The sequence below is a fragment of the Halobacterium yunchengense genome (genome assembly GCF_037031165.1).
Taxonomy (GTDB): Archaea; Halobacteriota; Halobacteria; order Halobacteriales; family Halobacteriaceae; genus Halobacterium; species Halobacterium yunchengense.
Window position 1 is genome coordinate 388181 of record NZ_JAYEZL010000001.1, and the last position, 54742, is coordinate 442922.

At 73.3% G+C, this 54742-nt stretch carries 60 protein-coding genes and 1 tRNA gene (2 of these 61 cut by a window edge); 26 read left to right on the forward strand and 35 right to left on the reverse strand.

Features of this window, described 5'->3' with window-relative positions; translation table 11 throughout:
• The 11 genes in view from U5911_RS01925 to U5911_RS01975 are tightly spaced (at most 60 nt apart) and all read right to left on the reverse strand, a layout consistent with a single transcriptional unit that may run on beyond the window.
• Positions 1-474: the beginning of an aldo/keto reductase gene (locus U5911_RS01925; RefSeq protein WP_336034833.1), read on the reverse strand. Its footprint begins 615 nt before the window's first position; 474 of the gene's 1089 nt are visible here — the first part of the coding sequence; its start codon is at positions 472-474; its stop codon lies off the left edge, out of view.
• A gap of 21 nt (positions 475-495) precedes the next feature.
• Positions 496-1392 carry an SDR family oxidoreductase gene (locus U5911_RS01930; RefSeq protein WP_336034834.1) on the reverse strand — a complete coding sequence of 299 codons (897 nt, stop codon included), beginning with the start codon at positions 1390-1392 and terminating at the stop codon, positions 496-498.
• Positions 1392-1823, reverse strand: a complete 432-nt coding sequence (locus tag U5911_RS01935; protein WP_336034836.1) for a DUF5791 family protein — start codon at positions 1821-1823, stop codon at positions 1392-1394. Before U5911_RS01935 ends, U5911_RS01930 begins: the two co-directional genes overlap by 1 nt.
• Before the next feature lie 60 nt (positions 1824-1883).
• Positions 1884-4856, reverse strand: a complete 2973-nt coding sequence (locus U5911_RS01940; protein ID WP_336034838.1) for a DUF7286 family protein — start codon at positions 4854-4856, stop codon at positions 1884-1886.
• Positions 4853-5308 carry a DUF7284 family protein gene (locus tag U5911_RS01945; protein WP_336034840.1) on the reverse strand — a complete coding sequence of 152 codons (456 nt, stop codon included), beginning with the start codon at positions 5306-5308 and terminating at the stop codon, positions 4853-4855. The genes U5911_RS01940 and U5911_RS01945 overlap by 4 nt, the downstream gene beginning before the upstream one ends.
• Positions 5305-5703 carry a DUF7285 family protein gene (locus U5911_RS01950; RefSeq protein ID WP_336034842.1) on the reverse strand — a complete coding sequence of 133 codons (399 nt, stop codon included), beginning with the start codon at positions 5701-5703 and terminating at the stop codon, positions 5305-5307. Before U5911_RS01950 ends, U5911_RS01945 begins: the two co-directional genes overlap by 4 nt.
• Entirely contained in the window at positions 5681-6157 is a 477-nt protein-coding gene (locus U5911_RS01955) for a DUF7283 family protein (RefSeq protein ID WP_336034843.1), read from the reverse strand. The genes U5911_RS01950 and U5911_RS01955 overlap by 23 nt, the downstream gene beginning before the upstream one ends.
• A 32-nt stretch (positions 6158-6189) precedes the next feature.
• Positions 6190-7767: a type II secretion system protein gene (locus tag U5911_RS01960; protein WP_336034845.1), complete on the reverse strand. Its 1578-nt coding sequence runs from the start codon at positions 7765-7767 to the stop codon at positions 6190-6192.
• Positions 7764-9560, reverse strand: a complete 1797-nt coding sequence (locus U5911_RS01965; protein ID WP_336034847.1) for a type II/IV secretion system ATPase subunit — start codon at positions 9558-9560, stop codon at positions 7764-7766. The genes U5911_RS01960 and U5911_RS01965 overlap by 4 nt, the downstream gene beginning before the upstream one ends.
• Positions 9508-9996 (reverse strand): DUF7311 family protein, encoded by a 489-nt coding sequence (locus tag U5911_RS01970; RefSeq protein ID WP_336034848.1) that lies wholly within the window; start codon positions 9994-9996, stop codon positions 9508-9510. The genes U5911_RS01965 and U5911_RS01970 overlap by 53 nt, the downstream gene beginning before the upstream one ends.
• A gap of 3 nt (positions 9997-9999) precedes the next feature.
• Positions 10000-10539, reverse strand: coding sequence for a DUF7310 family coiled-coil domain-containing protein (locus U5911_RS01975; protein ID WP_336034849.1), 540 nt, complete (start codon positions 10537-10539; stop codon positions 10000-10002).
• A 78-nt stretch (positions 10540-10617) separates the two neighbouring features.
• Between U5911_RS01975 and U5911_RS01980 the strand changes: the two genes are divergently transcribed.
• Positions 10618-11691 carry a tubulin/FtsZ family protein gene (locus U5911_RS01980; RefSeq protein ID WP_336034851.1) on the forward strand — a complete coding sequence of 358 codons (1074 nt, stop codon included), beginning with the start codon at positions 10618-10620 and terminating at the stop codon, positions 11689-11691.
• A gap of 30 nt (positions 11692-11721) precedes the next feature.
• Here U5911_RS01980 and U5911_RS01985 read toward each other — a convergent pair whose 3' ends face one another.
• From U5911_RS01985 to U5911_RS02000, 4 genes are all read right to left on the reverse strand, one after another.
• Positions 11722-13068, reverse strand: coding sequence for an alkaline phosphatase family protein (locus U5911_RS01985; RefSeq protein ID WP_336034853.1), 1347 nt, complete (start codon positions 13066-13068; stop codon positions 11722-11724).
• Between the two features lie 163 nt (positions 13069-13231).
• Positions 13232-14341, reverse strand: a complete 1110-nt coding sequence (locus U5911_RS01990) for a DHH family phosphoesterase (protein WP_336034855.1) — start codon at positions 14339-14341, stop codon at positions 13232-13234.
• Positions 14342-14506: 165 nt separating this feature from the next.
• A complete protein-coding gene (locus U5911_RS01995; RefSeq protein WP_336034857.1) occupies positions 14507-14632 on the reverse strand; it encodes a hypothetical protein in 126 nt (41 codons plus the stop codon).
• Between the two features lie 305 nt (positions 14633-14937).
• Positions 14938-15471, reverse strand: a complete 534-nt coding sequence (locus U5911_RS02000) for an inorganic diphosphatase (RefSeq protein ID WP_336034859.1) — start codon at positions 15469-15471, stop codon at positions 14938-14940.
• A gap of 104 nt (positions 15472-15575) precedes the next feature.
• On the opposite strand from U5911_RS02000, the gene U5911_RS02005 reads away from it, so the two are divergent.
• A complete protein-coding gene (locus U5911_RS02005; RefSeq protein WP_336034860.1) occupies positions 15576-15926 on the forward strand; it encodes a PadR family transcriptional regulator in 351 nt (116 codons plus the stop codon).
• A 133-nt stretch (positions 15927-16059) separates the two neighbouring features.
• Here the strand turns inward: U5911_RS02005 and U5911_RS02010 are convergent, their stop codons facing one another.
• On the reverse strand, positions 16060-16602 hold the full coding sequence (locus U5911_RS02010) for a DUF7108 domain-containing protein (protein ID WP_336034862.1): 543 nt from the start codon (positions 16600-16602) through the stop codon (positions 16060-16062).
• Positions 16592-17188, reverse strand: a complete 597-nt coding sequence (gene rnhA, locus U5911_RS02015) for a ribonuclease HI (protein WP_336034864.1) — start codon at positions 17186-17188, stop codon at positions 16592-16594. The genes U5911_RS02010 and rnhA overlap by 11 nt, the downstream gene beginning before the upstream one ends.
• A gap of 179 nt (positions 17189-17367) precedes the next feature.
• Between rnhA and U5911_RS02020 the strand changes: the two genes are divergently transcribed.
• Entirely contained in the window at positions 17368-18330 is a 963-nt protein-coding gene (locus U5911_RS02020) for a transcription initiation factor IIB (RefSeq protein WP_336034866.1), read from the forward strand.
• A gap of 225 nt (positions 18331-18555) precedes the next feature.
• A complete protein-coding gene (locus U5911_RS02025) occupies positions 18556-19287 on the forward strand; it encodes a phosphoglycerol geranylgeranyltransferase (RefSeq protein ID WP_336034868.1) in 732 nt (243 codons plus the stop codon).
• On the opposite strand, the gene U5911_RS02030 is transcribed toward U5911_RS02025, so the two are convergent.
• A complete protein-coding gene (locus tag U5911_RS02030) occupies positions 19284-20276 on the reverse strand; it encodes an ABC transporter permease (RefSeq protein ID WP_336034869.1) in 993 nt (330 codons plus the stop codon). The two genes, U5911_RS02025 and U5911_RS02030, sit on opposite strands and share 4 nt — an antisense overlap.
• A gap of 99 nt (positions 20277-20375) precedes the next feature.
• Between U5911_RS02030 and U5911_RS02035 the strand changes: the two genes are divergently transcribed.
• Positions 20376-21545 (forward strand): ABC transporter permease, encoded by a 1170-nt coding sequence (locus U5911_RS02035; protein ID WP_336034870.1) that lies wholly within the window; start codon positions 20376-20378, stop codon positions 21543-21545.
• A 57-nt stretch (positions 21546-21602) separates the two neighbouring features.
• On the opposite strand, the gene U5911_RS02040 is transcribed toward U5911_RS02035, so the two are convergent.
• The gene (locus U5911_RS02040) at positions 21603-22616 is read right to left on the reverse strand and encodes an ABC transporter permease (protein WP_336034872.1); all 1014 of its coding nucleotides are present in this window, start codon (positions 22614-22616) and stop codon (positions 21603-21605) included.
• A 99-nt stretch (positions 22617-22715) separates the two neighbouring features.
• Positions 22716-23735, reverse strand: a complete 1020-nt coding sequence (locus U5911_RS02045; protein ID WP_336034873.1) for an ABC transporter permease — start codon at positions 23733-23735, stop codon at positions 22716-22718.
• Between the two features lie 146 nt (positions 23736-23881).
• Between U5911_RS02045 and U5911_RS02050 the strand changes: the two genes are divergently transcribed.
• The 4 genes from U5911_RS02050 to aspS all read left to right on the forward strand — a co-directional run bounded on the left by U5911_RS02050 (position 23882) and on the right by aspS (position 28880).
• Positions 23882-25051, forward strand: a complete 1170-nt coding sequence (locus tag U5911_RS02050; protein WP_336034875.1) for an ABC transporter permease — start codon at positions 23882-23884, stop codon at positions 25049-25051.
• Complete coding sequence (locus U5911_RS02055; protein ID WP_336034877.1) at positions 25052-26053, forward strand: ABC transporter ATP-binding protein; 1002 nt, start codon at positions 25052-25054, stop codon at positions 26051-26053.
• A complete protein-coding gene (locus U5911_RS02060) occupies positions 26046-27311 on the forward strand; it encodes an ABC transporter ATP-binding protein (RefSeq protein WP_336034879.1) in 1266 nt (421 codons plus the stop codon). Before U5911_RS02055 ends, U5911_RS02060 begins: the two co-directional genes overlap by 8 nt.
• Before the next feature lie 264 nt (positions 27312-27575).
• A complete protein-coding gene (gene aspS / locus U5911_RS02065; RefSeq protein ID WP_336034880.1) occupies positions 27576-28880 on the forward strand; it encodes an aspartate--tRNA(Asn) ligase in 1305 nt (434 codons plus the stop codon).
• A gap of 175 nt (positions 28881-29055) precedes the next feature.
• On the opposite strand, the gene U5911_RS02070 is transcribed toward aspS, so the two are convergent.
• Positions 29056-29580: a PIN domain-containing protein gene (locus tag U5911_RS02070; protein WP_336034881.1), complete on the reverse strand. Its 525-nt coding sequence runs from the start codon at positions 29578-29580 to the stop codon at positions 29056-29058.
• On the reverse strand, positions 29577-29879 hold the full coding sequence (locus U5911_RS02075) for a UPF0175 family protein (protein ID WP_336034883.1): 303 nt from the start codon (positions 29877-29879) through the stop codon (positions 29577-29579). The genes U5911_RS02070 and U5911_RS02075 overlap by 4 nt, the downstream gene beginning before the upstream one ends.
• A gap of 176 nt (positions 29880-30055) precedes the next feature.
• On the opposite strand from U5911_RS02075, the gene U5911_RS02080 reads away from it, so the two are divergent.
• The 4 genes from U5911_RS02080 to U5911_RS02095 all read left to right on the forward strand — a co-directional run bounded on the left by U5911_RS02080 (position 30056) and on the right by U5911_RS02095 (position 33240).
• The gene (locus tag U5911_RS02080) at positions 30056-30655 is read left to right on the forward strand and encodes a hypothetical protein (protein WP_336034885.1); all 600 of its coding nucleotides are present in this window, start codon (positions 30056-30058) and stop codon (positions 30653-30655) included.
• Positions 30656-30717: 62 nt separating this feature from the next.
• Positions 30718-31554, forward strand: a complete 837-nt coding sequence (locus tag U5911_RS02085; RefSeq protein ID WP_336034886.1) for a pantoate kinase — start codon at positions 30718-30720, stop codon at positions 31552-31554.
• A 75-nt stretch (positions 31555-31629) separates the two neighbouring features.
• A complete protein-coding gene (locus tag U5911_RS02090) occupies positions 31630-32373 on the forward strand; it encodes a 4-phosphopantoate--beta-alanine ligase (protein ID WP_336034887.1) in 744 nt (247 codons plus the stop codon).
• 102 nt (positions 32374-32475) lie between these two features.
• Positions 32476-33240 carry a DUF7552 domain-containing protein gene (locus tag U5911_RS02095; RefSeq protein WP_336034889.1) on the forward strand — a complete coding sequence of 255 codons (765 nt, stop codon included), beginning with the start codon at positions 32476-32478 and terminating at the stop codon, positions 33238-33240.
• Here the strand turns inward: U5911_RS02095 and U5911_RS02100 are convergent, their stop codons facing one another.
• From U5911_RS02100 to U5911_RS02110, 3 genes are read right to left on the reverse strand one after another with little or no spacing between them, the layout of a single operon-like run.
• Positions 33241-34143 carry a thiamine-phosphate synthase family protein gene (locus U5911_RS02100; protein WP_336034891.1) on the reverse strand — a complete coding sequence of 301 codons (903 nt, stop codon included), beginning with the start codon at positions 34141-34143 and terminating at the stop codon, positions 33241-33243. It abuts the gene before it with no gap.
• A complete protein-coding gene (gene dcd / locus U5911_RS02105; protein WP_336034893.1) occupies positions 34140-34727 on the reverse strand; it encodes a dCTP deaminase in 588 nt (195 codons plus the stop codon). The genes U5911_RS02100 and dcd overlap by 4 nt, the downstream gene beginning before the upstream one ends.
• Before the next feature lie 48 nt (positions 34728-34775).
• Entirely contained in the window at positions 34776-35390 is a 615-nt protein-coding gene (locus U5911_RS02110) for a YIP1 family protein (RefSeq protein WP_336034894.1), read from the reverse strand.
• 120 nt (positions 35391-35510) lie between these two features.
• Between U5911_RS02110 and pth2 the strand changes: the two genes are divergently transcribed.
• Complete coding sequence (pth2, locus tag U5911_RS02115) at positions 35511-35849, forward strand: peptidyl-tRNA hydrolase Pth2 (RefSeq protein WP_336034896.1); 339 nt, start codon at positions 35511-35513, stop codon at positions 35847-35849.
• 23 nt (positions 35850-35872) lie between these two features.
• On the opposite strand, the gene U5911_RS02120 is transcribed toward pth2, so the two are convergent.
• Positions 35873-37279: a carotenoid oxygenase family protein gene (locus tag U5911_RS02120; protein WP_336034898.1), complete on the reverse strand. Its 1407-nt coding sequence runs from the start codon at positions 37277-37279 to the stop codon at positions 35873-35875.
• 145 nt (positions 37280-37424) lie between these two features.
• Here U5911_RS02120 and truD point away from each other — a divergent pair, with 145 nt between their 5' ends.
• On the forward strand, positions 37425-38729 hold the full coding sequence (truD, locus tag U5911_RS02125) for a tRNA pseudouridine(13) synthase TruD (RefSeq protein ID WP_336034900.1): 1305 nt from the start codon (positions 37425-37427) through the stop codon (positions 38727-38729).
• A 9-nt stretch (positions 38730-38738) separates the two neighbouring features.
• Here truD and U5911_RS02130 read toward each other — a convergent pair whose 3' ends face one another.
• Entirely contained in the window at positions 38739-39071 is a 333-nt protein-coding gene (locus tag U5911_RS02130; RefSeq protein ID WP_336034902.1) for a hypothetical protein, read from the reverse strand.
• A 108-nt stretch (positions 39072-39179) separates the two neighbouring features.
• Here U5911_RS02130 and U5911_RS02135 point away from each other — a divergent pair, with 108 nt between their 5' ends.
• From U5911_RS02135 to U5911_RS02160, 6 genes are all read left to right on the forward strand, one after another.
• Positions 39180-39902 (forward strand): DUF2103 domain-containing protein, encoded by a 723-nt coding sequence (locus U5911_RS02135; protein WP_336034904.1) that lies wholly within the window; start codon positions 39180-39182, stop codon positions 39900-39902.
• Between the two features lie 57 nt (positions 39903-39959).
• A complete protein-coding gene (locus U5911_RS02140; RefSeq protein ID WP_336034906.1) occupies positions 39960-40277 on the forward strand; it encodes a 50S ribosomal protein L37ae in 318 nt (105 codons plus the stop codon).
• The gene (locus U5911_RS02145) at positions 40277-40411 is read left to right on the forward strand and encodes a DNA-directed RNA polymerase subunit P (RefSeq protein WP_336034908.1); all 135 of its coding nucleotides are present in this window, start codon (positions 40277-40279) and stop codon (positions 40409-40411) included. The genes U5911_RS02140 and U5911_RS02145 overlap by 1 nt, the downstream gene beginning before the upstream one ends.
• Before the next feature lie 6 nt (positions 40412-40417).
• Positions 40418-40675 (forward strand): KEOPS complex subunit Pcc1, encoded by a 258-nt coding sequence (locus U5911_RS02150; protein WP_336034910.1) that lies wholly within the window; start codon positions 40418-40420, stop codon positions 40673-40675.
• Positions 40676-40816: 141 nt separating this feature from the next.
• A complete protein-coding gene (locus U5911_RS02155; protein ID WP_336034911.1) occupies positions 40817-41197 on the forward strand; it encodes a prefoldin subunit beta in 381 nt (126 codons plus the stop codon).
• A gap of 3 nt (positions 41198-41200) precedes the next feature.
• Positions 41201-41467 carry a DUF3194 domain-containing protein gene (locus U5911_RS02160; RefSeq protein ID WP_336034912.1) on the forward strand — a complete coding sequence of 89 codons (267 nt, stop codon included), beginning with the start codon at positions 41201-41203 and terminating at the stop codon, positions 41465-41467.
• A 222-nt stretch (positions 41468-41689) separates the two neighbouring features.
• Here the strand turns inward: U5911_RS02160 and U5911_RS02165 are convergent, their stop codons facing one another.
• The 3 genes from U5911_RS02165 to U5911_RS02175 form a co-directional block, all read right to left on the reverse strand.
• On the reverse strand, positions 41690-43555 hold the full coding sequence (locus U5911_RS02165; protein WP_336034913.1) for a DUF2070 family protein: 1866 nt from the start codon (positions 43553-43555) through the stop codon (positions 41690-41692).
• Positions 43556-43558: 3 nt separating this feature from the next.
• Complete coding sequence (locus U5911_RS02170; protein WP_336034915.1) at positions 43559-44110, reverse strand: GMP synthase subunit A; 552 nt, start codon at positions 44108-44110, stop codon at positions 43559-43561.
• A gap of 97 nt (positions 44111-44207) precedes the next feature.
• Positions 44208-44735: a DUF7097 family protein gene (locus U5911_RS02175; RefSeq protein ID WP_336034917.1), complete on the reverse strand. Its 528-nt coding sequence runs from the start codon at positions 44733-44735 to the stop codon at positions 44208-44210.
• A 60-nt stretch (positions 44736-44795) separates the two neighbouring features.
• On the opposite strand from U5911_RS02175, the gene U5911_RS02180 reads away from it, so the two are divergent.
• Together U5911_RS02180 and U5911_RS02185 are read left to right on the forward strand one after the other, a co-directional pair.
• Positions 44796-45152, forward strand: a complete 357-nt coding sequence (locus tag U5911_RS02180; RefSeq protein ID WP_336034918.1) for a DUF192 domain-containing protein — start codon at positions 44796-44798, stop codon at positions 45150-45152.
• Between the two features lie 278 nt (positions 45153-45430).
• On the forward strand, positions 45431-46975 hold the full coding sequence (locus U5911_RS02185; RefSeq protein WP_336035873.1) for a 2-isopropylmalate synthase: 1545 nt from the start codon (positions 45431-45433) through the stop codon (positions 46973-46975).
• A 529-nt stretch (positions 46976-47504) separates the two neighbouring features.
• Here U5911_RS02185 and U5911_RS02190 read toward each other — a convergent pair.
• Positions 47505-47589, reverse strand: a tRNA-Ser gene (locus U5911_RS02190).
• A gap of 130 nt (positions 47590-47719) precedes the next feature.
• On the opposite strand from U5911_RS02190, the gene U5911_RS02195 reads away from it, so the two are divergent.
• Positions 47720-48688, forward strand: coding sequence for an AAA family ATPase (locus U5911_RS02195; protein WP_336034919.1), 969 nt, complete (start codon positions 47720-47722; stop codon positions 48686-48688).
• On the opposite strand, the gene U5911_RS02200 is transcribed toward U5911_RS02195, so the two are convergent.
• The 4 genes from U5911_RS02200 to U5911_RS02215 are packed head-to-tail and all read right to left on the reverse strand — an operon-like array spanning position 48670 to position 52071.
• Positions 48670-49167 carry a DUF7519 family protein gene (locus tag U5911_RS02200; protein ID WP_336034921.1) on the reverse strand — a complete coding sequence of 166 codons (498 nt, stop codon included), beginning with the start codon at positions 49165-49167 and terminating at the stop codon, positions 48670-48672. The genes U5911_RS02195 and U5911_RS02200 overlap by 19 nt on opposite strands.
• A complete protein-coding gene (locus U5911_RS02205; RefSeq protein WP_336034922.1) occupies positions 49164-50543 on the reverse strand; it encodes a DUF58 domain-containing protein in 1380 nt (459 codons plus the stop codon). The genes U5911_RS02200 and U5911_RS02205 overlap by 4 nt, the downstream gene beginning before the upstream one ends.
• Positions 50544-50545: 2 nt before the next feature.
• Complete coding sequence (locus U5911_RS02210; RefSeq protein ID WP_336034924.1) at positions 50546-51115, reverse strand: DUF7269 family protein; 570 nt, start codon at positions 51113-51115, stop codon at positions 50546-50548.
• Positions 51115-52071, reverse strand: a complete 957-nt coding sequence (locus U5911_RS02215) for a DUF4129 domain-containing protein (protein WP_336034925.1) — start codon at positions 52069-52071, stop codon at positions 51115-51117. Before U5911_RS02215 ends, U5911_RS02210 begins: the two co-directional genes overlap by 1 nt.
• Positions 52072-52191: 120 nt before the next feature.
• On the opposite strand from U5911_RS02215, the gene U5911_RS02220 reads away from it, so the two are divergent.
• Complete coding sequence (locus tag U5911_RS02220) at positions 52192-52797, forward strand: hypothetical protein (protein ID WP_336034926.1); 606 nt, start codon at positions 52192-52194, stop codon at positions 52795-52797.
• Between the two features lie 78 nt (positions 52798-52875).
• Positions 52876-54742, forward strand: the 5' portion of a protein-coding gene (locus tag U5911_RS02225; RefSeq protein WP_336034929.1) for a type II/IV secretion system ATPase subunit. Its footprint extends 287 nt past the window's final position; 1867 of the gene's 2154 nt are visible here — the first part of the coding sequence; its start codon is at positions 52876-52878; its stop codon lies beyond the right edge, outside the window.

Below are 54742 nucleotides of genomic sequence, written 5' to 3' on the forward strand. Positions count from 1 at the left end.
CACGCCGAGGTTCGCCAGCGACCGGTCGAGCTGGTCCTCGACGAACCCGGGCGCGATGGCGTGACTGCCGTGCGCGAGGTCCTCGGCGTCCAGCACGCCGGTGTCGACGTACTCCGCCTGGACGAACCGTCCCGGGCGCTCGGGCTTGGACTCGTCGAACGGCACGAAGCCGCCCTTCGTCGCCAGGAAGACCTCCTCGCGGTCGACGTCCGCGTCCCGGAGCGCGCGCCCGACGGCGCGCTCGCTGCGCTGGTGGCGGTAGTTGATGGCCGTGTCCACGACGTTGCAGCCGCCCTCCAGCGCCGTCCGCACGGTCCGGTAGTAGTCGTCGTCGACGTCGTCGGTGGGGTCGCCGAGGTACGTCCCGAGGCCGACGCTGGACACCGCGCGGTCCCGCACCCGCCGGAAGTACGTGCGCGCCATCCGGTCGCCGTGGCGTTCCTTGTACCGGAACGTCCCGTCAGCAGTCGCCATGCCCACTCGAACGCGGCCGCGTCACTTGTACTCCCCGCGACGGAACGCCTCGACCGCGTCGCGGTACCCCTCGCGGTACGTCGGGTACGCGAACTCGTAGCCGAGCGCGCGCAGGCGGTCGTTCGAGCACCGCTTGCTCGTCCGCAGGCGCCGCTCGGCCGCCTCGGAGAGGTCGCCCTCGGCGAGCCGCTCGGCGACGGTCCGCTTCTCGGGGCGGTCGACGCCGCACTCGTCGGCGAGGTAGTCCGCGAACGCCCACTTCGAGACGGGTTCGTCGTCTACCGCCAGCAGCACCTCGTCGCCGACCGCCGCCTCGAGCGCGAACCGCACGACGCCAGCCGCGTCCTCGCGGCGGATCATGTTCAGGTAGCCCTCGGTGACGGGGCCCTCGAGGTAGCGCGTCAGCCGGTAGCGGTCCGGGCCGTACAGGCCCGCGAACCGCACCACGGTCGGCGCCATCCCGTACTCGGGCGCGCGCTCCCGGCAGACGCGTTCGGCCTCGGCGAGCACCTCGGTCTTCGCCGTGGTCGGGTCCAGCGGCGTCTCCTCGTCCACCCAGTCGCCGCCGTGGTCGCCGTACACGCCCGTGCTCGACGTGTACACGAACCGCGCGGGCGCGTCCTCGCGCCCGCCGAAGTGCTCGACCGCCGTCCGCAGCCCGTCGACGTACACCTCGCGGGCCGCATCCGCGCCGCGGCCGCCCGAACTCGCCGCGAACACCACCGCGTCCACGTCCGGCACCGCGGCGAGGTCGTCGTCGCTCGTGACGTCCGCCGCGACGGCGTCGAAACCCGCCTCCCGAACCGCCGCGAGGCCCGACGCCGACCGCCGCACGCCGACGACGCCGTGGCCGTCCGCCGCCAGCTGCCGGCCGAGCTCCAGGCCGACGTACCCACAGCCGAGGACCGCGACGTCCATCAGTACGGGTTCTCGCTGGCGACGTGCCGGTAGATTGCCGCGTACTCCGCGAGCGTCATCGGCTGTCGCCCCTCGATCTTCTGCTGTACCTCCTTCGGGTCGAGGTCGCCGTCCAGGCCGCTGGCGAGCGCCTCCACGTCCATCACCGCGGAGCTCATCTGGAGCATCAGGTTGTCCCGCACCTCCAGGAGCAGGCTCTCCGCGTCCGGCCAGTCGTCGCTCGCCGCGAGCACTCGCGCCGCCTCCTCGACGGTGAACGCCGGGGACTCGCCGGCGAGCAGTGCCTCCAGGCGCTCGGCCTCGACGCCGGACGCCTCGGCGACCGCGTCGACGCCCTCGGCCTCCACGACCGCCGCCAGCGCCGCCTCGTACTCCGCGCGCACCTCCCCGGGCGTCACCGCCTCGGGGTCCTCGAGTTCGTCGGCTAACACGCTCCCGGCTACGCGCTCGGCGTTCAAGGAGGCTACGCTTGCCGCGGGGCTCGCGCACGCCTACCAGCCCGGCGACCGCTCGTCCGCGTCGCCGTCGACGTCGCCGACGCCGCGCGGCCCGGACGGCACCACGACGCCCACGGTCGCGTTCACGGCGAAGGACAGCCGCTCGTTCCGCCCGACGCGCTCCCCCCTCCCGTCGCCGTCCACGTCGAACGCCACGGCGCCGTCCTCGCGGACGTACGTCGGCCCGTCGCCCCGTCCGACCGGCGACCCGCCCTCGGCCCGGACGGCGAACCGCGCCCACGACCCCTCGACGGAGACCGACCACGCGTTCGTCGTCGCGTACCAGTACCCCGGCACGGGAGCCAGCGGCAGGCCCGCCGGCACCGCGCCGACGTCCGCCGCGCCGAGCCGCCGGGCCGCACGTTCGGCCGCGACGGCGCCGCCCTCCGAGAGCGCTGTCTCCGTGACCGTCCGGGCGACGCGCCGCGTGCCGTCGACAACGTCCCCCACCAGTCCGGCGTCGACGCGAGCCGACTCGCGGCCGACGACGTCCGGCGCAGCGGCACGCAGTCGCACGTCGAGGCGGTCGCGTTCGGTCGGCGTCGCGTCGGCGAGGACGGCCGCCTCCGCGGCGACGCGGTCCGCCGCTGACCCGTTCGCCACCGCCGTCGCTCGCGCGGCCACCGAGTCCCAGCGACCGAGCGCCGCACGCGTGGCCGCGCGCCGCTCGCCGGCGGTCAGCGACAGGTTCGACGCCGCGAGCACGCCCCGGTACTCGACGGTCGCGTCCTCGACCGCGCTCGCGACAGACCGCGTGAGGTTCTCGCGCGCCGCCAGGAGCGCCCCGTCGTCCGCTCGCGCGAGCGTGCCGTTCGCCGCTGCGAGCGCCTGGGCGGCCCTGTCGAGGCGCACCGTCGGCGAGGACGACTGCGCCGGGAGCGCCGCGTCCACCACGGCGCTCGCGGCGTCGCCGTGGGGGACCGTGAACCAGTTGACGTTCCGCGCCGCGAGCGGGTGGTACGGCCGGTCGACCGCCGCGACCGTCTCCGGCGTCACCTCGCCGAGCGTCAGGTACGCCGGCGACCCGTCGACGCTCGCGACCAGGTCGCCGGACGCGGGACTGCCGTGCACGCCCGGGGCGCCGGCGCCCTCGAGGCCGCGCTCGCCGAGCGCCGCGCCGACGTCCGCGAGCGCGCCGTCGACTCGCCGGTCGCGGAGCCGACGGTCGACGCGCGCGAGGTACGTCTCGCGGACCGCCGCCACCGCGCGCCCGGTCGCCGTCCCGTAGGCCCGGTCGGGGTCGTGGAGCGCGTCCACGCGGTCGCGGAGCGCGTCGGTCGGCACGCGGCCGCCGGCCAGGTCGCGCGTCGAGACGTTCGCCGACACGTTCCGGGCGCGGCCGCGGAGTCCGGCGGCGGCGCGATACGCTCGCTCCCGGACGGCCGCGGGGACCGGCGGCGTCACGCGCTCGGTGAGCGCGAGGTGGTCACCGGCGACCGCGCGCTCGGCCAGGTCGTCCACGCCGCCGGCGTCGGCGACGAGCTTCCGCGTCGCGCCGGACGCGACCCGGTCGCGGACGGCGGGCGAGACAGTGTCGGCTGCCGCCGCCAGCACCCGGTCGGCGGCCGCCGGCGTGCCGGGGTGGGCGTCGGACCGGAACTCGTACCCGACGCCGACGGTGACGCGGTACGTGGTCCGCGTCGTCTCCACGACGGCGCGCTCGCGGTCGCCGTTCGCGTACACTCGGCGCTCGCGCTCGGTGACGGTGACGCGGCGCGCGTGCTCGCTCGCGACGCGTTCGTCGGCGGGAACGACGTCCCGGGGCGACGCGCCGGCCGCGACGGCGACGTCCCGGTCGAGGCTCGTGTCCTCGAGCGTCCAGTTCCCGGAAACGGCCCCGCTCGTCGTGGCCGTCCGGTCCAGTTCCGTCACGTCGACGTGGCGGACGGCGACCGCGGTGAACGCCGCGCGCAGCGTCCCGTCGAGGGACCCCTCGCCGTCGCCGTCGACGAACCCGAGGAAGGCGTCGTCGGCCGTCCCGTTCACGCCGACCGGGATCGACTGGTCGGGGCGGTCCGTCGCCGCGACGGCGGCGTCCACGCCGACCTTCGCCGGCGTCTCGGGCGCGCCGGTCCGGCCGAGCACGTCGGTCGCGCGGCGCTTCGCGGTGCGCTCGGTCACCGCGAGCACGTCGTCGAGGCCGACGCGAGCGACCGCGCGGCCGTACGCGCGCTCGCCGGCCGCGTCGCTGCGGCCGAAGGCGGTCCGCTGGACGCCCAGGAGCGCGCGGTTCGCCATCAGCTCGACGTGGCGGTTCGCGAGCACGTTCGCGATGGGCGCCCCGCCGTACTGGAGCGGGCCGCGCAGCCACACCACCCGGTGGAGGTAGTCCGTCAGTCGGCGGTCCAGCCCCGGCCCGTCGAGCGCGCCGCGGTCGAGTAGTCGCTCGAACCGCTGGACGCGCTCGCGGACCGCGAGCGCCGGCGTGTGGACGACCACGGAGACGTTCCGGCTGGACTCGGCGACCACGTGGCCGCCGCGGCGGACGACCACGCGGACGCCCGAGACCGTGACGCGGACGGCTCGCTCGCCGACGCGCTCCAGCGCGACGGCGTCGACCGCGCTCGCCGCGTCCGCCGGGTCCTCGATCCGGGGCAGCGAGACGGCCGCCGACGCGGCGCCCGCCGTGGCGGTCTGCTCGCGGAGCGCGCGCTCCGCGCTGGCGTACACGCGGAGCGCGAGCGCGTCCCGGAACGGCCGCTCGGGGTCGAGGGCCGCGCCGTAGCCGGACTCGCCGGCCGCGACGACCGGCTCCTCGACGGCGTTCGCGGCCGCCGTCCGCGCGGCGGCGGCGACCGCCGCGTCCGCGCCGGTGACCGCGCGGTCGGTCGCGCGGTCAGCCTCGGTCCCGGACGGCGCCGGGTCGTGGGTCGCCAGCGCGGCGGCCGCCGTCGCGCTCCCGACGAGCAACACGACGCCGACGAGCGCGAACGGGACGCGAGCGCGGTCGTCGTCAGCGAAGTTCACGCCGACCACGTCCTGACGGTGACGGTCGCCGTCTCGTCGCCCACGTCGACCTCGTGGCTGACGGCAGCGACGGACGCGCTCGGCGGCGCCCGGTCGCCGGCCCTGACGCGGCCGTCGCCCGCGACGGCGACGACGGCGACGTCGCCGTCGACCTGCTGCACGACGAATCCGACCGCGGACTCGACGGCGTCGACGAACGGCTCGCTGGCGCCGTCGCGGTCGGCGACCGCCGCGTGCGCGAGCAGCGTGCCGACCCGGCCGGTGACCGGTTCGCTGCCCGCGTCGGTCTGGTAGGTCGCCGTCGCGGTGCTCGCGAGCACGGTGCGCGCGGCGGCGTCGGGGTCGGCCGGCCGCGGGTCGTCGCCGGGGATCGCGACGAGCGCGACGACCGCCGCGCTCACGAGCAGGACCGCGAGCGACGCGTCGAGCACCGTGCTGACCGCGCGGCTCACGACCACACCTCCGCGGTGACGCGGCCAGGGCGGACCTCGCCGTCCACGCGGACTGGCGCGCGCTGGCTCGCGGTCGCCGCGTTCGGTGGCGGCGAGCCGGCGCCAGCCCGCCACTCGTGGCTGCCGGCCGTGACCGTCACGCTGGCCTCGAAGCCGGCGGGCGCGACGTCGGCCGCCGTCAGGCGGTCCGGGTCGACCACGACGGACCCCTCGGGCGTCGTCGCGTCGACCGCGTCCGCGAGCACTTGCTCGGCCGGAGCGCGGTCGCCGGACAGCCCCGAGAGCGCGTCCGCTCGCACCGCGCCGTAGGTCGCCACCGCCGCACAGAGGACGGTCACCGCGACGATGGCTGGCAGCGGCTCGACCTGCGCCCTACGCGCCGACGAGCGTGACATCGACACCCCTCCAGGTGACGCGGCGGACGGTCAGACGCCCCGGGTCGTGCCGCCACGCGTGGTCGCGCTGGCGGGCGTCGACGGCGGCACGCGCGAACGCGAGCGGGCCGTCGAAGGCGTCGTCCGGCGGGACACCGCGGAGGACCCGCCACAGCGCCGTGCCGCGGCGGACCGGCACGACCCCGTGCTCGCTGTACGCGAACCGGGACCGGGTAGTCGTCGCCCCTTCGCGGACGGCGACGGCTCGCGTGGAGACCCGGACGGCGTCCGCGTCGACGCGGCGCGTCGCGACGCTGGGGGCGTCGGCTGCGGCGACCCCGTCGACGGTCGCGGCGAGGGCGTCCGCGCGCGGCGGCGGCGAGGGCTGGGCGGCGAACGCGACGCCGAGCAGCGCCGTGCTGACGAGCGAGAGCGCGACCACGGTCGGGGGAACGTCGGCGAGCGTGTCGAACACGGGTCGGGCTGGTCCCGCCCTCCGGTTTAAACCTACAGGGCGTTGCCGGCGGCGACCGCGGTGAGCGGGTACACGGTGGTCGCCGCGAGGAGGGCGACGCCGGCGTGGTAGCCGACGAGCGAGCGGTCGAGGCCGCGGTCGAGGCCGACCGCGAGCGCGGGCAGGACGACGGCGAGCCAGAGCACGTAACCGCCGACAGCGAGCGCGAGCGCGGGCGTCGGGAGCGCGGTCGCGCCGTCGAGGCCCCCGACGCGCTCGGAGAGCGCCACGGTGACGCCGGCCACCAGCGGCGCGTACACGAGGCCCGTGTGCCGGAGCGTGCGCGTCGTCGCGGCGAACTCGCGGCGGACCTCGCGGTCGAGGGCCGCCAGATCGTCGAAGAGGTCGGCGACGTCGACGAGCACGCGGCCGCCAGGGCGGCCGGCGTCGGCGGCGTGGACGACGAGCGAGACGGCAGCGCGTGCGCGCTGGCTGGGCGTCCGCGAGAGTGGGCCGTGGTCGCCGCAGAACGCGTCCGCGACGCCGACGCGGAGCCGCGTCGTGCGGCGGGCCGCCGCGGCGAACGCGTCGCCGGTCGCACCGTCGACGGTGTCGCCGACGTCCGCGACGGCGGCCTCGACGGAGCGGCCGTGACGGATGCGCTGGCCGAGCACGGAGAGCGCGTCCGCGAGCCCGGCTTCGAGGTCGCGGACGTCCGCGCGGACCGCACACGCCGGCTGGCACCACGCGGCGAGCGCGCCGCCGGCCGGCCACCCGACGGCCAGCAGGGGGAGCGCCCATCCCGGGAGGGCCGTCGTCGCGGCGACGGCGGCGAGCACACCGCAGGCGGCAGCGGCGAGCGCGCGGCGGCCGCGGCCCGCGAGGGCGGGGTGGTCGTCGGGGAGCGCCGCGGGCGGGAACGCGACCGGTCGACGCGCGAGGATCCAGCAGACGACCGCCAGCACCGCCAGCGGCAGCGCGACGTCGTAGGCGAGCGCGACCGCGCCGACCGTCAGCGGCAGGCCGGCGCTCGCCGCAGCGGGCGCGACGCCGACGAGCGCGAGCGGCAGCACGACCCCGAACGCGTACACCGCTGTCGTCGGGCCGTGGACGGCGTCGGCGTACTCGCTGGCGCGCTCCCGGGCGCCCTCGACGGCGACGGCGAGCGTCCGGTCGAGGAGGCGTTCGCGGTCGCCGGCGGGCGCGTCGACCGCGGCGTCCAGGAGCGCGGCCGCCCGCCGGAGCGACGGCAGGTCGTCGCCCCAGGTCTCGGCGAACGCGGCGAAGCCGGCTCCGGGGCGGCCTCGCGCCTCGCGAGCGTGCGCGGCGAGACTGTCCGCGAGGCGGCCGTCCGCGTGCTCGGCGGCGAAGGCCGTCGCGGACTCCAGGGCCGGGTCGAGTCGCACAGATAGCGCGAGGAGAGCGACGAGGTCCGGGGCGGCGCCGAGCGCCCGCGACCGCTCGGCGACGTTCTCGAGCCACGGGCCGTAAGCGACGCCGACGGCGGCGGCGACGCCGAGGACGCCGGCGGCCGTCGCGGCGTAGGGTCGCCACCGTCCGACCGCGACCGCGACTGCGGTCGCGCCCGCGAGGACGAGGACTGCGCCACGCGGGTGTTCCGCTTCCGTCATGCGGTCCGGACGCTCGCGGCGCGCGCGTCGATCGCGTCCCGGACGTCGGCGTAGGCTTCGCCGGGGGCGGCCAGCGACGAGACGACGCGGCTGTTCCCGCGCGCGATGCGGCCGGTCGGCGCGACGCCGTCGCCGTCGGCCTCGAAGAGCGCGGCCGCGCCGTCGTCCGTGACCTCCTCGACGCGCGTGACCCGCCGGCCCGCGGCTGTCTCGGCGAGCGTGACGACGAGGTCGGTGGCGGCGAACGAGGACGCGGGGACGCCGAGGTCGGCGACGACGCGTTCGCGGACCCCGGCGGCGCCCTCGCCGTGGATCGTGCCGAGGACCGCGGCGTCGCTGGCGCCGACGCGCATCGCCTCGTAGAGCACGCGCGCTTCCTCGCCGCGCACCTCGCCGACGGCGATGGCGCCGTCGCCGAGCCGGAGGGCGGTCCGGAGCGCGTCGGCCGGGGAGACGTCCGCGCCCGCGGTGTCGGGGTCGGCGTACAGCGCCTGCACGTCGCGGCCGTCGCCGCGGAGCGCCCGGACGGGGAGTTCGGGCGTGTCCTCGATGGTGACGAGGCGGGTCGCCGGCGCGAGCGCCCAGAGGGTGGCGCCGAGCAGCGTCGTCTTGCCGGCGCCGCGCGCGCCGGCGAACAGGACGGCCGCGCCGCGGCGGGCGGCCTCGGCGAGGAAGCCCGCGAGCCCGGCGGTGAGCGTGTCGTTCGCGACGAGGTCAGCGAGCCGGAACGGGTCGGCGTCGTGCGCGCGGAACGCGAACCCGGTGCCGTCACTGAGGGGGTCCGTGACGCCCGCGACGCGCACCGACCCGGCGGCGCCGAGGCCGTCGATGGACGCGTCGAGCGTGGGGTTCGCCCGCGAGAACGGCTGGCCGGCGGCGGCGCGCAGCCGGGACGCGAGGCGGTCGGCGCCCGACTCGGTGAACTGGACGTTCGTGCGCGCGTCGTCGCCGTCGACGGTGACGCGGAGGGGGCCGTCGGCGACCGGCGCGCTCGCGTAGGCGTCCGAGATTCTGGGGTCCGCGAAGAGGTCCTCGAGCACGCCGAACCCGCGCGTGTGCTTCCGCAGGGCGTCCGCGACGCGCTCGCGGTGGTCGCCGGCCGCCTCGCGGACGGCGCGGCCCGGGGCGTCCTCGCCGTCCTGGACGGAGCCGTCCGCGAGCAGGCGGCGGGCTTCGGCGAGGACCTCGCAGTCGGCGGGCCCGAACTCGTACTCGGGCGGGACGACGTGGTAGACCGGGAGCCCGTCCGGGACGTCGTACTCGCGGACGGTCGCGCCCGTCTCGAGCGTCCGGGTGGCGCGGAGCCGTCCCGCGGCCGGTGGGGTCGGGTCGACGCGGGCGTCGGCGAGGGCTGGCCCCACGCGCGGACGGAGGTCGTCGTACGCCGCGAGGTCCGCGGCGACGGCGGCGAGTCCGGTTTCGGCCGCGAGGTCGGCGACCGGCCCTGCGCGACCGCTGGCCTCGGCGGCCGCGGCGAGCGGGTCGGTTCCGGCGCGCGCGGCGAGGCGCTGGTCGCGGTCCGCGACGCGAGCGGCGAACCGGCCGGCGGCGGCGAACAGCGCGACCGCGCGGCCGTCGTAGGCGCGGCGGAACCCGGCGGCGTCGACGACGATCCGGTCTGCCTCGAACCGGCGGCACGCGGCCGCGACCGTCGCCCGGCACGCGGGCTCGTCGGCGAGCGCGCCGTCGCCGGGGCAGTCGGCGGCGTCGACGCGGAGGGCGCCGGCGTCGTGGGTCGTCTCACAGCCGCAGTCGGGCTCGTCGGTCGCGAGGCGGTCCAGGAGTGCACGCATGGGCCGCGGTGGTCGCGTCCCCCCGGATAAACCCTCGCAGCGCCACGACGACGGGGCCGTCCGCGCGGTCGACGTAGGCGAGCGTGACGCGACCGTCCAGGTCGCTGCGGTCGCCGCAGACGGCGACCCGCACCGGCAGGGTGGTCGCGTGCGGCGTGCCGTTCGGCGGGCGCGCGACCACGCGGGGCGGTCGGTCCGCGAGCGCGATGGCCGCGCCGTCCGGGACGTCGAGGCGGAGCGTCCGCCGGGGCGCCGACGCGAGCGACCGCCCGGGTTCGCTGCGACGGTCGAGGGCCGCGACGGCGTCCGCGACGCGGTCGGCGCTGGCGTCGAGGCTGGCGGCGTCCCGCGTCCGCGTCGCGTGGTCGACCGCTGGCTGGGCGGCCGCGACCAGTGCGAGCGCGAACGCCAGGGTCAAGACGAGCCGGACGGCCACGGCCTACAGGGACTCCCTGAGGCGGTCGAGCAGCGACTCGTCGCCCGTCCGGTCGCTTCGGTCGCCGGCCCGGCGGTCGGTGGACTGGCCGGTTGGCGGGGAGTCCGTCGACGGCGCGTCGCCGGCGGCTCCGGCCAGAACGTCGTCCGCGGCTCCGGCCGCAACGTCGGCGGCGGGCGGGCCCCGCCGTTGCGGTTCGCTCGACCCGGTCGCTCCGGGCTCGTCAGTCGGGGCGGCGAACTGGCTGCGCGCCTCCAGGCGGTCGACGGCGGCGCGGGCGGCGTCCGCCCGGCGCTCGACGCGGTCGTTGACAGCGTCGAGTTCGCCGACGTAGCCGTGCAGCGACTGCACGGTCGCCTCGACGGCGTCCAGGCGCTCGCCGAGCTCGTCGACGTCGCTCCGGAGGTCCTCGAGGCGGCCGTGGACGGCGGCCGCGTCCGCGAGTTCCGCGACGGCCGTGTCGCCGTCGGTCACCGCGCGCTCGACGGCGCGGAGTCGTTCGGAGAGGTCGTCCAGTCGGGGGTCGGCTCCGTCCTCGGGCACGGGGGGTCTGGCCGCGGCTCCCGGGATAAAGTTCCGGGCAGCGCAACGTTCTTGGACGGCCACTTCGATGCGGTGGGTATGAAAGCCGCCCTCGTCGGCGTCGGTCAGGCCGGAGGGAAGGTCACCGAGGCCCTCCTCGAGGAAGACCGCCGCGCCGGCTACGACGCCATCCGCGGGACGCTCGCCGTCAACACCGCGAAGACCGACCTCGAACCGCTCGAGATCGAGACGATGCTCGTCGGCCAGGAGCGCGTGAAGGGCCACGGCGTCGGCGCGGACAACGAACTCGGCGCGGAGGTGATGCAAAGCGACGTCCGCGAAGTGATGGGCGCCCTCGACGACGTCGTCGACGCGCAGACGGAGGCCATCTTCGTCGTCGCGGGGCTCGGCGGCGGCACCGGGTCCGGCGGCGCGCCCGTGCTCGTGAAGGAGCTGAAACGCGTCCACGAGATCCCGGTCTACGCGCTCGGCATCCTCCCCGGGCGCGAGGAGGGCGGCATCTACCAGGCGAACGCCGGCCGCTCGCTGAAGACGCTCGTCCGGGAGGCGGATTCGACGCTGCTCGTCGACAACGACGCGTGGCGGAAGGCCGGCGAGAGCGTCACGGACGCCTACGACGCCATCAACGAGCGCATCGCGCGCCGCGTCGGCGTCCTGCTCGCCGCCGGCGAGAACGTCGAGGGCGTCGGGGAGAGCGTCGTCGACTCCAGCGAGGTCATCAACACCCTGAAGTCCGGGAACATGTCCGCCGTCGGGTTCGCGAACGCGGACGCAGCGCCCGACCCCGGGGAGAACGTCAACGTCATCACGTCGACCGCGCGGAAGTCACTGCTGACGGGCATGAGCGTCCCGGAGACGACGGAGGCCGGCGCGGCGCTCGTCGTCGTCGCGGGCGACAGCGACCGCATCCCGCGGAAGGGCGTCGAGAAGGCGCGTTCGTGGGTGGAGACCGAGACCCGGAGCATGCAGGTCCGGGGCGGGGACTTCCCCGTCGACTCCGAGACGGTCGCGGTCCTCGTCCTGCTGTCGGGCATCGCGCGCTCCGAGCGCATCGAGGCGTTCATGGAGCGCGCGAGGGAGGCCAGCGAGGCCGTCCAGCAGGAGGAGGTCACGGAGACGTTCCAGAACGACCAGCTCGACGACCTCCTGTAGCGGGGCGGTCGCGGCGAGCGCGAGGACCGGTTACGCGAGGCTCTCGCCGTCGAACTCCCGGGCGTCGTAGTCGACGTCGAGGAGGTCGAGCAGCGTCGGCGCGACGTCGAAGAGGTCGGTGTCCGGGGCGACGGAGACGTCGGGGTCGTCGGTGAGCAGCGTCGCGTTCTCGAAGGAGTGCATGCCGTTCCGCGGGCCGACCGTGAACACGTCCTCGCTGCCGGAGAAGCCGGCCTTCAGGTCGAAGCCGTGGTTCGGGATCGCGACGAGGTCGGGCGCGATCTCGTCGTGGGCGCCCCAGAACGCGTCCTCCTTGCGTTCGACGCGGTCGACGACCGCGCGGCCCTCCGGCCCCTCGAGCGCGAGCAGCGCCTCCGCGAGTTCGTCGACGACGGCCTCGTAGTCGCTCTCGGGGACGCTGCCGCGCGGCTCGCGGTCCTCGAGGTTGACGTAGAACCGCCCGGGGATGAACGAGTACGCCGTCGTGTCGTCGTCGATGTCCGCGAGGCTGTCGTGGTCGTCCGTGCGGTAGGACAGCCAGCCCTCGTCGGCGAGCCACTGGTTCAGGTGGACCTCGTAGTCCTCGCTCGTGAAGCCGTGGTCGGAGGCGACGACGAGGGTCACGTCGTCGGCGAGCTCCTCGCGGAGGTCGCCGATGTACGAGTCGACTTTCGCGTAGAAGTCGAGGAACGCCTCGCGGTACTCGCCGTCCTGCTCGTAGTCCTTGAACAGGAAGTGGTTGACGCGGTCGGTCGTCATGAACACGCCGAAGAAGAGGTCCCAGTCGTCCTCCCGGACGTAGTGCAGGAACGCCTCCTGGCGCGCGTCGACGGTCTCGTGGGCGTTCTCGACGAACTCGGTCTTGTCGTCGCTGTGCCCGAGCTTCGCGTTCACGTCGATCTTGTAGTCGATGCCGTCGAGGTAGTCCGCGAGGGCGTCCGGGTGGGCAGCCTTCTCGACGCCCGGCGAGAGGAACCCCGAGACCATGCGCTGGATGCCGCGCTCCGGCGGGAACGTCACGGGGACGTTCAGCACGGTCGCGTCGCGGCCGGCGTCCGCGACGCGGTCCCAGACGCGGGTCGCCTGGACGTCCCGCCCCATCGGGACGTACGTCTCGTAGCTCCCGACCTCGCGGTCCTGGAACCCGTAGACGCCGGTCTCCCCGGGGTTGACGCCCGTCGTCAGGGACGGCCAGCACGCGCTGGACTCCGGCGGGACGATGCTGTCGATGGCGCCGCCCGAGCCGTCCTCGAGGACCGCGTGGAGGTTCGGGAACGTCTCGGGTTCGTCCCGGATCAGGCTGTGGGGGACGCCGTCGATGCCGATGAACGCGACCCGGGGCGCGTCACCGCCGCGGAGTCGGTCGAACAGGCCCATACACGCGGAGTCGCCGCTGACGTACAAAAGGGTTGGTCTTCGGGCGACGACTGGGCGGCCTCCGCGCTACCGGTCACGCTTGCCGCGCGAACGGGTCGACCCGGGCGTCAGCGGTGCGACGACCGACTGCGGCGTCGCGGCGAGGCGACGACGCCGCCGACCGTCAGGCCTGCTCGAACGCGGAGAACAGCGCTTTCCGCGTGCTGGCGTCGATGAGCTCGTCGAGCGTTCCCTGCTGTTCGGAGCTGACGCGGCTGAACAGGCCGAGCGGGACGCGCGCGGTGGCGGTGTCGGCGTCGCCGCCGAGCGCCTCCGTCTGGTCGAACGCCGAGGTGAGGACGTCCATCGCGGACGTGCGGACGTCGTCGGCGCGGCACGCGGTGACCACGGTGTCCTCGTGGACGCCGAACGCGGCCGCCGAGGAGACGCCGTCGAGCCGCAAGAGGGTGTCGGCGGCCTCCTCGAGGGCGCTGACGGCGGGGACGGTGCCGACGTTCGTGACGGCGAAGCTCGCGCGGCGCTCGCGGTTCCCGATGGCCTGCCCGATGACGTCGAAGGTCTCGCCGCTCATGCCGGGCGCGCGGAGCGCGTCGATGGTGCCCTGGTCGGCGAACTCCTGGAGGAAGCTCGCGGCCTGGAAGTCCTCTCGGGAGCGCACGCGCCGGAACTCGCGGGTGCCGGCGCGGATGCCGTACAGGAGCGCGGTGGCGACGTCCTGTTCGGGCGTGCGGTCGGCGCGCTCGATGAACCGGGCGACGATGGTGGAGGTGGCGCCGGCCTCGTTGCCGGCGACGACCAGCGGGTGGTCGACGGCGGCGGGGCGGTGGCGGACGACGGCGACGACGGGCGGCCGGTTCGCGAACGACGGGACGGTGCCGCCGCCGCCGACGGCGACGGCGCCGTCGTAGTCGTCGAGCGGGTCGTCTGCGACGTTCAGCGAGAGGTTGAAGAGGTTACAGAAGGCCTTCGCGTCGTCGCTGGTGACGTCGCCCTCGGCGAACACGCGCGCGGAGACGCCCCACGCCTTGCAGAGTTCGCGGAGGCCGATGGACGCGGCGAGGGCGTCGACGCTGGGGTTCTCCGGGACGACGAGCGCGACGGACTCGAGGCCCGCGATGGTGTCACGGAGTTGTACGAAGTCCTCGTCGTCGGCCTCAGCGCGCCGGTGCCGGAGTGCGGCGGCCACGGCGTACGCGCTCGCGCCGGCTGCGGCGACGACGCCGACGGCCGCCGTGAGTGTCGTCGGGGAGACCGAGCCGACCTCGGGGAGCATGTAGCCGAGAGTCCACGCGGACGGTTAAGTATGTTATCCTCTCACGCGGCGCTCCGTAGCGCCGGGTTACCGCGCAGAAAGCTCGGGATACTCGGTGCGGGGCGGCGGTGCGGGAACGGTAGCTGGACTGCGTGTCCGTGGGCGGCCGCCGACTCGTCGGTGCGCTCAGTGGGCGTCCGCCGGCTCGTCCGCGTCGTCGGTTCGGCGGCCGTCGTCGTCCTCGGCGGTCCGGAGGGCGGTCGGGACGACGGTGACGTGGCGCATGCCGAACTCGGGCTGTTTCGCGGCCATCTCACTCGGAGAGAGGGCCGACAGACGGATATAATTACCCATGTGCATAACTCATCGGCGGCGGGCCGGGTCATTCCCCGCGGTAATCCGTTCGCCGTCGGGAGCGAAGCAGGCGGAGCAACGCCGAGCTACACGCTGTACAGGGCCGGGTCGCACCCTGCATAGGGCCGGACGGCACCCCGCACAGGGCCGGACGGCACCCTGCATAGGGTCGAGCGGCAAACTGCAGAACGGAGCGTCGAGGGTCGTGCGCCGCCCAGCGGCGGCGCGAACGCGTTACGCGACGTGCTCGTCGCCGGACCGCGTCACGCGAAGTGCTCGTCGTAGAGGTCCTGGGCGTGCTCGATTGCGTCCTTCGCGGCCTGGGCGTCCTCGAAGCCGAGGGTCTCGACTTCCTTGCCCGGTTCGAGGTTCTTGTACGTCTCGAAGAACTCCTCGATCTCGTCGAGTTGCTGCTGGGGGACGTCCTCGAGGTCCTCGATGTGGTCGTAGCGCGGGTCCTCGTCCGGCACCGCGATGACCTTGTCGTCTTGCTCGCCGTCGTCGTCCATCTTCATGAGCGCCACCGGGCGCGCTTCGATGACACAGCCCGGGAACGTCCGGTCCTCGACCAGCACGAGCACGTCGAAGGGGTCCTCGTCGTCGTAGTACGACTGCGGGATGAACCCGTAGTCCGAGGGGTAGTGGACGTTGCTGTGGAGGACGCGGTCGAGCACCACGCCCGGGATGTCCTTGTCGTACTCGTACTTGTTGCGCTCGCCCTTGAGACACTCGACGACCGCGTAGACGACGTCCGGCGCGTCCGGGCCCGTCTCGAGGTCTTCCCAGAGGTTCACCATGGTGAGCGGTCCACTCCACGCGGAAAAAGAGCTTTCGCATCCGAACGCGGCAAACGGCAGTCAATTGAGAAGTGTTTAAATATCCGGGTGACTTTTGTTCGGCTATGTCAGAGGCACAACCCGCTGCACGGACGGACGTGCGGGACCTGACTGCGTTCCAGAAGAACATCCTCACAGTACTCGCCGAGGAGGCGCGATACGGCCTCGCCATCAAGCGAGAACTCGAAGACTACTACGGCCAGGAGGTCAACCACGGCCGCCTGTACCCGAACCTCGACGACCTCGTCAACAAGGGCCTCGTCGAGAAGTCCGAACTCGACAAGCGCACGAACCAGTACGAGCTCACGGACGACGGCTTCGACGCCGTCCTCGACGACCTCGAGTGGACGCTCTCGAAGTTCCTCACCGACGAGGACCGCAAAGAGCAGGTCCGCGACATCGTCGCCGAGCACTGACGGCCCGCACAGCCGGCTTCCACCCACCACGTTTTCGCGACGCAGACCGCCCACAGCGGCCGCGCCGGGTCGCACCGGGGTGCACCGGCCGACCGGCCCCGGCACTATCGACCACGCCACCACCGCCGACTCGTCACTCGTCGTCGGCGACGGCGAACACGAGGTCCAGCGACTCCTCGACGACGGCGCGCTGGTCGTCGCTCGGCCACGCGTTCCGCGGGAAGAACTCCGCGAGGAACTCCTCGCGCTCGCGGTCGCCGGCGGCGTCCATCGGTCGCGCGTAGTGGTTGTTCATGAAGTCCGCGAACGCGGCGGCGTTGTCGCCGTGCACGTCGCCGTGCTCGTCGCGCACGCGCTCGACCAGGTCGGCGTTGCGCGCGGCGGCGTCCTCGTAGTCGCCCTGTTCGCCGGGGCCGGACAGCGACACCTCGACGGCGCGGTCGGTGTCCTCGACCTCGGCGAGGCGGACGGTGCCGTCGTCGTCCACCCACTCGGCGGGATAGCAGACGAGCGTGTCGTCGCCCTCGCGGACGCGCGCGACGAACCCGTGGTCGGCGAGCAGGCGGTCGCGGCGGTCGCGGTACGCGGCGGCCTCGGCGTCGTCGACGGCGTCCCGGGCGAGTCGCGTGAGTCGCTCGGCGGTGTCGACGGCGTCCTCGGGCAGGTCAGTCGTCATCGAGGGCCTCGTTGGCCAGGTCGTCGGCGCGGTCGTTTACCTCCCTCGGTACGTGGGTGAGCGACCAGTCGTCGAACCGCTCGAGGAGTTCGCGGACCCGCACGCGCTTCTCGCGGAGCTCGGGGTCGTTGGTGTCCCACGCGCCCTTCACCTGCTTGACGACGAGCTGGCTGTCGCCGCGGAGCTCGATCTCGTCGAAGCCGAACTCGGCGGCGGCCTCCAGCACCGCGACGAGCGCCTCGTACTCGGCCTGGTTGTTGGTGGCGCGGCCGATGCGTTCGCCGTGCTCGGCGACGATGCCGTCGCCGGAGACGAGCACCCAGCCGACGGCGGCGGGCCCCGGGTTGCCGCGGCTCGCGCCGTCGAAGTACGCGTGGACGCGGCCGCCGCGGTCGGGTTCGACGACGGCGGTGATGTCCGTCGGGTCGGCGCCCTGCACGACGAGCTTGTCGTCGTAGGCGACCGCGTGTGCGTCCCCGAGGTCGGCGTGCCACCGCTCGTACTCGGAGTTCCCCGGCGAGAACGACGCGCCCGCGGCGTCGAGGCGTTCGCGGGCGTCGTCGACGTCGCACTCCAGGACTGGCATTGAGGCGAAGTCACCCCGCCTCCCGTATATGGGTTACTAAACGTGAACGCGGCGTTCCGGGCGTGCAGGTGGCGTCAGCGACCGGTTCGCGCCGGGACGCGCGGAATTGTGTTGCCTGAGTTACGCGCTAACACCGGCAATGGGTTTAAATGTTTGCGTAACGCTAATATAAAAGTGCGATGACACGGTCCACTCGCCAGCGGGAGCGAGAAACGGCGACAGAGCAGGAGGAGTCCGAGGAGGGGGTGCGGGAGTGCCCGGAGTGCGGCTCAGACAACCTCGTGAAGAGTTCGGACCGCGCGGAACTGGTCTGTGAGGACTGCGGCCTCGTCGTCGAGGAAGAACAGATCGACCCCGGTCCGGAGTGGCGCGCGTTCAACCACCAGGAGCGACAGGAGAAGTCCCGCGTCGGCGCGCCGACGACGCAGACGATGCACGACAAGGGACTGACGACGACCATCGACTGGAAGGACAAGGACGCCTACGGTCGCTCTATCTCCTCGAAGAAGCGCTCGCAGATGCACCGGCTCCGGAAGTGGCAGGAGCGCATCCGCACGAAGGACGCCGGCGAGCGCAACCTCCAGTTCGCGCTCTCCGAGATCGACCGCATGGCGTCGGCGCTCGGCGTGCCGCGCTCGGTGCGGGAGGTCGCTTCGGTCATCTACCGGCGCGCGCTCAAGGAGGACCTCATCCGCGGCCGCTCGATCGAGGGCGTCGCGACGAGCGCCCTCTACGCGGCCTGCCGGAAGGAGGGCATCCCCCGGAGCCTCGAGGAGATCTCGGAGGTCTCCCGGGTGGAGCGCAAGGAGATCGGACGCACCTACCGCTACATCTCCCAGGAGCTCGGCCTCGAGATGAAGCCGGTCGACCCGAAGAAGTACGTGCCGCGGTTCTGTTCGGAACTCGAACTCTCCGAGGAGGTCCAGGCGAAAGCCAACGACATCATCGAGACGACCGCCGAGAAGGGGCTGCTCTCCGGCAAGTCCCCGACCGGCTACGCGGCGGCGGCCATCTACGCCGCGTCCCTGCTCTGCAACGAGAAGAAGACCCAGCGCGAGGTCGCGGACGTCGCGCAGGTGACGGAGGTCACCATCCGGAACCGCTACCAGGAGCAGATCGAAGCGATGGGCATCCACGGGTAGGACGCCCGCCGCGGCTCCGTTCCAAAACCTCTCAGCGACTGCGTTCCACGACACCCCTCAGCGACTGCGTGTCACAACCCCTCCAGCGACCGCCCTCCACGACACCTGCGCGGCGGCGTCGTCCAGCGTTCGTAGTGGCGTTCGTAGTGGCGCTCGAAGCGGCGATTTCCGCCGCTGCACCCGCACCGAAGGGGTTTTTGCGCGCCCACGGGAAACAGGGTCCACATGAGCACGCCGTGGGCCGACTGGGACCACGTCCTGAAGGTCGACCCGGACAAGTCCCTCGTCGAGGGCGAGACGTTCGAGGACGTCTGCCGGACGGGCACCGACGCCATCGAGGTCGGCGGCACGATGGACGTGACGACGGAGAAGATGCAACGCGTCATCGACGCGTGCCGCAAGCACGACGTGCCGCTGTACCAGGAGCCGTCGAACCCGGCGGTCGTCGTCGAGGACGACGCGCTCGACGGCTACCTCGTCCCCGTGGTGTTGAACGCGGGCGACCCGTTCTGGATCACGGGCGCGCACAAGGAGTGGGTGCGCATCGCCGACCTGGACTGGGCGCGCACCGCGACGGAGGCGTACGTCGTCCTGAACCCGGAGGCGAGCGTCGCGGAGTACACGGACGCGGACTGCGACCTGGACGCCGACGACGTCGCGGCGTACGCGACCGTCGCCGAACGCATGCTCGGCCAGGACATCGTGTACGTCGAGTACTCGGGGACGCTGGGCGACCCGGACGTGGTCGCCGCCGCCCGCGACGCGCTCGCGGACGCGACGCTGTTCTACGGCGGCGGCGTCCGCGACTACGACGCCGCCTACGAGCTCGGCGAGGTCGCCGACGTCGTCGTCGTCGGCGACCTCCTGCACGACGAGGGCGTCGACGCCGTCGAGGAGACGGTCCGGGGCGCGAACGACGCCCACGCCGGGCGGAGCCGGACCGCGAACCGCACCTAGTCCTCGCGGATGGTCGGGTCGAGGTAGCCGTACAGGAGGTCCTGCAGGAGGTTCCCGCCGATGCCGATGAACACGAGCACGAGCGTCGACCCGACGATGAGCGGGAGGTCCTGGGTCTTGATGGCGAAGAGGCTGATGCTGCCGAGGCCGGGGATGTCGAAGACGGCCTCGACGATGTAGACGTTCAGCATCAGGACGCCCAGCACCTCGACGAACGACAGCGTGAGGATGGGGATGGCGGCGTTCCGGAGGACGTGGCGCGCCACCCGGAGGCGGCCGGCGCCCTTCGCGCGCACCAGCTTCACGAACGCCCGGCGCTCGTACTCGAGTGATTCGGCCCGGGAGTGCTGGAGCAGTCCGGCGGCGAGGCCGAGCGCGAGCACGACCGACGGGAGCGCGTACCGCGCGGGGTGGTCGAACGCCCACACCTGGGAGACGCGCGGCGACCCGCCGAACGCGTACAGCGTCGGTTCCAGCCACGGCATCGTCCACGGGTGGAGGGTGTTCAGGTAGTGGACGACCCAGAACGTGGGGACGCCCATGAGCAGGTAGGCGGTGAGCCGCGACGTCCGGTCGAAGGCGCCGTTCCGGCGAAACGCGCTCGCGACGCCGAACAGCGACCCCGCGATAAACGACAGCGCGACGCCGGGGACGACGTACGCCAGCGTGTACGGGAGCCGGTCGGCGATGACGGCCGTGACGGGGCGCTGGAGTTCGTACGACGTCCCCCAGTCGAGCGTGACGATGCCGGTCATGCGGTCGACGTACCGGTCTAGGGCGCCGGCCTCGCCGCCGCGTCGCTCCCAGAACTCCTCGCGGATCTGTTCGATCTCGGCGTCGCTGGCGCCGGCGCGTTCGGCGCTCGCCAGCTCCGCGCCGAGCTGGACGTTCGGCATCGAGACGACGACGGCGAACGTGATCGAGACGACGACGAACGCCGCGAGAACGGCGAACGCCGCGCGGCGCGCGACGAACGACGCGTAGCTCACGGGCGACCACCGTCGGGGGCGGACAGTTGGAGGGCCACGGACGGCCGGAACAAGCCACATCAAAAATTATAAACGTTTCGTGTGGGCTGGTCGGTCACGATGCCCTCCACCATTGACGGTCAGCCAGCCTTCACCAGCGTCGACTGGGCCGACCGCGGCGGCCGGCGGCGCGTGCGCTGGCGGACGCTCGGCCTCGCGCTGTCGCTCGCGGTCCTCGCCGCCACGTTCGCGTACGACTACTGGCTCACCACCGGCGCGCTGTACGGCACGTACAGTCCGCGGCGCGTCGACTGGCTGTTCTACTTCGCGCTGCTCGTGTTCGCGCGGTACGTCGTCGTGCCGCTCGTCGTCGACCGCGACCGGACGCGTCGCTACTGGCGGCGCGTCCGCGGCGACCCGCTCGCAGTGCTCGGACTGGCGTTCCTCGCGGCGTTCTTCGTCGTCGCGCTGGTCGCGCCCGAACTCCGGAACGTCGGTCGCGTGTCCTTCGCCAGGCAGACCCAGCCGCCCGTGTTCGCGAGCGTCCCGGTGGACGCCGTCGACCGCTGTCTGGGCCCCGTGTCGGACGGCCGGTGTCACGGCACGTGGGCGCACCCGCTCGGCACGAACGCGTACGGCATCGACGTCCTGAACATGCTCGTCTACGGGATGCGGGAGATCCTCCAGGTGGCGCTGTCCGCGGCGGTCCTGATGGGCATCGTCGCGACCGCCGTCGGCGCGACCGCCGGCTACTACGGCGGGTGGGTCGACGACGTCCTGATGCGGTACGTCGACGTCCAGCAGACCGTGCCGACGGTCGTCGTCTACGTGCTCGTCGCGTCGCTGCTGTTGAAGGACAAGGGCCTGTTCATGCTCGCGGTGTTCTTCGGGCTGCTGGACTGGGGCGGCATCGCGCGGCTCGTCCGCAGCGAGGTCGTCAAGCGCCGGGACGCCGGCTACGTGCGGGCGGCGCGGGCCGCCGGCGCCAGCGACTACCGCCTCCTCCGGGCCCACCTGGTCCCGAACGCGTCGCCCGCCATCGCGACCAGCCTCTCGCGGCGTATCCCGACGCTCGTGCTGACCCAGGTCGGCCTGAGCTTCCTGATGCTCAGCGAGTCGAACATGCGCTCGATCGGCGAGCTGCTGCGGCGCGGCCTGAGCAGCCAGTACCTGGCGTGGGAGCAGAAGTGGTGGGTGTCCGGCTTCGCGGTGCTGCTGGTGGCGCTCACGGTCGCGGCGTCGAACCTCGCCGGCGACGCCGCCCGGGACGCCCTCGACCCCCGGGACTGACCGGCGGTCCGGACCGCCGGCCGCCGGTCACCCCGTGCCGATGCGCGGGGTCGACTGTCACCCCGTGCCGATGCGCGGGTCGAGGTAGCCGTACGCGAGGTCCTGGACGTAGCTCGCGAGGATGCCGGCCACCGCCAGCGCGATGGACGTGCCGATGATCAGCGGCATGTCGCGTTGCCGCACCGCGATCATGTTGTAGGCGGCGACGCCCTGGATGCCGAACACCGACTCGACCACGTAGAGGTTCACGAACACCACCGCCAGCAGCTCCGACAGCGACGCCGACACGATCGGCACCGCCGCGTTCCGCAGGACGTGGCGCGCGACCGTCAGCGGTCCCGCGCCCTTCGCGCGGTGGAGTTTCACCGACTCCGCGCCCGCCCGGTCCAGGTACGCCGTCCGCACGTACCGCAACTGCCAGCCGGCGAGGACGACGGCGAACGCGGCGGCGGGCGCGAGGAACCGCAGCGGCTCCGACGGCGGCCACAGGCCGTCGTTGGGGAGGTACGGCCGGCCCATGTTGTCGAACGGCGTCTGGTCCCACGTGAGCAGCCGCAACCACTCGAGTTCGCCCGCGAGGGGTTCCGCGAGCGCGAACGCGACGACGAACGCGGGGACGCCGACGCCGGCGTACGCGAGCGCGCGCCCGAGCCAGTCCGGCGGCGACCGCGGGAGCGCGCCGGAGACGACGCCGAGGAGGCTCCCCAGGAGGACGGCGAGCGCGAGCGCGGGCAGCGCGTACAGGGCCGTGCGCTGGATCGCGGGCCACAGCACGGCCGAGACGGGCTGGTCGAAGGAGTGCGAGGGCCCGAAGTCGAGCCTGGTGACGTCGACGAGCCAGTCGGCGTACCGGACGTGCAGGGGGTCGTCGAGGCCGCGCGCCTCCCGGTACTCCTGGACGTACGCCTCGACTTCGGCGTCGGAGGCGCCGCCGCGCTCCATCGCGCCGATGGTGCCGCCGAGTTCCGTGTCCGGCGTGAACGCGACGACCGCGAACGTGACGGTCACCACGAGGTAGACCGCCAGCAGCGCGAACAGCGTCCGCCGGCCGACGTACGCGAGGTAGCTCACGGGGCACCACCGTTGTTCGAGGGGGCGGGTGTGGAGGGCATTGACACGCGGAGGCTCGCCGGCCGAGCGAATAAACGTTTCCGTGACCCCCAGGGGGCGTCAGTCGCGGTGGAGGCGCGGGTCGAGGTAGCCGTACGCGAGGTCCTGCGCGTAGCTCGCGAGGATGCCGGCCACCGCGAGCACGACGGACGTCACCACGACGAGCGGGACGTCCCGCGTGCGGACGGCGATCATGTTGTAGGCGGCGACGCCCTGGATGCCGAACACCGACTCGACCACGTAGAGGTTCACGAACACCACCGCCAGCAGCTCCGACAGCGACGCCGACACGATCGGCACCGCCGCGTTCCGCAGGACGCGCCTCGCGACGGTGACGGGGCCGGCGCCCTTCGCGCGGTGGAGTTTCACCGACTCCGCTCCCGCCCGGTCCAGGTACGCCGTCCGCACGTACCGCAACTGCCAGCCCGCCAGGGCCACCGCGAACACGGCCGCTGGCGCGAGGAACCGCAGCGGCTCCGACGGCGGCCACAGGCCGTCGTTGGGGTTCAGGGGGCTCCCCTGGACCATGAACGGGGTGCCGGTGGCCTCCCACGTGAGGAGTCGGAGCCACTCGAGGTCGGCCAGCACCGGCTCCAGGAAGACGAACGCGCCGAGGAACGCCGGGACGCCGGCCGCGGCGTACCCGAGCGCGCGGACGCCGCCGTCGGCGAGCCCGCGGAGCGCGCCGGCGAGCGCGCCGAGTCCGCTACCTATCAGCACCGCGAGCGCGAGCGCGGGCAGCGCGTACAGGGCGGTGCGCTGTATCGCCGGGACCACCACGTCCGCGACGGGGCGGTCGTACTCGAAGGAGTACCCCCACTGGAGCGTCGAGAGGTCGACGAGGTAGTCGACGTAGCGCTCGGCCAGCGACCGGTCGAGGTTCCGCGACTCGAGGTACTGTTCGGTCATCGCCTCGCGCTCCTCGGCGGAGATGCGTTCCTTGTAGACAGCCCACCCTACCTCGCCGCCGAGGTCGGTGTTCGGGACGAGCGCGACGACGAGGAACGTCACGCTGACGACGAGGTAGACCGCCAGCAGCGCGAACAGCGTGCGGCGGCCGACGTACGCGAGGTAGCTCACGGCGACCGCCCCCTCGAGTGACGGGCGTTCGACCGCGGAGCTACCACTGCGGGAGGGCGGGCTGTCGGTTCGGGCGGCATGTGACGTGGGAGTTGTCCACAAGGATTTATAAACTTTGACGGGGGATAGGCTGACGAACCCCACCCATGCCCTCCACGGAGCACGACGCACCGCTATTCACACGTATCGACTGGGACAGCCAGTCGACGGGCGCCCGCGACGTCCGCCCCCGGACCGTCGCGTTCGCCGTCGCCGTCCTCGCACTCCTCGCCCTCTACGCGTACGACTCGCTGTACGTCGACGGCGCCATCGTCGACACGTGGGACCTCTCGCGGATGGACTGGCTGTTCTTCGTCGCCGTCCTGCTGTTCGCGCGGTACGTCCTCGTGCCGGCGGCGACCAGCCTCGACCGCTCGACCGACCACGTCCGCGCGTTCCTCCGGCGGCCGGCGGCCGTCGCGAGCTTCGCGTGGATCGCCGGCTTCGGCGTGCTCGGCGTCCTCGGCCCGGAGCTCATCGGGATGCCCCGCGTGGACTTCTACGCGGACTACCAGCCGCCCGTCTTCACGAGCACGGACGCCGCCAGCGTCGGGGGCTTCGAGTGCGTCGGCCCCGGACGCGACGGCGTCTGCCACGGCACCTGGCAGTACCCCCTCGGAACCACCCAGCAGGGCGAGAACGTGGTGAACGTCGTCATGTTCGGCGCGCACGTCGCACTGAAGCTCTCGCTGACCGCCGCGATGATCATGGTCGTCGTCGCCACCGCCGTCGGCACCGCCGCGGGCTACTACGGCGGGCTGGTCGACGACGTCCTGATGCGGTACGTCGACGTCCAGCAGACCATCCCCGCCGTCGTCGTCTACATCATCCTCGCGACGATGTACCTCGGGAAGGGGCTGTTCACGCTCGCGCTCGTGTTCGGCCTGCTGAACTGGGGCGGCATCGCGCGGCTCGTCCGCAGCGAGACCCTGGAGCGCAAGCAAGCCGGCTACGTGCGGGCGGCGCGGAGCGCGGGCGCCAGCGACGTCCACGTCGTCCGGCGGCACCTCGTCCCGAACTCGACGGGGACGGTCGCCGCCGCCCTCACGCGGCAGATCCCCCTGCTCGTCCTCGTGCAGGTCGGGCTCGCGTACCTCTCGCTGAGCGTCGTCGACATGCGGTCGCTCGGCGGCATCCTCCGGCAGTCGCTCCCGCCGTTCGGGGTCGGGTGGTGGGTCTCCGCCAGCATCACCGCGTTCCTCGTCGTGACGGTCGTCGCGTTCAACGTCTTCGGCGACGCGATCCGGGACGTCGTCGACCCACAGGAGGTGGCGTGAATGGCGGACCCACTGCTCTCGGTCAGGGACCTCCGGACGTACTTCGACACGGACGACGGCACGGTGCGGGCCGTCGACGGCGTGAGCTTCGACGTCGAGCCCGGCGAGACGGTGTGTCTCGTCGGCGAGTCCGGCTCCGGGAAGACCGTCGCCTGCGAGTCCATCACCCAACTCGTCCCGACGCCGCCCGGACGCATCGCGGGCGGCGAGGTGATCTTCGACGGCGAGGACCTCACGGAGCTGTCCGGCAGCGAGCTGCGGGCGTACCGCGGCGGCCGCGTCGGCCACGTGTTCCAGAACCCGCAGGGCGCGCTCGACCCCGTGTACACGGTCGGCGAGCAGCTCGTGGAGGCCATCCGGCTGCACCGCGACGTCCCGAAGGCGGCCGCCCGCGAGCGCGCCGCCGACCTCCTCGACCGCGTCGGCATCGGGGACGTCGAGGAGCGCATCGACGACTACCCCCACCAGTTCTCCGGCGGGATGAAACAGCGCGTCGTCGTCGCGATGGCGCTGGCCTGCGACCCCGACCTCCTCGTCGCGGACGAGCCGACGACCGCCCTCGACGTCACCATCCAGGCGCAGGTGCTGCGGCTGCTCGACGACCTCCAGGACGAGCGCGGGATGGCGCTGCTGTTCGTCACGCACGACCTCGGCGTCGTCGCCGAGATCGCGGACCGCGTCGTCGTGATGTACGCGGGGAAGGTGATGGAGACCGGCGACGTCTACCAGGTGTTCGAGAACCCCTCGCACCCGTACACGAGGGCGCTGCTGGAGTGCCTGCCGGGCAGGGGGGACGTGGAGACCATCGGCGGCACGCTCCCGGACCCGACGGACCCGCCGGACGGCTGCCGGTTCCACCCGCGTTGTCCCCACGCCGTCCCGGAGTGCGAGACCGGCGACCAGCCGGGCTTCCGCGACGTCGGCGACGGCCACGACGCGGCCTGCGTGCTCTACGACGCCGACCACGAGACGCCCGCGGCGACGGAGGCCGACGATGACTGACGGCGGCGACGCGCTGCTGTCGGTGCGGGGCCTCGAGAAGCACTACCCCGTGCGGTCGGGACTGCTGCGCCGCGTCACCGGCCACGTGAAGGCCGTCGACGGCGTGAGCTTCGACGTCCGCGAGGGCGAGACGCTCGGCCTCGTCGGCGAGTCCGGCTGCGGGAAGTCGACGACGGCGACCAGCCTGCTCCGCCTGGAGGAGCCGACGGGCGGCGAGGTGTACTTCGACGGCGAGGACGTCACCGAGTACGGCGACGCCGACGAGCGCGAGTTCCGGCGGCGCGCCCAGATGGTGTTCCAGGACCCGAACTCGGCGTTCGACCCCCGGATGACCGTCGGCGAGTCCGTCGCCGAACCCCTCGAGATCCACGGCCTCACGGACGCGGACCGCCAGCGGGAGGTCGTCGCGGACATCCTCGAGCGCGTCGGCCTCTCGGCGGACGACGCCGACCGCTACCCCCACGAGTTCTCCGGCGGCCAGAAGCAACGCGTGGCGCTCGCGCGAGCGCTCGTCCTCAACCCCGACCTCCTCGTCGCGGACGAACCCGTCTCGGCGCTCGACGTCTCCGTGCAGGCGGAGATCCTCGCGCTCCTGGACGACCTCCAGGACGACCTCGGGCTGTCGATGCTGCTCATCAGCCACGACCTCGGCGTCGTCCGACAGGTCTGCGACCGCGTCGGCGTGATGTACCTCGGCGAGCTCGTGGAGGTCGCCGAGACCGAGGCGCTGTTCGAGGCGCCCCAGCACCCGTACACGGAGGCGCTGCTCGACTCGATTCCCGAGCCCGACCCGCGCAGCCGCGGCGACGCGGTCGAGCTCACGGGCGACGTCCCCGACCCGCAGAACCCGCCCGCCGGCTGCTCGTTCCACCCGCGGTGTCCGCGCGTGATTCCGCCCGAGGGCTTCTCGTTCCCCGACGGGTCGTTCCGCGAGGTCCTGGACTTCCGGCTCGCCGCCGAGCGCGGCGACGTCGACGCCGAGTCGCTGCCGGACGCCGCGGCCGTCCGCGAGGCGTTCGGGCTCCCCGACGCGCTGGCCGACGACGACGCCGAGCGCGTGGTCTCGGCGGCCGTCGACGACGTCGTCGCCGGCGACGTCGACGCGGCCGCGGACCGCCTCGCGGACGCGTTCGCGACCGTCTGCGAGCGCGACGCCCCCGAACTCGCGGAAACGGACGCCGGCCACCCTGCCGCCTGTCACCTCCACACGGAGACGACCGACCGCGAGCCCGCGGAACTCTCGAACCCGCTGGACTGACGGCGGTCCCAACTCCGTCGTCTCCCACGCGCCGGCGACGCGGCTCCCTGCGGTCCCCGCTCGCACACACCGTTGCCTCCCACCCGTCGGCAACGCGGCTCACGGCTCCCTGCGGTCCCCGCTCGCACACACCGTTGCCTCCCACCCGTCGGCAACGCGGCTCACGGCTCCCTGCGGTCCCCGCTCGCACACACCGTTGCCTCCCACCCGTCGGCAACGCGGGAAATGAAGTCGTTTAAGACGAGTCCTCGTGAACCGGGAGGCATGCAGGACCGCACCTTCACAGCGGACGCCGAGCCGGGCGACCACGCGACGGTCGCCGGCTGGGTGCACGAAGTACGGGACCTCGGGGGTATCGCGTTCCTCATCCTCCGGGACAAGACCGGGAAGATCCAGGTCAAATTCGAGAAGGACGAGATGGACGACGACCTCGTCGAGACCGGCGTCGAGGCCAACCGCGAGAGCGTCGTGCAGGTCACCGGCGACGTCGAGGAGGAGACGCGCGCGCCGACCGGCGTGGAGGTCGTCCCGGAGTCCGTCGAGGTGCTCGCCGAGGCCGACCCCCAGCTCCCGCTGGACCCCTCGGGGAAGGTCGACGCCGACCTCTCGACGCGGCTGGACAACCGCACGCTCGACGTCCGGAAGCCCGAGACGAAGGCCGTCTTCGAGATCCGCGCGGCGGTGCTGCGCGCGGTACGCGAGTACTTCCGGAGCGTCGGCTCCACGGAGATCAACACGCCGAAGATCGTCGCCACCGGCACCGAGGGCGGCACGGAGCTGTTCCCCGTGACGTACTTCGGCCGGGAGGCGTTCATGAACCAGAGCCCCCAGCTGTTCAAGCAGCTGATGGTTGGCAGCGGCCTGGAGCGCGTCTTCGAGGTCGGCCCCATCTTCCGCGCGGAAGAGCACAACACGCCCCGCCACCTCAACGAGGCGACGATGATCGACTTCGAGTCCGCGTTCATCGACCACGAGGAGGCGATGGACGTCTGCGAGGGCACGCTGAAAGCCGCCTACGCCGCCGTCGAGGACAACTGCCAGGACGAACTGGAGACCCTCGGCCTCGCCGAGGAGTTCGAGGCGCCCTCCGGGGACTTCCCGCGCCTGACCTACGAGGAGGCCATCGAGCGCATCAACGCCACCGGCGAGCTCGACGAGCAGCTCGTCTGGGGCGACGACCTCCCCACGGAGGGCGAGAAGGCGCTCGGCGACGACGTCGGCGGCCACTACTTCGTCACGGACTGGCCGAGCGAGATCAAGCCGTTCTACATCCAGGACTACGACGACGACCCCGAGCTCTCGAAGGGCTTCGACCTCATGCACCCCCGGATGGAACTGGTCTCGGGCGGCCAGCGCGAACACCGCTACGAGGAGCTCGTCGAGGGCTTCCGCCAGCAGGGCCTCGACCCCGACCAGTTCGAGTACTACACGAAGATGTTCAAGTACGGGATGCCGCCCCACGCCGGCTGGGCGTACGGCGTCGAGCGCCTCGTGATGACGATGCTCGACCTCGACAACATCCGGGAAGCCGTCCTCTTCCCGCGAGACAGACAGCGCCTGTCGCCGTAGGCGACAACGCGTCTGGCGAGCGGGAGCTCGGAAGTCGCAGCCCGCGAACGGACGTGAGCAGGAACGTCTTCCGGCGTTCCCGCGGGATCGCCAGCGGTTGAGCCCGTAGGGCGAACCCCTGGGAGCCAGCGAGACGAGCGCAGCGAGTCTCGCAGGGCCGGCAGCGGCTGAGTCCCTAGTCTTCGGCAGCCTCGTCGATTAGCTCGAACGCTTTTTCGCGGAGTTCTCCCGTCATGTGCAAGCCGTGGCTGTCGACGTCGCGAACCAGGTCCTTCGCGTCCTCGGCAGCCATGCCTTCGTGGACCGCGCGGACGACGACGCCGACGGTTCCCGTGACAGTCGCGCCGAGGCCGCGTGCGACGGTGCGGACCCGGCGGTCGTCGGAGACGACGGCTGGCATTTCGTCCCGTTTGTTTGCGAGAATGACGCCAGCCAGGATGTCGACGTCCCCGTTGATTCGTTCTTCTCCGAGCAATTCCACTGCTCGTGCTTGCGTCTCGTCCGGGAGTCCGAAATCTGGTAGTCGAGATTCCTCGTCGAGGAACGAGGAGACGTTCGCAGCTGCGGGGTCTGTCGTCACTTCCGCTTCGACTCGTTCCGAGATCGCGAGGCGTCCGTCGAAGTTCCCGAGCAGGTCGACGCGCCCCACGCTCCCGAGCGCGATGAGCGTGGTGGCGTCGACGAGGACGACGTCGCTCATACGTCGAGTGCGCTGTCGGCGTCGCTGTCGAGGTCCTCGGGCGAGAGCTGGGTGGTGAGGTTGTGTTCGCGCGCGATCTCCAGCCACTCGGCGAGGGAGACGTCAGCGATGCGGGCGGCCTCGTTGACGGAGACGTCGCCGGACTGGTAGCGCTCGACGGCGACGCGGACGCGGATGTCGTGGAGTCCCTCGGCGAGGGCCTTCCGGATGGCCGTGCTCTTGTCATCGCCGAGGAGCTCGGCGACCTCCTCGAGGTCTTCGTCCTCGTCGTCGGGGATTCTGGCGCTGATCGACGGCACGTATACGTATTGATACAGCGTAAACGTACTTGAACCTTCGCGTCCAGACACGCCAGAAACGCCCCAGCCCACAGCCCTGACCCGCGCAGGCCGGGTAGCCACCGCTGGACGGGTTCGGGGTCGTTCTCGAGTAGCTAGCCAGCCGACTTTTCCGGACGAACGTCCTTGTGTCCGACGTGCCCGAACTCGCAGACGCGGTCATCGAGGAGGCGGCAGAGCGCGGTCAGCGACTGCTCGTCGACGAGTTCGTGGCGCTCGTGGAGCGCCACCACGAGCCCGACGGGGCCGGCGTCCCCCGCGAGCTCGTCGAGGCGTACTTCGCGGCGCTCGAGGACGAGCGCGCGGTCGACGTCGAGGTGCTCCGGGGCGCGTTCGAGGACGAGCTCACCGACGCGGACGCCTACGACGGGCGAAACGCCGTCTACGAGGTCGGCGACGGCCGCGTGAGCACGTACCCGGCCGAGTGGCACGACCGCCTCGGCGCGGACGCCTCGCTCGCGGCGTTCGTGGGCGTGATGACCGAGTCGATGGGCGACCCGCCGCGCAGCGGCGCGTCGCCCGGGGTCGCCGAGGACGACCTGCTGGACGCCGCGGTCACGCTCGGCGGTCGCAGCCGGCGGGCGGCCCGCGAGGAACTCGAGGAGCTGCGCGCGGACGGCGTGCTCGTCGAGGACGCCGACCAGCACCCGAGAGCGGGCGTCGCGCTCGCGGCCGACGTGGACTTCGAGGAGGGCGGACTGGGCAAACCGGACCGGGGAGACGCCCCGGGCGGCTGACGCCCTGCCGGCGCGGACCGATACTGCAACACTTAATCCGCGGCGTCTCCGAGTGCGACGCGATGAGCGACGGCGACGCGGCGACGGCGTTCGCGCCCGGACACGTCACGGGTTTCTTCGGCGTGTCGCGCGACGACGACCCCGCGCAGACGGGGTCGCGCGGGGCGGGCGTGACGCTGTCGGCGGGCGTACGGACGCGCGTCGAACCGAGCGAGGAGAGCCGGGTGCTGTTGAACGGCCGCGAGGTCGGCGTCGAGAGCGTCGCCCGCGTGCTGGGCGCGCTGGACGCGACGGCGACGGTGCACGCGGAGACGGCCCTGCCGCTGGGCGCGGGGTTCGGGGTGTCCGGCGCGATGGCGCTCGGGACCGCACTGGCGGCGAACGAGGCGTTCGGCGCGGGCCGCTCGGAGAACGAGCTGGTGACCGCCGCGCACGTCGCGGAGGTCGAGGCCGGCACCGGGCTGGGGGACGTGGTGGCCCAGGCCCGCGGCGGCGTGCCGATCCGCCTCGAGCCCGGGGCGCCCGGCCACGGCGTGCTGGACGGCGTCCCGGACGCCGGCCGGGTCGAGTACGTGTCCTTCGGCGGGCTCTCGACGAGCGACGTCATCGGCGGCGACACCGACCGGCTGACGGCGGCGGGCGAGCGCGCGCTCGCCGACGTCGTGGCGGAGCCGACGCTGGAGCGGTTCATGGCGCTCTCGCGGCGGTTCTCGCGGGACGCCGGCCTCCTGGACGGCGAGGTGGCGGCGGTGGTGGATGCGGTGACCGACGCTGGCGGCGAGGCGGCGATGGCGATGCTCGGCCGGACCGTGTTCGCGCTCGACACGGGGCTGTCGGACGCCGGCTACGACCCCGAGGTGTGCCGCGTCCACCCCGCTGGCGCGACCCTGGACCCCTGAGCGGCGAGGGACGCGTCGGCGGGGACGGCGACCCGCAAGCGGGCGATTTTTGCGCGCCGGGCGGCGACACCGTGTATGGCCGAGATTCCCGAGGGGCACCCGCGCCGCGACTCGCTGGTGACCCGGCACCGCATCGAGGCGGGCGTCGAGCAGGGCATCACGTCGAAGCAGGGCCTCGTCGCGCAGGGCCGCGGCGAGGCGTTCGACTACCTGCTCGGCGAGGAGACGATCCCGTCGGCGGACGAGGCGGCGCGCGTCGCGGCCGCCCACCTCCTTCTCGCGGAGCACGCCGTGCTCTCCGTGAACGGGAACGTCGCGGCGCTGGTGCCGGACGAGGTCGTCGCGCTCGCGGCGGCCACCGGCGCCGACGTCGAGGTCAACCTGTTCAACCGCACGGAGGAGCGCGTGCGGGCGATCGCCGAGCACCTCCGCGAGCACGGCGCGACGGACGTGAAGGGGCTGCAGGCGGACGCGCGGATCCCGGGGCTGGACCACGAGCGCGCGAAGGTCGACGCGGACGGCATCTACAGCGCGGACGTGGTGCTGGTGCCACTGGAGGACGGCGACCGCGCGGAGGCGCTCGCGGCGATGGGGAAGACCGAGCTGGTCGTCGACCTGAACCCGCTGTCGCGGTCCGCGCAGACCGCCGCGGTCCCCATCGTGGACAACATCGTCCGCGCGGTGCCGAACGTCACGGCGCACGCGGAGGCGCTCCGCGACGCCCCCCGCGAGGAACTGGAGGGCGTCGTCGAGGCGTTCGACCGCGAGGCGGCGCTGGCGGCGGCCGAGCGGCGCATCCGCGGCGGCGACCTGGACTGACCGCTCGCTCCGGACCAAAACACGTTTCTTCCTTTAGGTAGACCTAAACCACATGTCCGGTCAGCGACGCCGCGCGCCGCCAGCGGGGAGGTGTCCGCGGTGATGGGCGACGACCTCCGGTCGATGCGGGACCGCATCGACGCGTTCGCCGAGGCGAGCGGACGGTTCTACGTCGCGTGCGCCCGCACCGGCGAGCGGCCGTTCCCGGTCGGCGGACTCCGGTTCGCCGACCGGGAGACCGCCGCGGCGGCCGCCGACCTCGCGCAGTCGTACCGCGACACGCTCGAGCGGTACGACCCCCGGGCACCGCGGTACGACCTCGTCGTCCACGAGGAGACCGACCCCCGGCCGCCGGAGCGCGCGCCGGCGCTCCCGGACGCCTGCCACGACGTCACCGGCGCCGTCTTCGAGTCGCTGAGCGCGCTCGGCCACCGGGACGCCGAACGCGCCGTCCTCGACGCGTACTTCGCCGCCGCCGAGTCGACCACGGACCTCGACGACCTCGCCGTCGTCCTCCTCCGGTGCACGGCGCGGACCCTCGCCGACGACCTCGCGCCCGGCGACCAGGCCGACGTCCTCCGGGACGCCGCCCGCCGCACGGACGTCGCCGCGGACGCCACCACCGTCGACGACGCGCTCGCCGCGGTCGCCGGCGCGGACCTCGCCGCCGACGTCGCGGGCACCGCCGACGGCTGGCGGTTCCGGCCGACGGTCCACGCCCGCGACGCCGCCGTCACGCTCCCCGCCGCGGTCGCCGTGCTCGCCGTCCGCCCGGACGCCGACCCGGTCTTCGACCGCACCAGCGACACCGTCCGCGCGCGCCTCGCCGGCGGCCCAGCCGGCCTCGCCACCGCCCACCGGCGCTGACTACAGGAGCTCGCGGGCCATCGACGCCGCCGCGGGCGCGCTGTCCGCGAGCAGGTAGACGATGGGCTCGACGCCGTAGCCGCCGGTCTGGTAGAGCACGTCCACGCTCGGGCTGTCGGCGACGGCGGCCGCGACGGCGGCCGCGGAGTCCTCGCCCGCCGCGTCGAACTCGACGGCCTCGTAGCCGGCGTCGGCGAGCGCCGCCACGACGTCCTCGCCGTAGCGGACGTTCAGGCACGCGCGCGCGTCGCTGCCCGCGTCGCGCGCGGCCAGCAGTATCGACGCGACGTGGACGCTCACCCCGAACTCGGGGTCGGCCGGGACCTCCGTCCGCCCCATCACGTCGAGGATGCGGCCGGGGACGCCGGCCACGTCCTCGACGCCGTCCGCGTCCGGCGTGCACTCCACGAGGTTCGACCCGACGGCTGGGATGAGGGTCGCGAAGCCGCTGGCGTGCTCGAGGACGCGGACGCCGCGGCGCACCGACGACAGCACGCGCTCCCGGACGCGCACCTCGCTCTCGGGGTCGTGGACGCGGAAGTCGCCGTCGTAGTCCGCGAGCGCCGGCATCGCGTCCTCGTGGAGCGCCGCGACGACGTCCCCGCGCGCGGACAGCCGCCGGATCAGGACCTCCGCCTCCACGAGCGCCTGCACCTGGGACATGTCGCCGCTCGCGAGCCCCTCGCCGACTCGCTCGACCGTCTCCCGGACGCGGTCGTCCTCGGCCACCGCGTCGGTGACCTCGACGTCGCCGTGGGCGTACTTCGAGACCGCGGACTGGCTGACGCCGAGCAGCTGGGCGACCTCCTGCTGGGTGAGCCCGCGCTCCCGGAGGTCCGCCGCCAGCAGCGACCGGAACGTCGGCAGGAACGCCTCGACGACGACCTCCTCGAGGAACTTCATTGGTCGCCCCCGAACTCGCGGTCGCCGCGGATGCGGCTCGCCTGCGGGCCGTCCTGGTCCTGGTACTTCGACCCGCGGTCGGCGCCGTACGGCCGCTCGGCGGTGCTCGTCAGCTCCGTGAACACGAGCTGGCTGATGCGCATGTCCGGCGTGAGCGCGACCGGGACCTTCCCCAGGTTCGAGAGCTCCAGGGTCACCTTCCCCTTGAACCCGGGGTCGATGAAGCCCGCCGTCGCGTGCACCACGACGGCCAGACGCCCCAGCGACGACCGGCCCTCGACCTGCGCGACGAGGTCCGGCGGCACCTCGACGCGCTCTTTCGTCGTGCCGAGTACGAAGTCGCCGGGGTGGAGGACGAACTCCTCGCCGTCCTCGACGACCGTCTCGTGGACGTAGTCCTCGACCTCCTCCTCGCGGTTCGGGTGGATGCAGGGGACGTTCGCGCGCTCGAACTCCAGGAACCGGCGGCCGAGCCGGACGTCGACGCTCGCGGGCTGGACCTGGAGGTCGACGTCGTCGAGCGGGTCGACGACGAGGTCGCCCGCGGCCAGCCGGTCGAGGATGTCCCGGTCGGAGAGTATCATACGGGGTTCTGGAACCGGGGCGGCCTAAAGGTTTCAGAACGACCGCGGTCAGAACAGCGACAGCAGCCAGCCGCCGTACGCGACGACGCCGCCGACGGCGGCACAGCGGTAGTAGTCGGCGTCGAACGCGACCGACAGGCCGACGCCGTAGAAGTACGTCTGCCAGGCGGCGACGACGAACGAGACGGCGGCCTGGACGAACTGGCTGGTCGCGAGGTTGCGCTCGAACTGCTCGGTGAACGTCCGCGGGGAGGCCATCGACGCGTCGCCGAGCGCGGACGCGAGGAACGCGAACGCGATCAGCGACGTGAGGACGGTGGGCGCGGTCCCCCAGCCGACGACGGCGAGCGTGTCCGTGAACTCGCCGTCGTGGCCGACGAACGCCCGCGCGAGGAGGTGCGTGACCGCGGCGGCGAGGACCCAGCCGACGAAGAGGGCGACCACGATGCCGAACAGGTAGCCGACGAAGACGTCCCAGACGGCGGCCGCGGCGTCGCCGTGGCCGGCCGACCGCAGCCTGTCCTCGAGCAGGACGGCGAAGCCGATGAACGCGCCGCCGACGGCCAGCACGGCGACCGTGACGGCGAGGAGGGCGGGGCGGACGAGGAAGCCGCGCGCCTCGAAGTACGCGCGCGGCCGTCGGAGCGGAGTGTAGGGGGCCATGCGTGGGCGTGTCGACGGCACCGGCATTTGTCTTGTGGTGGTTCACAGCGCGTGAACCGCCGTCGGCCGCCGCGCCCGCGAGTAGCCAACGCTTTGGCCCGGCCGCCCGTCCGGCCAGCCATGAAGCAGGTCATCGCCGCGCGCACGGACGTCGGCATGGGCCAGGGGAAGCTCGCCGCGCAGGTCGCACACGCCTCCCTGAAGGCCTACGAGTACGCCGACGAGGACGTCAAGCGCCGCTGGAAGGCCGAGGGCCAGCAGAAGGTCGTCGTGAAGGTCGGCAGCGAGCGCGAGCTCTACCGGGTCGCCGAGGAGGCGAAAGCGCGTGGGCTGCCGTCGGCGGTCGTCGAGGACGCCGGCCGCACCCAGCTCGAGCCGGGGACGGCGACGGCCGTCGCGGTCGGTCCCGCGCCGGACGCCGACGTCGACGAGGTGACCGGCGACCTCTCGCTGTTCTGAGTCGGCGCGGTCCGGCGACCGCCTCACAGGTCGGCGTAGAACTGGCCGTGGAAGTCGAACGGGAGGACGCCGGGCGCCCAGGCTCGCGCTCGCTCCTCGAAGGACTCGGCGTCCAGCACCAGCAGGAACGACTGCTCTCGGTCGGCGTCCAGCACGACGGACAGCACGGCACCGTCGCCCGCACCGCCCCCGGGCTCGGGCACGAACACGGGTTCGCCGCAGAACGTCCCGGCCGCCTCCCAGAGGGCCGTCTCCCTCGATCCGGTGTCGACGCGCACGAGGTGGTTCGGGGCGCCGTCCTCGCCGCCCGAGCGCGTGGCGTACACGTACCGGTACGGGCGGCCGCGGCGCCGCTCGTCGAACCGCGGCAGCGACAGGCCGCCCGCCGCGAGCGTCTCGCGGCTCGCGCGCCCGCCGTCGAGGGGGACGGCGTACCGCCGCAGGTCGCCGTCGAGGGTGCGCACCGACCCGGACCGGAGGTCGGGCAGCGAGAGGTCGTCGACGACGCTCGCGTCGTCGAACGCCACGAGGTCGACGAGGAGCCGGTCGCCGTCCCGGAAGGCGTTCGCGTGGTGGAACGCGAAGAACGGGGGCGCCGTCGCCGCCGCGACCACGTCGCCGCTCGACCGCGACAGGACGTGGAACCGCGCCGGCCGCTCGGGCCGCCAGTCGAGCGCGTCGAGGAAGGTGTCGGGGCCGCCCGGCCGCAGCAGCCCCCAGACGTCGACGACGAGCGGGCACTCCGCGATCACGACGTGGTCGGGCGTCAGCGCGAAACTGTGGACGTACACCGGGTCCTCGAGGTCGAGCGTCCCGACCACCTCGCGGCTGGACTCGCCCGCCGGCAGGCGCGTGACGGCGTAGTCGGCGGTCCGGCCGAAGCGAACGGAGAGGTTCCACGTCGCGCCCGATTCGGGGTCCGTCACCGGGTGCGCGCACGCCATGTGGGCGTCGACGTCGTCGTCGAAGTGCCACTCGCCGGCGGTCTCGAGGGTCGCCGGGTCGAACGCCACCTGCCGCGGGACCTCCGTGAGCGCGAGGAACGTCCCGTCGACCCTGAGGACGTTCACGTTCGCGTTGTCCGTCGTCTCCGGCAGCACGGCCCGCTTCACGCGGTCGAGGAGGCCGCCGCCGGCGCCCGTGCCGAACTGGCCGGCGCCCAGGCGGTCCGACTCGACGACCTCGCGGTACTCCTCGGTGCGCAGGAACCGCGTCGTCAGCGAGACGCCGCCGTCCCGGACCGCGAACTTCCGGAGGAGCGCGAGCCCGTCGAACCAGTGGGCGAACGGCTCGCCGCCGGACTCGAACTTCCCCGGGCCGTTCCGCAGCAGCGCGCCGTCCAGCCAGCCCGGGAGGTCGCCCTCGACGCGGCAGTCCGCGGCGTCGAACTCGGTGTCGGCGGACGCGAAGCCGACGCGGTAGTCGGCCATCGGTCGGTGTTGGGCCGCGCCGGGCAAAGCCGTGGCGGTGGTCTGCGGTGGCGGGGCCGCGCTGGGTCGACGACGCGGCCGCGGCGGCGACCCGGCGGCGGCGAACCGGCCGCGTTAAGCCCGCGGCGCTCCCACGTCCGGGCGAATGCGAGTCGCCCACGAACTCGAGCGCGCCGTCGGCATGGAGTACTACGCCAGCGACAGCGACGGCACGGGCGGCCGCCTCCGCGAGTCGCCCGCGGACTTCCGCGTCACGGAGATCGAGGACTTCGACACCCAGCCCGTGGACGCCGACGCCGGCGACTACCCGTGGCTCGTGGTGCGCGCGACGCTCACGCGCTGGGACACCAACGACTTCGCGCGCGAGCTCTCGAACCGCGCCGGTATCAGCCGCGAGCGCGTCACCTGGGCCGGGACGAAGGACCGCCACGCCGTCACCACCCAGCTGTTCGCCGTCCGCGACCTCGCGCCCGGCGCCCTCCCCGAGGTGCCGGACGCCGACGTCGAGGTCGTGGGCCGGGCCGGCCGCGGCCTCCAGTTCGGCGACCTCGCGGGCAACGAGTTCCGCATCGTCGTGCGAGACCCCGGGCGGCCCGAGCAGGCCGACGCCGTCACCGCGGACCTCGAGGCGTTCGCGGGCGGCGCGGCCGGTGTGCCCAACTTCTTCGGCCAGCAGCGCTTCGGCAGCAAGCGCCCGGTCACCCACGAGGTCGGCCTCGCGATCCTGCGCGGCGACTGGGAGGGCGCGGCGATGGCGTACCTCGGCGACCCGACCGAGCACGAGCCCGCGGACAGCCAGGCGGCGCGCGCGCTCGTCGAGGACACCCGGGACTGGCGGGCGGCCCTCGACGAGTTCCCGGAGCGACTGCGCTACGAGCGCACGATGCTGCACGAGCTCGCCGGCGGCGGGAGCTTCCGGGACGCCGTCGAGACGTTCCCGTCGAACCTCCGGCGGCTGTTCGTGAACGCCGCGCAGTCGTACGCGTTCAACCGCATCCTGAGCGAGCGCGTGGACCGCGGGCTGCCGTTCCACGAGCCCGTCGAGGGCGACGTCGTCTGGTTCGCCGAGCGGGACGCGCCCGGGGGCGTCGCGCGCCCCGACCCGGGCCGCGAGCAGCGCGTCACCGTCGACCGCGTGGACGTGGTGGCGCGGCACTGCGCGCGGGGACGGGCGTTCGTCACCGCGCCGCTGGTCGGCACCGAGACCGAGTTCGCGGACGGCGAACCGGGCGAGATCGAGCGGGCGGTGCTCGCGGAGCTCGACCTCGAACCCGGGGACTTCGACCTCCCGGGCGACTGGGCGAGCGAGGGGACGCGGCGCGCGGTGCTGCTGCGGCCGGGCGTCGACGTGAGCCACGACCCCCTGACCTTCGAGTTCGCGCTCCCCTCCGGCAGCTACGCCACGGTCGTCCTCCGCGAGTACCTGAAGACGAGCCCGCTGGCCCTGTGACCGGCGGGGTCAGCCCACGAGCGGCTCGCTCGCGTCGCCGCCGACCGCGAGCGCCACGGCGGCGACGAGGAAAAGCGCCGCGACGGGGAGAACGTACACCCAGAGGACGGCCTGCCAGAAGCCGAGGAGGAGCAGGGCGCAGGCGGCCCCCGCGGCCACGAACGACCGTCCGGCGACCACACCGCCGGCGCCGGCGACGGCGCTCGCGCCGAGCGCCGCGAACAGCGTCAGCCGTGCCGGCGTGTACCCGGGCCGACCGAGATACCGGCCCAGCACGCCGAGGAGTGCGGCGACCGCGACGACAGTCAGCCCGCGTGCGACGGCGGTTCTGGAGGGCGTCATCGCGGCGAGTCGTACTCCCGGCGCGGTGAAAGGACTGCCGGCGACGCGACCGCGGCGCCCCGCCGACGGAAACACCGGCCTTTTGCGCGCTCGCCGACTGCCCCCTGTATGGAGTGTCGGCGGTGCGGCAGTCCCCTGGAGAAGCCGGCCGACTACTGTCTGGTCTGTGACACCGCCAACTGCGACGGCGTGGTCGCCGCCTGCGACCGCGACCACGCCACGCTCACGTTCCTCGACGGCGAGGACGTCGTCGGCCGCACTGACGTCGCCACCGTGCCCGAGGAGGGCGGCGAGGCGGGCGTGGTCGAACTCCGGAACTTCGCCGGCCGCGTCGCCGACGAGATCCGGCGGAAGCGCCCCGAGGACGTCTTCGTCGCCGGCGACCACGACGTCATCGCGGCGGTCCGCGGCGACCTCCGCTACGAGGTGTACCGCGTCCCCCGCGAGAACCCCGTCGAGGCGGTCGTCGACCGGCGCGGCGAGCGGTCCCTCGACGTCGTCGACGCGCCCGCCCGCGAGAAGATCGGCGGCCGGCACTCGACGCTCATCGGCGACCGGGACGGCCAGCGCGCCGTCCGCGCGGTCGCGAACCACCCGAACGTGAAGAAGGTCATCCCGGGCCCCATCGACGCCGGCGGCTCGGGGTCGCGGACGGGCGTCCGCGCGAAGGTCACGCGCGCCGACGACAACGGCAACCTGCGGCTGCTGGTGCGGGACGGCTCCAGCGTCCAGGAGAACCGCGTCGTCACGACAGCGATGAGCCGCGACACCGGCGAGCGCGTGCGCGCGGACCTCAACGACGCGCTCGCCGACGCCGACCTCAGGGAGTAGGACCGTCGGCCGCAAAGAGTAGCGTTTATGTGCGGCCCGACGGTAGGAGCGTCCACTATGGCTAACAAGGGCTCCACGGGGAGCGCCGGCCGGTTCGGCGCGCGCTACGGCCGCGTCTCTCGGCGACGCGTCTCCGAGATCGAGGACGAGATGCACGACGACCACGTCTGCCCGGACTGCGGCTCCGCGGCCGTCTCCCGGAAGGGGACCGGCATCTGGCAGTGCGAGAAGTGCGACTACAAGTACGCGGGCGGCGCGTACAGGCCCCAGACGCCGGCCGGGCGCAGCGTCAGCCGCTCGATTCGCGCGGCGCTCAGCGAGGGCGAGGACGCGGATGTCGACCTCGAGACCGACGCCGAAGCCGTCGAGGAATAATGGCGTACAAGTGCTCCCGCTGTAAGCGCGACGTCGAGCTCGACGAGTACGGCGGGGTGCGTTGTCCGTACTGCGGCCACCGCGTCCTCCTGAAGGAGCGCAGCCGCGACATCAAGGAAGTCGACGTCCAGTAGCGCACCGTGGCCCACTCCACGGAGCTCGTTTTCGCGTACGAGTCCGCGGCGGTCGCGCGCGTCGTCGAGCGCAGCGTCGCGGTCGAGGCCGGCGACGTCGGGGGCGACCGCTCCGGGGCCGCCGTCGACCGCGACGGCGACGTCGTCACCGTCACCGTTGACGCCGGCGACCTGACGGCGCTGCGCGCCGGCCAGAACACGTGGCTGACGCTCGTCGAGGTCGCCGAGTCCGTCGCCGCGAGTGCGCGCGCCGCCGCCGAGTAGTCGGCCGGCGGCCGGGCCGGTGCGGCGCCGGCGCACGGCGAGTCGATCGCCGGCGCGCGGCCGGTTCCGAGCGCCTGCGGCGGCGGACGCCGGCGAGCCGCAATACGGGGGTTTTTCTGTGGGGCGCGTGTCCGTCCGGGTATGCAGGGTAATCTGCCGCCGGAAGCACAGGAGAAACTCGAGCAGCTCCAGGACCTCCAGGAGAAGGCCCAGACGGTCGCCGCCCAGAAGCAGCAGGCCGAGACCCAGCTGACGGAGGCCGAGACCGCGCTGGACGCCCTCGACGACATCGAGGAGGGGACGACGATGTACCGCGAGGTCGGCGAGCTGCTCGTGGAGACCGGCTACGACGACGCCCACGACGACCTCTCCGAGAAGGTCGACAACCTCGAGATCCGCGTCGAGACCCTCGAGAAGCAGGAGGAGCGCGTCCAGGAGCAGTTCGAGGAGCTCCAGGAGGAACTCCAGAACATGCTCGGCGGCGCCGGCGGCGGCGGTCCGATGGGCGGCCCGAGCGCGTAACCGATGGGAACCGACGCCGGGCCGACAGGGGAACCGTCAGACGAGGCGGTGGTCGAGGCCGCCGCCGAGGCCGCCGAGGGCCTGGTGTTCTCGCGGCTCGCGACCGGCGACGTCGAGGACCTCGACGTCACCGTCTCGTTCGAGGACGGCGTGCTGGACGTGGACGTCTACGTGCACGCGCCGGACGCCGACGCGGACGTCGAACAGGTCGCCGAGGACGCCGCGCTCGCCGCGCGGTCGGCCGTCGACGACCTGTTCGAAGCGGAGTGACGGCAGCCGACGGCCGCGGACTGACGGCCGCCGACGACCGCTTCGCCGCGGACTGACGGCCGCTTCTCGCCGTTCGCGACGACTCCCAGCGACTGCGCCGTCGGAGCGGCGGCTGTCGTCGGCGGGTGAGCGGCGTTCGACCGACGCCAGAACCGAACGACGCGAGACCGACGCCAGAACCGAACGACGCGAGACCGACGCCAGAACCGAACGACGCGAGACCTACGCCAGGAAGAAGATGAGGACGCTGATGGTGACCGTCGCCAGCACCGCGAGCACGGCGACCGCGCCGCCCATCGCGATGACGGCGTTGGCGTGGCTGGCGAGCGTCTCCGTGCGGTCGTTCCCGAAGACGGTGACCTCGGCGCGCTCGCTTGCCATCCCCGCCTCGACGGGCTCGAGGTCGTCGACGGCCGCCGCCGCGAGGTCGGCGACGAGGTCGCAGAGCTCCGCCCAGTCGACGGCGTCCCCGACCTGGTTCGTCGACTCGACGGTGTTCACGATGTGGGTGTCCGTCGTCATCACCTCCGCGTGGTCGACGTCACCGACGGCGTCCAGGACCTCCTCGCGGAGCCCGGGCTCCATGTTGTTGCCGTCGACGAGGACGTACGCGGTGCGCTCGCCGTCCGCCTCGAGGACCGCGACGCGGACGCCGAGCGGCCCGATGCCGTCGACGGGCCGCCACGGCGTGCGGTCCCACGCGACGCCGAGTTCCAGGGGGCCGCGGTCCGCGTCCGCGAGCCGGCGCGCCGCCTCGCCGGCGCCCTGGATCATGTCGAACGAGCGCCTGCTCCCCGGGTAGACGTGCCCGAGGTCGTCGCCCTCGAGGCCGTTGTTGCAGTTGTGGGCGTCCACGAGGAGGACGTCGTCGACGCCCTCGACGCGGGCCTCCGCGGTCGCGGCGAGCCCGACCGCGTACTCGACGTCGTCGGCGTACTCGGGCGCGAACGTGGAGACGAGGAGGGCGTCGTCGCCGAACGCCTGCCCGAGCAGTTTCGCCTCGCCGGCCTGCACGCGGACCGCCGGCGTCGCGTCCGCGGTGTAGTCGATGCGCTCGTAGGCGGTCGCGGCCGCGTCGACGAGCGTCTCGACCTCGCGCTCGGTGACGAGGTTGAAGTCGTGGCCGGCGGTGGCGTGCGGCGGGAACGCCAGCCCGGACGCGGACTCGGCGACGCGCTGCGGGAGGTTGCCGCCGCCGATCTCGCCCATCGGCCCCGGGTGGATCATCGGCAGGACGAACCGCGCCTTCTCGGACTCGTCGGCCGTCCGGCGGAACGCGAGCACGGTGACCGGGACGACGGCGTCCTCGCCGATCTGCTCGAAGAAGTCCTCGAGCTCCCGGCTGCCCTCGGCGATGTGGCCGATGAACCCGCGGACGAAGTCGAGGACGCTCACGCCGAGGCTGCGCTGCCAAGGCCGGTCGATGACCGCGACGAAGCCGTACGTGGCGACGCCGTACAGCGCCACGAGCACCGCCAGCAGCAGGAAGTCGCCCGGCGCGAACGCGTACTGGATCTCGGGCGGCGCCTCCGCCGGCCGGGAGAGGTAGGCGGAGGCGAGCGTGCCGCCGGTCTCGAGGTAGTTCATCGTGCCGCTGTACACGAACAGGAGGACGCCCGCGGTCGCGGTCTGGACGCTCGCCGGGACCGCGGCGACGAACGGCGAGCCCCGGGAGACGGCGAGCACGACGAGGAACCGGATGGCGAACACGAGCCCGAGCGCGGCGATGAGCGCGTCGAAGACGAAGTTCTGGCCGAGGCGCAGACTGAGCGTGGCGACGACGCCGGCGACGAGCAACACGACGACGACGACCACCTCGCAGGCGAACGCCAGCAGCGACGAGCGGTTGTACGTGAGCTGGCCGCCGAAAAAGCGGTCGACGGGCGTGGTCGCGAGCCCGGCGACGACGGTCGGAATCCCGATGAAGAACACGCCCTGCCAGGCGTCCTCGAGGACGTACTGGCTGTCGAAGGCGGCGACGCCGGCGAGAGCGGCGATGACCAGCGAGAGGGAGACGCTGGTGTACCACCGCGGCGCGCGGAAGATGTACTTCGAGAGGCTCGCCAGCTCGCCCTGCGTCTCCGTCATGGCCTACTCGCAGATCCGGACGAAGTTCTCGAAGACCGCCTCCCCCTCCTCGGTGTGTGCGACCTCGGGGTGCCACTGGACGCCGTAGAGGTCGCGGTCGGCGTCCGACATCGCCTCCACGCCGCAGATGTCGCTCTCGGCGGTCCGCGTGAAGCCGTCCGGGAGTTCGACGACCTCGTCGGCGTGGCTCGCCCACACGCGGGTCTCGGGCGCCAGCGACCCGACGAGGGGGTCGTCGTCGTCGAGGATGCGGACGTCGACGTCCGCGTAGCCGCCGTAGTCGCCGGCGGCGACGCGGCCGCCGAGTTCGTCGGCGATGAGCTGCATGCCGAGACAGATGCCGAACACGGGGACGCCGAGGTCGAGGTAGTCCGGGGAGTGCCCGACGTCGTCCATGTCGGGGCCGCCGGAGAGGACCAGGCCGTCGGCGTCGACGTCCTCCGGCGGCGTGGTGTTGTCGACGAGTTCGGTCTCCACCCCGTCGAGGTCCCGGAGCAGGCGGTGCTCCAGGTGGGTGAACTGACCGTGGTTGTCGACGACGAGGATGCGCGTCATTGCAGCGGTGTAAGCGACTTGCGACTAAAAACCCACTCGTTCGGGCTCGCGAGGTCAGACGCCGCCGCCTGCGTCGGCGCCCGCTTGGGCGCCGCGCTCACTCGTCGCTGCCGTCGGCGTCGAAGCGCTCGGCGGCCGACTCGAAAGCGAGTTCGGACTGCTCGCTGCTGCGGCGGTCCTCGGCGGTCGCCAGCGCCTCCGGGTCGGGGTTGACGTCGTCGTCGACGCGCGCCCACGAGTCGTGGACCTTCGCGTGACACCACCGGCAGAGGTAGACGGTGATCTCGTGGCCGACGTCCTCGTCGCTGTCGTACGCGAGGTGGTGCTCCTCGAGGAGGGGGCGGGCGTCCTCGTGGGCCCGCCGGCGCTCCTCGAGGCCGCAGCGCGCGCACTCCCGGTCGCGCTGCCGGCACCGGTAGTGCGGGCAGTCGGCCCACGCCCAGTCGCCGTCGGCGACCGGACACCGGAACTCCTCGGCGCGGCGCTCGGCCGCGAACTCGGGGTCCTGCTCCGGGAACTCGAAGGCGTACCGGCACTTGCCGTCGCCGGTCGCGTGGTCGCAGACGCCCGCGTGCTCGTAGGGGTCCTCGACCCCGACCGCGGTCCCGGACGGCGTCTTCTTCATCGCCGGCGAGTAGCGGCCCGAGGGGGTAACGCTTTTCGCCGTCGCTCCGAGAGTGCGACCGTGCACCTCCGTCACGACGCCGCCGACGCCGACGGCGGCGCGCGGACGCTGGCGTCGACCGTCGACGTCGCCGATTCGTTGCTCTCGCAGGCGCGCGGCCTGATGTTCCGGCGGTCGATCCCGGACGACTACGCGCTCGTGTTCGACTTCGAGTCGGTGGACCGCCGCGACGTCCACATGGTGTTCGTGCCGTTCGCTATCGACGCGGTCTGGGTCGAGGACGAGGAGGTCCAGCGCGTCGAGCGGCTGTCGGCGTGGACCGGCCGGGGCGAGGCGCGCTGCGACGCGCTCGTCGAACTCCCGGCGGGCGCCGCCGACGACGTCGCGGTCGGCGACCGCGTCTGGCTCGCGGACTGACGACGACGCACAGGGACGGCGACGACGCACACGAACCACGACGACGCACACGAACCACGACGACGCACACGAACCACGACGCTGCGCAGAACCACGACGCTGCGCAGAACCACGACCCCGTACAGGAACGACCACGCCGCGCGGGGAGCGTGTCACTGCTCGGGAGCCGGGCAATACCTGTCACACCCCGCGGCTTGAAGGTGCTGGGGCGCGCCCGATACGGTACACCATGTCGGAGCACACCGGCACGGAGGATAGAGGAAGTCGCCTCACGGCGGCTGGCCGAGAAATCCTCCGGCGCTACTGATTCTGCTGGCCTCGCCAGCGACACCGACGTACAGTTCCTCGACACCACGCTGCGCGACGGCGAGCAGGCGCCAGGGGTCTCGCTGACCGCCGACCAGAAGGCGACCGTCGCGCGCAAACTCGACGCCGCCGGCGTCGCGGTCGTCGAAGCCGGCAGCGCGTGCACGAGCGCGGGCGAGCGCGAGACCATCCGCCGCGTCACGGGCCTCGACCTCGACGCCACGGTCACGAGCTTCTGCCGCGGCGTCCGCCGGGACGTCGACCTCGCGCTCGACTGCGGCGTCGACGGCGTGAACCTCGTCGTCCCCGCCAGCGACCGCCACGTCGAAGGGAAGGTCGGCACGACGCGGGAGGGCGTCCTCGACACCACCGCCGAGCTCGTCGAGTACGCGACCGACCACGGGCTCTGGGTGGAGGTCATCGGCGAGGACGGCTCCCGGGCGGACTACGACTTCCTCGACGACCTCGCGGCGACGGCCGCGGACGCCGGCGCGGACCGCTTCTGCCTCGCGGACACGGTCGGCCACGCCAGCCCCGAGCGCGTCGCCGCTGGCGTCGCGCGCGTCGCCGAACACGGCCCCGTGAGCGTGCACACGCACGACGACCTCGGGCTCGCGGTCACGAACGCGCTCGCGGGCGTCCGCGCGGGCGCCGACCTCGTGCACGCCACGGTCAACGGCGTCGGCGAGCGCGCCGGCAACGTCGCCCTCGAGGAGGTCGCGGTCGCGCTCTGGCACTGCTACGACGTCGACGCCCTCGAGACCGAGCGCCTCTACGACCTCGCGTCCACCGTCAGCGAGGCGACCGGCGTCCCGCTCCCGCCGAACAAGGCGGTCTCCGGCGAGAACGCGTTCGCCCACGAGTCCGGCATCCACACCGACGGCACCCTCAAGGACGACCGCATGTACGAGCCCTACTCGCCGGAAGCGGTCGGTCGCGAGCGCCGCCTCGTCCTCGGGAAGCACGCCGGCCGCGCGGGCGTGAAGGCCGCGCTCGCCGAACACGACGTCGAGGTCGACGACGAGGACCTCGCGACGGTCGTCGAGCGCGTGAACGAGCTCGGCGAGCGCGGGAAGCGCGTCACGGACGCCGACCTGCTCGCCGTCGCCGAGGACGTCACCGGCCGCGCCGGCGACCGCCAGCGCCGCGTCGAGGTCTGCGACCTCACCGCGGCGAGCGGCGGCGGCACCCCGACCGCGTCGGTCCGCCTGCGCGTCGACGGCGACGAGCGCACCGCGGCGGGCACCGGCAGCGGCCCCGTCGACGCCGCCATGAGCGCCGTCCGGGACGCGCTCGGCGACGTCACGTTCCACCTCGAAGACTACCACGTCGACGCCATCACGGGCGGCACGGACGCCGTCGTCACCGTCCACGTCACCGTCGCGCGCGGCGACCGCTCGGTCTCCGTCGACGCCAGCGACAGCGACATCACCGCCGCCAGCGTCGCCGCCGTCGTCGACGCCCTCGACCGCCTGCTCCCGGCGCACGGCGAGGAGGCGGAAGCGGTCGCGGACTGACGGCCGCCGAACTCACGGTCTGTTCCGGCAGCCTCACCATCCACAGGGCGGGACTGAGAGCAGCGGCGCTGTCGACGATGACGGACGACCCAAGCACTGCGGCGAACGGAGTGAGCGAAGCGCGCACCGAGTCGCAGACCGCGAGCGCGCCGGGGCGTCCGAAATCTGTCACCCCCTCCAGTCGTCCTCGACGGGGGGGCGAGCGCGTCGCTCGACGGCGACGGACTCTGGGAGCGCCGAGGGAGAGATTTGAACCGGAGCGAGACGGTCGCTCACTCCGTTCGCGCTGCGGCTCGCAGGGTTCAAATCTCTCTCCGGCGCGTACAGCCATCGCACGGCCAGCGACACGGCCGTCGCTGGCCGGTGCGCTTGTCGAAAGACGCCGAGGGAGAGATTTGAACCACGCGCAGACGCTTCGGCTCGCTGCGCTCGCCGACTGCGTCTGCTCTCGTTCAAACTCCCGCTCGTCGATACACGCCCGACACGCGGAGCGACCGGTGTGTCGCTCCGCGGTGTCATCACAGTGAAGCGCCGAGGGAGAGATTTGAACTCTCGAGTCCGTGAGGACAGTTGCTCTCGAAGCAACCGCCTTGGCCAGGCTAGGCTACCTCGGCTCGTTCGAACGAACGCCGTTTGTGGGTTTATGAATTTCGGTTGGCGGCGTCCGCCCGGCCGCGGCGCGGTACGTCAAACGAGCGTCGTGTCAACCGGTAACGCTAAATCCGGCAAGCCGCAGCCTACGGTATGGACGTCACCGCTGCGAGTGACGAGTGCGACGCCGTCCTGAGCGAAGTCGAGGGCGCGGTCATCACGGACCGCGAGTTCCTCGAGACGGTCCTCGTCGGCTTCCTGGCCGACGGCCACGTCCTCCTCGAAGACGTACCGGGCACCGGGAAGACGCTGACCGCGCGGTCGGTCGCGACCGCGCTCGGCCTGGCGTTCAGCCGCATCCAGTTCACGCCCGACCTCCTCCCCGCGGACGTGCTCGGGACGCACGTGTTCAACGAGAAGTCCCGCGAGTTCGAGTTCCAGCCCGGCCCCGTGTTCGCGAACGTGGTGCTCGCCGACGAGATCAACCGCGCGCCGCCGAAGACCCAGGCCGCGCTCCTCGAGGCGATGGAGGAGGGCCAGGCCACCGTCGACGGCGAGACGATGGCACTGCCGGAGCCGTTCTTCGTCATCGCGACCCAGAACCCCGTCGAGCAGGAGGGGACGTTCCCGCTGCCGGAGGCCCAGATGGACCGGTTCGCGGTGAAAGCCAGCATCGGCTACCCCGACGAGCACGGCGAACTCGACCTGCTCCGGCGGCGCGCCGGCCGCGAGACGCGGAGTCCGAGCGTCGAGAGCGTGCTCGACGAGGCGCGCGTCGAGACGGTGAAGGCGGTCGCCGAGGACGTGCGCGTGGAGGGCGACCTCCTCCAGTACGTGGTGTCGATCTGCCGGGCGACGCGCGAGGACCGCCGCGTCGAGGTGGGCGTGAGTCCGCGCGGCACCCAGCGGCTGTTCGAGGCGGCGCGGGCCAAGGCGGTCGTGAAGGGCCGCGAGTACGTGGTCCCCGACGACGTCAAGCGCATCGCGCCGAACGTGCTCGCCCACCGCCTGGTGTTGACGCCGGACGCGGCCGTCGAGAACACGGACAAGCGCGAGGTGCTCGCGGACGTCCTGGACGCGGTCGAGGTGCCGACCGTGGAGGGTCAGTCCCCGAGCGCGTAGGCGAGCAGCACCGCCGCGAGCAGGAGCGCGAGCAGTCCCGTCACTGGGAGGTTCGACGGTCCGACGGCGTACGCGACGTACCCGAGGCCGGCCGCGAGCGTCGCGACGACGACGCTGCCGGTGGCGTGGACGAGCACGGACTGTCCGACGGGCGCGTGGGTGCCGACGTCGACGCCGAGCGTCACGGCGTGTTCTCCCGTGTCGTACGCGACCAGGGCGGCGACGCCAGCGACGAGCGCGGTGGCCACCGGCAGTCCCTGCACCGCGGCGAGCACGGCGGCGGCGAACCCGGCGGCGGCACCGACCGTGACGAACCGCCGCGTGCCGGTGTGCGCGCCGTAGACGACGCCGACGGCGCCCGGCGCGGCGACCGCGACGGCCGTCGTCGACCCGGTGGCGAGCACGAGCACGGTAGCGGCCGCCGCGGCGGCAGCGGGCAGCACGGCCGCCGTCGGCGGCCGCGGGTCGAAGTCGGTCACCGCGACCACCCCCGTCGCGCGGTGGCGACGGCTACCGGGAACGACTCCCCGGGGTCCCAGTCGACGACGCGGACGCCGGCGCGGCGCAGCGACCGGACGCGGGTGGCGCGCTCGAGGCGCGCGACCTGCTGGCCGAGCGTCTCCGACCCCGTGAGGTCCGGCGACACGACCGTGACCGGGTTGCCGCGGGCCTCCAGGCGGCGGACGTACTCGACGGCGTCCTCGTCGGTCAGGGGCGAACAGAACACCACCTGGGCGTCCGCCGGCAGGTGCTTCTGGAGGCGGCGGAACACGAGCGCGCCGAGGAACCGGCGGTCCGGCGGCAGCGTCGAGAACCCCCTGGCGCGCCCGAGCGCGTCCCGGAGGCGCGCGCGGTGGTCGCGGCCGAGCCCCGGAGCCACCCACTCCCAGTGCGGGCCGAACGACGCGACGCCGACGCTGTCGCCGGCGTCCAGCAGCGCCGCGGCGACGCTGCCCGCCGCCTCGACGCCGTACTCGACGGCGCTCTCGCCGTCCGCGTCGCCGACGTGCGCGGGTTCGCGGGCGTCGACGACGGCGACCACGGTGGCGGCGTGCTCCTCGCTGTACTGGACGGTGGAGAGGTCGCCCGTGCGCGCGAGCCGGTTCCAGTCGACCCGCGAGAGCGGGTCGCCCGGCCGGTACTCGCGGGTGGCGTGGAACTCCACGCCGGTGCCGCCCTGCGCGGTCGGCACGCGGCCGACGCGCTGGACGGTCTGACTGCGCAGCGGGAACGATTCCAGGCGCGGGAGCTCCGGGACGGCGGCGACCGTGGACCGCGAGCGGACCGTCACGGCGGTCTCGCGGGCGCCGCTGGCGTCCCTGGCGCGCGCCTCGACGCCGTCGAAGTCGTGTTCGCCGCGGCGCATCTCCACGGTGTAGCGGACGGTCGCGGTCTTCCCCGGCCGGAGCGCGGTGGCGAGCCGCGGCGACCCCTCGACGACCGGCAGCCCCTCGGGGACGCCGTCGACGACGCGCAGGTCGGGGAGGAACGCGCCCTCGTTGGTCACGGAGAGCGTCACCTCGACCTCGTCGCCGGGGTCGGGGTCGTCGGCGTGGACCGTCCGGTCGACGGCGAGCGACGGCGACGGCGCCGTGAACAGCCGGCCGTACGCGGCGTACGCGACGCCGAGGACCGCGAGCAGCAGCGCCGCGGGCGAGGTGGTCACCGCGCCGGCCGCCGCGGCGAAAAGCGACAGCGCGGTGACGCCGCGCCACCGGTCGGTCTCGCGCGTCGAGACCGAGGCGACGGCCGACTCGACGGCGTCGTCTCCGTCACTCGCCGCGTCCGCAGCGGCGTCCGCGGCGGCCGCCCGATCGGTCCGGTCGTCTGCAGCGGCGTCCGTCGAGGCCGCCACGGTCAGTCACCCCCCTCCGCGTCGAGCCCGGCGCGGCGCTGCAGCTCGCCGAGCGCGTGCCGGAGCGCGCGCTCCCGGGTCGACTCCAGGCCCGTCATCGACACCACGACGTCCTGGGCGGGCGGCGGCACCTCGTCGGAGAACAGCGCCGCGGCCGTGCGGTCCTCGGTCCACGTCCCCTCGCGGAGCCGGCGGTCGGCCTCCGCCTCGGTCCAGCCCTCGGACTCCGCGAGCACCTGGACCGCGACCGACCGGAGGCGCTCGCGCAACTGGGCCTCGAGGGCGTCCCGGTCCGCGTCCGCGAGCTGGTCGTCGACCTCCGCGCCCGGTCGGGGCGGCTCGAAGCGCCCCTCCAGGCCGCTGGCGCGCACGGTCGCCGCCGCCTGGTCGCGGAACTCCAGGTTGCGCCGCGACACGTACGTCGCCACCGCGAGCACGGCCGCCAGCCCGCCGACGAAGACCGTCGGGACGGCCGGGAAGCGGACGACGTCCGCCACCGACGGCGCGACCGCGACCGCGACGCCGACGGCGACGAACGCGACGCCGAGGCCCGCGAGCACGCGCCGCAGCATCACTCCGCACCCCCGTAGCGGGCCTCGATGGCGCGCAGCGCGTCGACCGCGCGTTGCTCGCGGTCCTCGGTCGGCGACGCGCCGCCGTACCGCACCTCCCGGAACAGGTCGGTGAGCTCCGCGACGGAGTCGTCGTCCATCCCGACGTCGCGGGCGGCCGCGGCGAACTCCGCGGGCGTGCTCGACTCGGGGTGCGGGACGTCGAGGTGGCCGGTCATGTCCCGCCACGCGCGGTACACCTCGTTCTCGAGGTCCTCGGCCTCGGCGATGCGGTCGGCGGCCTCGCCGGCGGCGGTGGCGAGCGCGCCGAGGGCCGCCTCGTCATCGGCGTCGGCCTCCGCCGCTATCGGCGGGTCCTCGGGCGGTTCGTCGTCGCCGGTCGCGCGGTACGCGACCGCCGCCAGCAGGACGGCGACTGCGGCCAGGCCGGCGAGCACGGTGGTCGGCGCGAACAGCGGGTGGGTGCCGTCGCTGCCGCCGGCCGCCGGCCGCTCGGACGGCTCGCCGGACGGCAGTTCGGGGACGACGCCGCCGTCCTGGTTGGTGGGCGCGTCCGAGCCACAGCCGGTGAACAGCAGCCAGCCTGGCAGGGCCACCATCGTGAGCAGGAACAGCACGACGACGGCCATCGCGAGGTTGTCGCGGCGGTAGAAGTACGCGCCGACGGCGAGGTACGCGCCGAGCGCGAGCGCGCCGAACGCCGGCGACAGCAGGAAGGGCACGCAGGCCGGGCCGACCTGGATGGCGCCGACGCCGTCGTCTGGTTCGGGGAGGCCGTCACCGCTGTCGCTGTCGCCGTCCCCCTGGTCTGGGGGGCCGGACTCGTCGAAGCCGGGGCCGCCGGCGCCGTCGCCGGCGCCGGGCGGGTGCTGGGGGTTCGCGAGCGTCGCGGCCGCGAGCGCGACGGCGAGCACGCAGAGGAGGGCGAGGGTCAGGGCGCGAGCGTTCCGGTCCACTTTCGGACGGTTACGAGTTCCGGAGTAAAGGTCTTGCGAACGTCTCGCACGCCGGCGGGCGACTCGAGGAGCCCCGGTCGCGTACGCGGATTTACGTGGCTGGCCGCCCAACCGCCGTGCGTGCAGCGACGACAGTTCCTCGCGGCCGCCGGGTCGGTTCCGGCGGCCGGGGTCGCCGGCTGTCTCGGCAGTCCCGCGGCCGACGCGGACACGACCGACGCGGCGACGACGGCACCGACGGACGAGCGCGCCACCGACGCAGCGACGAGTGGCGCGGCGACGGACGGTACGGCGACGGACGGTACGGCGACGGCCGACGGCGAGGCGGACGGTACGGCGACGGCCGACGGCGAGGCGGACCTCGACCTCCGCGAGGCGAACGTCACCGGCGTCGCGGTCGAACGGACGGACGGCGGCGTCCGCTTCGACGTGACCCTGTACCACGACGACGACGGCGAGGACGGCTACGCGAACTGGTGGCAGGTCGAGTCGCTCGGCGGCGACCGCCTCGGCCGCCGCGACCTCGCGCACGCCCACGGCACCCGTGAGTTCACGCGGTCCGCGACGGTCGACGTCGGCGACGCTACCTGCGTGGTCGTCCGCGGCCACGACCAGACCCACGAGTACGGCGGCCAGGTCGCACTCGTCGACGTCGCCAGCGGAACCGTCCGGTTCGGCCGCCAGGGCCCGGAGCCCGAGTCGTTCGACGCCGCCGACTGCCCCTGACGCGGGACCGGAACCACCGCGCCCTCGTTCGTTTCCGTTTGCTAAATTTTAAATCAATGAGCGAGTGACCTGGCCGCAATGCCAGCGTGCGACCCCGCGGTGCCCGCACCGGTGCCGCCGGACGACCCGGCGGCGTGGTACGCGCCCGACGTCCGCAGCCAGTACGAAGTCCACCCCGGCGTCGTCGCCACCGTCAGCGAGCGCGGCGGCGAGTTCGCGTACGACGTCCGCCGCCCCCAGCTGAGCGACGGCGACGCCGCCGCGCTCGACGCCGTCACGCGGTACTTCGCGGACGCCCAGCTCTCCCGCCCGCGGACGCGCGAGGGGACCAGCGAGCGCGTCGCCGCCGGCCTCGGCGAGAAACACCGGCGCGTCGTCGCCCGCCTCACCGACTGCTCGCGTGCCGCGCGCCGCCGCGTCGAGTTCCACGCGCTCTGCGAGCTCCGCGGCCTCGGCGACCTCACGCCGCTCGCGCTCGACGACGGCGTCGACGTGGCGGACGCCGCCGCCGACGAGGACGCGCTCGTCGTCCACACCGACGACTACGCGCCCGCCGTCACCGACCTCCCCGCGGACCCGCCGCACCTCGACCGGTTCCTCTCCGAGCGCCTCGCGCGCTACACCGTCCCGTTCCGCGAGTTCGACGTGCCCGTCGTCGTCTACCGCGAGCGCGTGCTCGGCCGGGACGCCTTCGACACCAAGTACGCCGTCCGCGAACCCGACCGGCTGCCCGGCGACGACGAACTCGTCGCCGACTGCAAGGAACGCATCTGGGAGACGAACGCCGACGGCCGCCTCGGCGACGACGACGACCGCGCCGCGTTCGTCGCCGACCGCGCCCGCACGTTCCTCACGCGCCGGCTCACCGTGCGGAACACGCGCGCCTGGCTGGACGCCACCAGGCACCGCGTCCGCTCGGCGCTCGCCGAGTACGGCCTCGCCGTCCCGCCCGTCGACCGCCGGTTCAGCGACGACCGCCTCGACGACCTCACGTACTACGTCCTCCGGGACTTCGTCGGTGACGGGGAGCTCACCGTCCCCATCCGCGACGACCGCCTCGAGGACGTCGAGGCGAACGCCGTCGGCGACCGCGTGAAGGTCGTCCCGCGCACCGAACTCGGCGCGACCGCCGACCGCCTCCCCACGAACCTCGTCCTCGACGACGAACAGCGGTTCGTCAACCTCGTCACCCAGCTCGCCGCCAGGGACGGCGTCGAACTCAACGCCTCGAACCCCTCCGCGAAGGTCAACCTCGAGCCCGCGGAGGTCGGCGGCGACGTCACCATCCGGTGTGCGGTCGCGCTCCCCGTCATCAGCGAGGACGGCCCGCACGTCTCCATCCGCAAGCAGGCCGCGGACGCGCTCACGCCGGTCGACCTCCTCGACCGGAACAGCCTCTCCGTCGACGTCGTCGCGCTCCTCTGGCTCGCCTACGAACACCACGGCGTCGTGCTGTTCTCGGGTCCCACCGGCGTCGGCAAGACCACGCTCATGAACGCCCACATGCCGTTCGTCCCCTTCGACGACCGGCCCATCAGCATCGACGAGGGCTCCCGGGAGGTCCGGCTCCCCCACGAGACCGGCGTCTCCCTGACGACCCGCGACCACGAGCGCGAGTTCAAGCGCGTCTCCATGGCGGACCTGATGACCGAGACCAACTACCTCAACCCGGACGTCGAGGTCATCGCCGAGATCAACACCCGGGAGAGCTTCGAGAGCTTCGCGAACGTCCTGAACACGGGCCACGGCGTCGTCGGCACGACGCACGCCGAGGACGTCGAGACGCTCGTCAACCGCGCCGTCGAGCAGGGCGTGCCGCCGTACCTCCTGAAGGAAGTCGACCTCGTGGTGTTCCCGCGGCACGTCGACGGCGAGCGGTACGTCGGCGACGTCGTCGAACTCGTCGCCGACCCCGACCCCGGGGACGACAGCGTCGAGTCCGTCG

Coding starts and splice junctions, on each gene's coding strand:
- U5911_RS01950 (WP_336034842.1), bottom strand. CDS start 5,703: ATGTCACGCTCGTCGGCGCGTAGGGCGCAGGTCGAGCCGCTGCCAGCC.
- U5911_RS02055 (WP_336034877.1), top strand. CDS start 25,052: ATGGCGGACCCACTGCTCTCGGTCAGGGACCTCCGGACGTACTTCGAC.
- U5911_RS02025 (WP_336034868.1), top strand. CDS start 18,556: ATGAGCACGCCGTGGGCCGACTGGGACCACGTCCTGAAGGTCGACCCG.
- U5911_RS02135 (WP_336034904.1), top strand. CDS start 39,180: ATGGAGTGTCGGCGGTGCGGCAGTCCCCTGGAGAAGCCGGCCGACTAC.
- U5911_RS02010 (WP_336034862.1), bottom strand. CDS start 16,602: ATGACGACTGACCTGCCCGAGGACGCCGTCGACACCGCCGAGCGACTC.
- U5911_RS02000 (WP_336034859.1), bottom strand. CDS start 15,471: ATGGTGAACCTCTGGGAAGACCTCGAGACGGGCCCGGACGCGCCGGAC.
- U5911_RS02175 (WP_336034917.1), bottom strand. CDS start 44,735: ATGAAGAAGACGCCGTCCGGGACCGCGGTCGGGGTCGAGGACCCCTAC.
- rnhA (WP_336034864.1), bottom strand. CDS start 17,188: ATGCCAGTCCTGGAGTGCGACGTCGACGACGCCCGCGAACGCCTCGAC.
- U5911_RS02210 (WP_336034924.1), bottom strand. CDS start 51,115: ATGCTGCGGCGCGTGCTCGCGGGCCTCGGCGTCGCGTTCGTCGCCGTC.
- U5911_RS02070 (WP_336034881.1), bottom strand. CDS start 29,580: ATGAGCGACGTCGTCCTCGTCGACGCCACCACGCTCATCGCGCTCGGG.
- truD (WP_336034900.1), top strand. CDS start 37,425: ATGCGAGTCGCCCACGAACTCGAGCGCGCCGTCGGCATGGAGTACTAC.
- aspS (WP_336034880.1), top strand. CDS start 27,576: ATGCAGGACCGCACCTTCACAGCGGACGCCGAGCCGGGCGACCACGCG.
- U5911_RS02160 (WP_336034912.1), top strand. CDS start 41,201: ATGGGAACCGACGCCGGGCCGACAGGGGAACCGTCAGACGAGGCGGTG.
- U5911_RS01965 (WP_336034847.1), bottom strand. CDS start 9,560: ATGCGTGCACTCCTGGACCGCCTCGCGACCGACGAGCCCGACTGCGGC.
- U5911_RS02100 (WP_336034891.1), bottom strand. CDS start 34,143: ATGAAGTTCCTCGAGGAGGTCGTCGTCGAGGCGTTCCTGCCGACGTTC.
- U5911_RS02035 (WP_336034870.1), top strand. CDS start 20,376: ATGCCCTCCACCATTGACGGTCAGCCAGCCTTCACCAGCGTCGACTGG.
- U5911_RS02120 (WP_336034898.1), bottom strand. CDS start 37,279: ATGGCCGACTACCGCGTCGGCTTCGCGTCCGCCGACACCGAGTTCGAC.
- U5911_RS02020 (WP_336034866.1), top strand. CDS start 17,368: ATGACACGGTCCACTCGCCAGCGGGAGCGAGAAACGGCGACAGAGCAG.
- dcd (WP_336034893.1), bottom strand. CDS start 34,727: ATGATACTCTCCGACCGGGACATCCTCGACCGGCTGGCCGCGGGCGAC.
- U5911_RS01995 (WP_336034857.1), bottom strand. CDS start 14,632: ATGGCCGCGAAACAGCCCGAGTTCGGCATGCGCCACGTCACCGTCGTC.
- U5911_RS02140 (WP_336034906.1), top strand. CDS start 39,960: ATGGCTAACAAGGGCTCCACGGGGAGCGCCGGCCGGTTCGGCGCGCGC.
- U5911_RS01985 (WP_336034853.1), bottom strand. CDS start 13,068: ATGGGCCTGTTCGACCGACTCCGCGGCGGTGACGCGCCCCGGGTCGCG.
- U5911_RS02170 (WP_336034915.1), bottom strand. CDS start 44,110: ATGACGCGCATCCTCGTCGTCGACAACCACGGTCAGTTCACCCACCTG.
- U5911_RS02145 (WP_336034908.1), top strand. CDS start 40,277: ATGGCGTACAAGTGCTCCCGCTGTAAGCGCGACGTCGAGCTCGACGAG.
- U5911_RS02060 (WP_336034879.1), top strand. CDS start 26,046: ATGACTGACGGCGGCGACGCGCTGCTGTCGGTGCGGGGCCTCGAGAAG.
- U5911_RS02050 (WP_336034875.1), top strand. CDS start 23,882: ATGCCCTCCACGGAGCACGACGCACCGCTATTCACACGTATCGACTGG.
- U5911_RS02195 (WP_336034919.1), top strand. CDS start 47,720: ATGGACGTCACCGCTGCGAGTGACGAGTGCGACGCCGTCCTGAGCGAA.
- U5911_RS02085 (WP_336034886.1), top strand. CDS start 30,718: ATGAGCGACGGCGACGCGGCGACGGCGTTCGCGCCCGGACACGTCACG.
- U5911_RS02090 (WP_336034887.1), top strand. CDS start 31,630: ATGGCCGAGATTCCCGAGGGGCACCCGCGCCGCGACTCGCTGGTGACC.
- U5911_RS01930 (WP_336034834.1), bottom strand. CDS start 1,392: ATGGACGTCGCGGTCCTCGGCTGTGGGTACGTCGGCCTGGAGCTCGGC.
- U5911_RS01990 (WP_336034855.1), bottom strand. CDS start 14,341: ATGCTCCCCGAGGTCGGCTCGGTCTCCCCGACGACACTCACGGCGGCC.
- U5911_RS02165 (WP_336034913.1), bottom strand. CDS start 43,555: ATGACGGAGACGCAGGGCGAGCTGGCGAGCCTCTCGAAGTACATCTTC.
- U5911_RS02005 (WP_336034860.1), top strand. CDS start 15,576: ATGTCAGAGGCACAACCCGCTGCACGGACGGACGTGCGGGACCTGACT.
- U5911_RS01960 (WP_336034845.1), bottom strand. CDS start 7,767: ATGACGGAAGCGGAACACCCGCGTGGCGCAGTCCTCGTCCTCGCGGGC.
- U5911_RS02095 (WP_336034889.1), top strand. CDS start 32,476: ATGGGCGACGACCTCCGGTCGATGCGGGACCGCATCGACGCGTTCGCC.
- U5911_RS02130 (WP_336034902.1), bottom strand. CDS start 39,071: ATGACGCCCTCCAGAACCGCCGTCGCACGCGGGCTGACTGTCGTCGCG.
- U5911_RS02110 (WP_336034894.1), bottom strand. CDS start 35,390: ATGGCCCCCTACACTCCGCTCCGACGGCCGCGCGCGTACTTCGAGGCG.
- U5911_RS01980 (WP_336034851.1), top strand. CDS start 10,618: ATGAAAGCCGCCCTCGTCGGCGTCGGTCAGGCCGGAGGGAAGGTCACC.
- pth2 (WP_336034896.1), top strand. CDS start 35,511: ATGAAGCAGGTCATCGCCGCGCGCACGGACGTCGGCATGGGCCAGGGG.
- U5911_RS02155 (WP_336034911.1), top strand. CDS start 40,817: ATGCAGGGTAATCTGCCGCCGGAAGCACAGGAGAAACTCGAGCAGCTC.